This window comes from Aurantimonas sp. NFXS3 (genome assembly GCF_049132005.1).
Lineage (GTDB): Bacteria > Pseudomonadota > Alphaproteobacteria > Rhizobiales > Rhizobiaceae > Aurantimonas > Aurantimonas coralicida.
In genome coordinates this window covers 683959-739168 of record NZ_JAGDDZ010000001.1, presented here as the reverse complement: position 1 = coordinate 739168, position 55210 = coordinate 683959, and the positions used below count along the sequence as shown (strand labels likewise).

58 protein-coding genes (2 of these 58 running past the window's edge) are annotated in these 55210 nt (G+C 69.7%); 16 read left to right on the top strand and 42 right to left on the bottom strand.

Translation table 11 applies throughout. The annotated features are described in order from the left end of the window. The 27 genes from J3367_RS03345 to J3367_RS03215 form a co-directional block, all read right to left on the bottom strand. Positions 1 to 648, bottom strand: the 5' end (the start) of a protein-coding gene (locus tag J3367_RS03345; protein WP_024348715.1) for a heme lyase CcmF/NrfE family subunit. It extends 1341 nt beyond the left edge of the window; the window shows 648 of its 1989 coding nt (coding positions 1–648); its start codon is at positions 646 to 648; its stop codon lies off the left edge, out of view. Next, on the bottom strand, positions 645 to 1142 hold the full coding sequence (gene ccmE / locus J3367_RS03340; protein WP_024348716.1) for a cytochrome c maturation protein CcmE: 498 nt from the start codon (positions 1140 to 1142) through the stop codon (positions 645 to 647). The genes J3367_RS03345 and ccmE overlap by 4 nt, the downstream gene beginning before the upstream one ends. Then, the gene (gene ccmI / locus J3367_RS03335) at positions 1139 to 2326 is read right to left on the bottom strand and encodes a c-type cytochrome biogenesis protein CcmI (RefSeq protein WP_024348717.1); all 1188 of its coding nucleotides are present in this window, start codon (positions 2324 to 2326) and stop codon (positions 1139 to 1141) included. Before ccmI ends, ccmE begins: the two co-directional genes overlap by 4 nt. A 97-nt stretch (positions 2327 to 2423) precedes the next feature. Then, positions 2424 to 2828 (bottom strand): hypothetical protein, encoded by a 405-nt coding sequence (locus tag J3367_RS03330; RefSeq protein ID WP_024348718.1) that lies wholly within the window; start codon positions 2826 to 2828, stop codon positions 2424 to 2426. An 82-nt stretch (positions 2829 to 2910) separates the two neighbouring features. Then, positions 2911 to 4299: an ATP-binding protein gene (locus J3367_RS03325; RefSeq protein ID WP_421460184.1), complete on the bottom strand. Its 1389-nt coding sequence runs from the start codon at positions 4297 to 4299 to the stop codon at positions 2911 to 2913. Next, positions 4277 to 4951 (bottom strand): response regulator transcription factor, encoded by a 675-nt coding sequence (locus tag J3367_RS03320; protein WP_024348720.1) that lies wholly within the window; start codon positions 4949 to 4951, stop codon positions 4277 to 4279. Before J3367_RS03320 ends, J3367_RS03325 begins: the two co-directional genes overlap by 23 nt. Positions 4952 to 5036: 85 nt before the next feature. Further along, the gene (locus J3367_RS03315) at positions 5037 to 5354 is read right to left on the bottom strand and encodes a hypothetical protein (RefSeq protein WP_024348721.1); all 318 of its coding nucleotides are present in this window, start codon (positions 5352 to 5354) and stop codon (positions 5037 to 5039) included. Between the two features lie 193 nt (positions 5355 to 5547). Next, positions 5548 to 5754: a hypothetical protein gene (locus tag J3367_RS03310; protein WP_024348722.1), complete on the bottom strand. Its 207-nt coding sequence runs from the start codon at positions 5752 to 5754 to the stop codon at positions 5548 to 5550. A gap of 34 nt (positions 5755 to 5788) precedes the next feature. Beyond that, positions 5789 to 9679: a baseplate multidomain protein megatron gene (locus J3367_RS03305; RefSeq protein WP_421460183.1), complete on the bottom strand. Its 3891-nt coding sequence runs from the start codon at positions 9677 to 9679 to the stop codon at positions 5789 to 5791. Positions 9680 to 9682: 3 nt separating this feature from the next. Then, on the bottom strand, positions 9683 to 10168 hold the full coding sequence (locus J3367_RS03300; protein ID WP_024348724.1) for an NlpC/P60 family protein: 486 nt from the start codon (positions 10166 to 10168) through the stop codon (positions 9683 to 9685). Then, positions 10165 to 11055 (bottom strand): DUF2163 domain-containing protein, encoded by an 891-nt coding sequence (locus J3367_RS03295; protein ID WP_024348725.1) that lies wholly within the window; start codon positions 11053 to 11055, stop codon positions 10165 to 10167. The genes J3367_RS03300 and J3367_RS03295 overlap by 4 nt, the downstream gene beginning before the upstream one ends. Further along, the gene (locus tag J3367_RS03290) at positions 11052 to 11687 is read right to left on the bottom strand and encodes a DUF2460 domain-containing protein (protein WP_029702516.1); all 636 of its coding nucleotides are present in this window, start codon (positions 11685 to 11687) and stop codon (positions 11052 to 11054) included. The genes J3367_RS03295 and J3367_RS03290 overlap by 4 nt, the downstream gene beginning before the upstream one ends. Before the next feature lie 2 nt (positions 11688 to 11689). Then, a complete protein-coding gene (locus J3367_RS03285; RefSeq protein ID WP_024348727.1) occupies positions 11690 to 12262 on the bottom strand; it encodes a phage tail tape measure protein in 573 nt (190 codons plus the stop codon). Positions 12263 to 12274: 12 nt separating this feature from the next. Then, positions 12275 to 12496 carry a rcc01693 family protein gene (locus J3367_RS03280; protein ID WP_081651771.1) on the bottom strand — a complete coding sequence of 74 codons (222 nt, stop codon included), beginning with the start codon at positions 12494 to 12496 and terminating at the stop codon, positions 12275 to 12277. A 5-nt stretch (positions 12497 to 12501) separates the two neighbouring features. Then, on the bottom strand, positions 12502 to 12849 hold the full coding sequence (locus tag J3367_RS03275; RefSeq protein WP_421460180.1) for a gene transfer agent family protein: 348 nt from the start codon (positions 12847 to 12849) through the stop codon (positions 12502 to 12504). A 2-nt stretch (positions 12850 to 12851) separates the two neighbouring features. Beyond that, a complete protein-coding gene (locus J3367_RS03270; protein WP_024348729.1) occupies positions 12852 to 13265 on the bottom strand; it encodes a phage major tail protein, TP901-1 family in 414 nt (137 codons plus the stop codon). 124 nt (positions 13266 to 13389) lie between these two features. Then, on the bottom strand, positions 13390 to 13800 hold the full coding sequence (locus J3367_RS03265; RefSeq protein WP_024348730.1) for a DUF3168 domain-containing protein: 411 nt from the start codon (positions 13798 to 13800) through the stop codon (positions 13390 to 13392). Positions 13801 to 13919: 119 nt separating this feature from the next. Next, entirely contained in the window at positions 13920 to 14138 is a 219-nt protein-coding gene (locus tag J3367_RS03260; RefSeq protein ID WP_024348731.1) for a hypothetical protein, read from the bottom strand. Beyond that, positions 14138 to 14470 carry a phage head closure protein gene (locus tag J3367_RS03255; RefSeq protein ID WP_024348732.1) on the bottom strand — a complete coding sequence of 111 codons (333 nt, stop codon included), beginning with the start codon at positions 14468 to 14470 and terminating at the stop codon, positions 14138 to 14140. The genes J3367_RS03260 and J3367_RS03255 overlap by 1 nt, the downstream gene beginning before the upstream one ends. Further along, entirely contained in the window at positions 14470 to 15033 is a 564-nt protein-coding gene (locus J3367_RS03250) for a head-tail connector protein (protein WP_024348733.1), read from the bottom strand. The genes J3367_RS03255 and J3367_RS03250 overlap by 1 nt, the downstream gene beginning before the upstream one ends. 71 nt (positions 15034 to 15104) lie before the next feature. Beyond that, entirely contained in the window at positions 15105 to 16355 is a 1251-nt protein-coding gene (locus tag J3367_RS03245; protein WP_024348734.1) for a phage major capsid protein, read from the bottom strand. A gap of 36 nt (positions 16356 to 16391) precedes the next feature. Continuing rightward, a complete protein-coding gene (locus J3367_RS03240) occupies positions 16392 to 16907 on the bottom strand; it encodes an HK97 family phage prohead protease (protein WP_024348735.1) in 516 nt (171 codons plus the stop codon). Next, entirely contained in the window at positions 16904 to 17245 is a 342-nt protein-coding gene (locus tag J3367_RS03235) for a DUF6107 family protein (protein WP_024348736.1), read from the bottom strand. Before J3367_RS03235 ends, J3367_RS03240 begins: the two co-directional genes overlap by 4 nt. Positions 17246 to 17690: 445 nt before the next feature. Further along, entirely contained in the window at positions 17691 to 18896 is a 1206-nt protein-coding gene (locus J3367_RS03230) for a phage portal protein (protein WP_421460176.1), read from the bottom strand. A gap of 40 nt (positions 18897 to 18936) precedes the next feature. After that, a complete protein-coding gene (locus tag J3367_RS03225) occupies positions 18937 to 20172 on the bottom strand; it encodes a DNA-packaging protein (RefSeq protein ID WP_051141502.1) in 1236 nt (411 codons plus the stop codon). Between the two features lie 281 nt (positions 20173 to 20453). Further along, on the bottom strand, positions 20454 to 20939 hold the full coding sequence (locus J3367_RS03220) for a hypothetical protein (protein WP_024348739.1): 486 nt from the start codon (positions 20937 to 20939) through the stop codon (positions 20454 to 20456). A gap of 144 nt (positions 20940 to 21083) precedes the next feature. Then, on the bottom strand, positions 21084 to 21560 hold the full coding sequence (locus J3367_RS03215; RefSeq protein ID WP_024348740.1) for a YcgN family cysteine cluster protein: 477 nt from the start codon (positions 21558 to 21560) through the stop codon (positions 21084 to 21086). 140 nt (positions 21561 to 21700) lie between these two features. Between J3367_RS03215 and J3367_RS03210 the strand changes: the two genes are divergently transcribed. The 3 genes from J3367_RS03210 to J3367_RS03200 are packed head-to-tail and all read left to right on the top strand — an operon-like array spanning position 21701 to position 25087. Beyond that, complete coding sequence (locus J3367_RS03210; protein ID WP_024348741.1) at positions 21701 to 23854, top strand: transglycosylase domain-containing protein; 2154 nt, start codon at positions 21701 to 21703, stop codon at positions 23852 to 23854. 32 nt (positions 23855 to 23886) lie between these two features. Further along, a complete protein-coding gene (locus tag J3367_RS03205; protein WP_024348742.1) occupies positions 23887 to 24471 on the top strand; it encodes a DUF1214 domain-containing protein in 585 nt (194 codons plus the stop codon). Continuing rightward, positions 24461 to 25087 carry a DUF1254 domain-containing protein gene (locus J3367_RS03200; protein WP_024348743.1) on the top strand — a complete coding sequence of 209 codons (627 nt, stop codon included), beginning with the start codon at positions 24461 to 24463 and terminating at the stop codon, positions 25085 to 25087. The genes J3367_RS03205 and J3367_RS03200 overlap by 11 nt, the downstream gene beginning before the upstream one ends. Before the next feature lie 90 nt (positions 25088 to 25177). Here J3367_RS03200 and J3367_RS03195 read toward each other — a convergent pair whose 3' ends face one another. After that, the gene (locus tag J3367_RS03195; RefSeq protein ID WP_155898341.1) at positions 25178 to 25348 is read right to left on the bottom strand and encodes a hypothetical protein; all 171 of its coding nucleotides are present in this window, start codon (positions 25346 to 25348) and stop codon (positions 25178 to 25180) included. Between the two features lie 228 nt (positions 25349 to 25576). On the opposite strand from J3367_RS03195, the gene J3367_RS03190 reads away from it, so the two are divergent. Next, a complete protein-coding gene (locus J3367_RS03190; protein ID WP_421460173.1) occupies positions 25577 to 26608 on the top strand; it encodes a hypothetical protein in 1032 nt (343 codons plus the stop codon). An 18-nt stretch (positions 26609 to 26626) separates the two neighbouring features. Here J3367_RS03190 and J3367_RS03185 read toward each other — a convergent pair whose 3' ends face one another. From J3367_RS03185 to J3367_RS03175, 3 genes are read right to left on the bottom strand one after another with little or no spacing between them, the layout of a single operon-like run. Beyond that, a complete protein-coding gene (locus J3367_RS03185; protein ID WP_024348745.1) occupies positions 26627 to 26959 on the bottom strand; it encodes a DUF1491 family protein in 333 nt (110 codons plus the stop codon). 16 nt (positions 26960 to 26975) lie between these two features. Further along, entirely contained in the window at positions 26976 to 27725 is a 750-nt protein-coding gene (locus J3367_RS03180) for a peptidoglycan-binding protein (protein WP_024348746.1), read from the bottom strand. A gap of 1 nt (position 27726) precedes the next feature. Further along, positions 27727 to 29547 (bottom strand): sensor histidine kinase, encoded by a 1821-nt coding sequence (locus J3367_RS03175; RefSeq protein WP_024348747.1) that lies wholly within the window; start codon positions 29545 to 29547, stop codon positions 27727 to 27729. A 377-nt stretch (positions 29548 to 29924) separates the two neighbouring features. Between J3367_RS03175 and J3367_RS03170 the strand changes: the two genes are divergently transcribed. After that, complete coding sequence (locus J3367_RS03170; RefSeq protein ID WP_051141476.1) at positions 29925 to 30500, top strand: DUF5330 domain-containing protein; 576 nt, start codon at positions 29925 to 29927, stop codon at positions 30498 to 30500. A gap of 110 nt (positions 30501 to 30610) precedes the next feature. After that, positions 30611 to 31033: a SufE family protein gene (locus J3367_RS03165; protein ID WP_024348749.1), complete on the top strand. Its 423-nt coding sequence runs from the start codon at positions 30611 to 30613 to the stop codon at positions 31031 to 31033. Between the two features lie 63 nt (positions 31034 to 31096). Here the strand turns inward: J3367_RS03165 and J3367_RS03160 are convergent, their stop codons facing one another. Continuing rightward, positions 31097 to 31618 (bottom strand): DUF6456 domain-containing protein, encoded by a 522-nt coding sequence (locus J3367_RS03160; RefSeq protein ID WP_024348750.1) that lies wholly within the window; start codon positions 31616 to 31618, stop codon positions 31097 to 31099. Continuing rightward, entirely contained in the window at positions 31615 to 32175 is a 561-nt protein-coding gene (locus tag J3367_RS03155) for a helix-turn-helix domain-containing protein (protein ID WP_421460170.1), read from the bottom strand. The genes J3367_RS03160 and J3367_RS03155 overlap by 4 nt, the downstream gene beginning before the upstream one ends. 103 nt (positions 32176 to 32278) lie before the next feature. Here J3367_RS03155 and J3367_RS03150 point away from each other — a divergent pair, with 103 nt between their 5' ends. The 7 genes from J3367_RS03150 (at position 32279) to J3367_RS03120 (ending at position 39015) form a co-directional block, all read left to right on the top strand. Next, complete coding sequence (locus J3367_RS03150; RefSeq protein WP_060576870.1) at positions 32279 to 32707, top strand: hypothetical protein; 429 nt, start codon at positions 32279 to 32281, stop codon at positions 32705 to 32707. 190 nt (positions 32708 to 32897) lie between these two features. Then, a complete protein-coding gene (locus tag J3367_RS03145) occupies positions 32898 to 34124 on the top strand; it encodes an ABC transporter substrate-binding protein (RefSeq protein WP_029702526.1) in 1227 nt (408 codons plus the stop codon). A 194-nt stretch (positions 34125 to 34318) separates the two neighbouring features. Next, the gene (locus J3367_RS03140) at positions 34319 to 35542 is read left to right on the top strand and encodes an ABC transporter substrate-binding protein (protein ID WP_029702527.1); all 1224 of its coding nucleotides are present in this window, start codon (positions 34319 to 34321) and stop codon (positions 35540 to 35542) included. Positions 35543 to 35626: 84 nt separating this feature from the next. Then, entirely contained in the window at positions 35627 to 36391 is a 765-nt protein-coding gene (locus J3367_RS03135; protein ID WP_024348755.1) for an ABC transporter ATP-binding protein, read from the top strand. Then, positions 36384 to 37112: an ABC transporter ATP-binding protein gene (locus tag J3367_RS03130; RefSeq protein ID WP_024348756.1), complete on the top strand. Its 729-nt coding sequence runs from the start codon at positions 36384 to 36386 to the stop codon at positions 37110 to 37112. The genes J3367_RS03135 and J3367_RS03130 overlap by 8 nt, the downstream gene beginning before the upstream one ends. Before the next feature lie 6 nt (positions 37113 to 37118). Next, the gene (locus J3367_RS03125) at positions 37119 to 38006 is read left to right on the top strand and encodes a branched-chain amino acid ABC transporter permease (RefSeq protein ID WP_009208875.1); all 888 of its coding nucleotides are present in this window, start codon (positions 37119 to 37121) and stop codon (positions 38004 to 38006) included. 1 nt (position 38007) lies between these two features. Further along, positions 38008 to 39015 carry a branched-chain amino acid ABC transporter permease gene (locus J3367_RS03120; RefSeq protein WP_024348757.1) on the top strand — a complete coding sequence of 336 codons (1008 nt, stop codon included), beginning with the start codon at positions 38008 to 38010 and terminating at the stop codon, positions 39013 to 39015. A gap of 158 nt (positions 39016 to 39173) precedes the next feature. Here J3367_RS03120 and pbpC read toward each other — a convergent pair whose 3' ends face one another. The 4 genes from pbpC to J3367_RS03100 form a co-directional block, all read right to left on the bottom strand. Next, the gene (pbpC, locus tag J3367_RS03115; RefSeq protein ID WP_024348758.1) at positions 39174 to 41243 is read right to left on the bottom strand and encodes a penicillin-binding protein 1C; all 2070 of its coding nucleotides are present in this window, start codon (positions 41241 to 41243) and stop codon (positions 39174 to 39176) included. A 45-nt stretch (positions 41244 to 41288) separates the two neighbouring features. Further along, positions 41289 to 46769, bottom strand: coding sequence for an alpha-2-macroglobulin family protein (locus J3367_RS03110; RefSeq protein WP_421460166.1), 5481 nt, complete (start codon positions 46767 to 46769; stop codon positions 41289 to 41291). Between the two features lie 117 nt (positions 46770 to 46886). Further along, positions 46887 to 47540, bottom strand: coding sequence for an alpha/beta hydrolase (locus tag J3367_RS03105; RefSeq protein WP_024348760.1), 654 nt, complete (start codon positions 47538 to 47540; stop codon positions 46887 to 46889). Continuing rightward, positions 47537 to 48505, bottom strand: coding sequence for a ring-cleaving dioxygenase (locus J3367_RS03100; RefSeq protein ID WP_024348761.1), 969 nt, complete (start codon positions 48503 to 48505; stop codon positions 47537 to 47539). Before J3367_RS03100 ends, J3367_RS03105 begins: the two co-directional genes overlap by 4 nt. Before the next feature lie 181 nt (positions 48506 to 48686). Between J3367_RS03100 and J3367_RS03095 the strand changes: the two genes are divergently transcribed. Beyond that, entirely contained in the window at positions 48687 to 49358 is a 672-nt protein-coding gene (locus tag J3367_RS03095; RefSeq protein WP_024348762.1) for a nucleoside triphosphate hydrolase, read from the top strand. Positions 49359 to 49394: 36 nt separating this feature from the next. Here J3367_RS03095 and J3367_RS03090 read toward each other — a convergent pair whose 3' ends face one another. Further along, entirely contained in the window at positions 49395 to 50132 is a 738-nt protein-coding gene (locus J3367_RS03090) for a YhfC family intramembrane metalloprotease (protein ID WP_024348763.1), read from the bottom strand. A 172-nt stretch (positions 50133 to 50304) separates the two neighbouring features. Here J3367_RS03090 and J3367_RS03085 point away from each other — a divergent pair, with 172 nt between their 5' ends. Together J3367_RS03085 and J3367_RS03080 are read left to right on the top strand one after the other, a co-directional pair. After that, on the top strand, positions 50305 to 51873 hold the full coding sequence (locus J3367_RS03085) for a B12-binding domain-containing radical SAM protein (RefSeq protein ID WP_024348764.1): 1569 nt from the start codon (positions 50305 to 50307) through the stop codon (positions 51871 to 51873). Beyond that, complete coding sequence (locus tag J3367_RS03080) at positions 51870 to 52193, top strand: hypothetical protein (protein ID WP_024348765.1); 324 nt, start codon at positions 51870 to 51872, stop codon at positions 52191 to 52193. Before J3367_RS03085 ends, J3367_RS03080 begins: the two co-directional genes overlap by 4 nt. Before the next feature lie 123 nt (positions 52194 to 52316). On the opposite strand, the gene bla is transcribed toward J3367_RS03080, so the two are convergent. The 4 genes from bla to cobN form a co-directional block, all read right to left on the bottom strand. Further along, positions 52317 to 53216, bottom strand: a complete 900-nt coding sequence (bla, locus tag J3367_RS03075; RefSeq protein WP_029702535.1) for a class A beta-lactamase — start codon at positions 53214 to 53216, stop codon at positions 52317 to 52319. 128 nt (positions 53217 to 53344) lie between these two features. Continuing rightward, a complete protein-coding gene (cobO, locus tag J3367_RS03070) occupies positions 53345 to 53983 on the bottom strand; it encodes a cob(I)yrinic acid a,c-diamide adenosyltransferase (protein ID WP_009208866.1) in 639 nt (212 codons plus the stop codon). A gap of 1 nt (position 53984) precedes the next feature. After that, complete coding sequence (locus tag J3367_RS03065) at positions 53985 to 54425, bottom strand: GNAT family N-acetyltransferase (protein ID WP_024348767.1); 441 nt, start codon at positions 54423 to 54425, stop codon at positions 53985 to 53987. A 21-nt stretch (positions 54426 to 54446) separates the two neighbouring features. Continuing rightward, positions 54447 to 55210 carry the end of a cobaltochelatase subunit CobN gene (cobN, locus tag J3367_RS03060; protein WP_421460163.1) on the bottom strand. It continues 3019 nt past the right edge of the window, so 764 of the gene's 3783 nt are visible here — the last part of the coding sequence; its start codon lies off the right edge, out of view — the gene reads right to left on this strand; the stop codon is at positions 54447 to 54449.

Here is a 55210-nt window from a genome sequence, read left to right as displayed (position 1 = left end):
CACCCAGGCCGTCAGCGTCCAGGGCCGCACCCAGCGGGCCCAGGCCGCGTCGATGCGACCGTCGATCAGCGCGGCAACGGCGAAGGAGAAGGCGATCGAGAAGCCGACATAGCCGAGATACAGGAGCGGCGGATGGATCGCGAGACCGATGTCCTGCAGGATCGGGTTGAGGTCCTGCCCCTCCATCGGCGCCGGAAAGACGCGGGTGAACGGGTTCGACGTGGTCAGGATGAAGAGCAGGAAGCAGGCGGTGATCCAGGCCTGCACCGCCAGCACATTGGCCTTCAGGCTGGCCGGCAGGTCGCGGCCGAACAGCGCCACCAGCGCGCCGAACAGGCTGAGGATCAGGACCCACAGGAGCATCGAGCCCTCGTGGTTTCCCCACACGCCGGTGACCTTGTAGAGCATCGGCTTCAGCGAGTGTGAATTCTGAAAGACGTTGAGGACCGAAAAGTCCGACGTCACATAGGCCGCCGTCAGCGCCGAGAAGGACAGCATCAGGAGAACGAAGGCACCGGTCGCGGTGATCGTGCCGGTTTCCATCAGCCGGGCATCGCCGCTGCGCGCGCCGATCGCCGGCAGCACCGACTGCACCAGCGACAGGGACAGCGCCAGGATCAGGGCGTAATGGCCGATCTCGACGATCACGAGCCGGCCCCCGACGTCTGCGTCACCACGGCTTCTGGCGTGTCCTTGTTCACCATGCCCTTGCCGTCCTCCCAGAGCCCGCGCTCCTTCAGGTCGTCGACGACCTCCTTCGGCATGTAGGTCTCGTCATGCTTGGCCAGCACCGTGTCGGCGATGAAGATGCGGTCCGGCCCCAGCGTGCCTTCGGTGACGACGCCCTGCCCCTCGCGGAACAGGTCCGGCAGGAGCCCGGTATAGGCGACCTCGACGCTCTCCAGCGAGTCGGTGACCTTGAAGCTGACATGCTGCGAGCCGTCGCGCACGACCGAGCCTTCCTCCACCAGTCCGCCCAGCCGGATGCGCTGGCTCTGCGCCGGCGCCTTGGCGACGATGTCGCTCGGCGAATGGAAATAGGCGACGCTGTCGGACAGCGCGGTCAGGACGAGCGCGGCCGCGCCGCCGATGACGACGAGGATCGTGGCGATCGAGGCGAGGCGCTTCTGCTTGCGGGTCATTGTGTCTGCGTCTCTCCCTCGGCGGTCAGCCCAAGCTCGTCGCCGAAAGCGGCGATTTCCCGGCCGGCGGCGGAATCGGCGGCAAAGGTCTGGCGCGCCGTACGATAGGCCGCGCCCGCGGCCTCGTCGTCACCGAGGACGGTATAGGACCGGATCAGGCGCTTCCATCCTTCCACATCGTTCGGGTTGGTTTCCAGCCGGGCGGCAAGCTGCGACACCATGCCCTCGATCATCGCCTGGCGATCCTCCGCCGCCATGTCGGCGGCAGCGGCGATGTCGGCCTCGCCCGGCCCCGGCGCCGGCGCCGCGGTTCCGGCGTCCGCCGTCGCAGCTGCCGGGGGCGCTTCGCCGCGTGCATCGGCGATCGCCGCATTGGCGATTTCCAGCCAGGGTGCATCCGGCGGGCTCATTTCGACAAGCTGCGTCCAGGCGGTCACCGCCTCGTCGCGGCGCCCTTCCTGCGACAGGTTCAGCGCCAGGAAGAACTTCGCCGGCAGATGCGCGGGATTGGCGGCCACGGCGCGTTCGAAGGCGGCCTCAGCCTCGTCCGTCACCTCGCCGCCGGCAAGCTGCGTCAGCGCCTCGCCCAGTCCGCTTTCGCGGGCGGCCGACGAGCCGTTGAGGCGAATACCGTTGCGAAAGGCCTCGGCCGCATCCTCGACGCGGCCGATCCGCAGATAGATCGGCGCCAGCACGTCCCAGCCGCGACCATCCTCCGGCTCGGCGCGCAACCGTTCCTCGGCGCCCGCGATCAGGGTCTGGATGTCGCCGGGACCGCTCGTCGGCGCGCTGCGTCCGGCCAGCGGCACATCCGGGCGCCCCGCGCCGCCGAGCTGGGCATACAGCACCACCGAGCCGATCGGCACGAGGAGCGCGACCGCGGCGATGGCGGCCAGCATGCGCGGCCGCTGCCACGATGCGGTGCCCGCCTGGCTCTCGCTCTTGCCGCGATCGGCGGCCCGCAGCAGGCGCCGGCCGATCTCCGCCCGTGCGGTCTCGGCCTCCGCGGGCGCCATCGCGCCGCGCGCCACATCCGCGTCGAGCTCGCGCAATTGCGCCGAATAGACTTCCACGTCGTGCTCGGCACGACTGGCCAGATGCTCCTGCCGGGAGCGCAGCAGCGGCCACAGCGAGAGAAGCGTGACGGCCGCCGTCATCACGGCGGCGATAAACCAGAAGATCATGCCATCCCTATACTCACGGCGACGGCCAAAGGAAACGCGGCCTTCGGCCTCGCCCGCCCTCTGCGGCGAAGCAGGTCGGCCGCGCGCCGCATGATCGTCAGACCACCGGCTTCCAGAAGCCGCTGGCCGTCCGGCAGGCGGTTCCTACCGCCTTCACCGCCGGCGATTCGCCCTGGAACACATGCGAATAGCCCCGGCAGTCCTGCGAACCGACGCGGTAGAGCTGGGTCGGCACGACCTCGCCGCTGTAGCCGTCGGCGTTCCACGCGACCGGCTGTCCGGCCGTGGCGAAATTCAGCGCCTGGAACTCTGCCTCCAGCGCCCGGGCGCGGGCGTCCTCCGGCAGCGTCCGTCCCACCGGATCCTGCCCGATCAGCCCACCGTCCAGCGCCGCGACGCCCTCGGTCGGCGGCGACAGGGTTCCGCCGCCGAACCCGGCGCTCAGGCAACCGGACACGGGAAGCGCCAGAACCGGAACCAGAAGCTTCAAGACAATGCGCATATGATCCATCCGAATACGGCAGGCCCGTCGCAAGACTGCGCCAGGGAAGGCCTGTCGGAGATCATGGGTCTTGCCCGGCATGTCAAGCGGCCAGGCCGCCCGGCGCGCGGGGAAGCGTCACCGTGGCTTTCAGGCCACCCAGTTCGGAGCGGCCGAGATCCAGGACGCCGCGATATTCGCGCACCATGTCGAGAACGATGGACAGGCCCAGCCCGCTGCCGGGGGTTGCCTCGTCGAGCCGCGTGCCGCGCTTCTTGGCCTCGACGATCTGTTCCGCCGTCAGCCCCGGCCCGTCATCCTCGATGCTCACCGAGACGCGGTCGGCGCCCGTCGCCTCGGCCGAAACGCGGATACGGGCCTTCGCCCATTTCCCGGCATTTTCCAGGAGATTGCCGGCGATCTCTTCCAGATCCTGCTTCTCGCCGGCAAAGACCAGCTCTCCCGCCGCCTCCGCGTCGAAATCGAGGTCGATGCCCGGATTGAGCTTGGCGACCACCCGCACCAGCCGCTCCAGCGTCGGCGCCACCGGCGTGCGGAACACGCCGCCCTCGCTCTGTGCCGCCACCCGCGCCCGGTCGAGATAATGCTGCACCTGCTGGCGCATCCGCTCGGCCTGGTCGCCGATGACCTGGCCGCGCTCACGGCCCATCGCGCTCGCCTCGTTGACGAGCACGGCGATCGGCGTCTTCAGCGAATGGGCGAGATTGCCGACCTGGGTGCGCGAGCGCTCCACGATGCGGCGATTGTTGTCGATCAGCGCGTTCATCTCGACCGCCAGCGGCTCGATCTCGATGGGAAAACGCCCCTCAAGCCGCTCCGCCCGGCCCGTTCGCACGTCGCTCAGCGCCGCGCGCACCGCCCGCAGCGGCCCCAGCCCGAAAAGGATGGCGAGGCCGTTGACCAGCACCGTCCCCAAGCCGACGGCGCCGAGATAGAGGGTCAGGATGCGGTCGAATTCACCGATCTCGGCGGCCACGACGCTGGCATTGCCCATCACCCGGAACCGCGCCGCATGGTTCTGGCTGTCGAGCACGACCTCGGTCTCGATGATCCGCAATTGCTCGCCGTCGAGGCCGTCGGCATCGTAGCTGCGCCGATAGGCGGCGTCGAAGGGCACCTGCGCGGTCGCGGTCGGCGGAACGTCGAGGATCCCCAGCGAGCCGGAGCTCAGCCTCCCTTGCGTGTTGGTGCTGGCCGGCACGACCTCCCAGTACCAGCCCGACAAGGGCTGCAGGTAGCGCAGATCGCCGAGGTCGGGCGAGCCCGACAGATAGCCGGAATCGCCGACGCTGACGCTGTTGACGAGATTGTAGAGCTGCGCCGTCAGGAGGTCCTCGAACCCCTTGCGCGCGGTCCGCTCGTACAGCGTCGAGATCAGACCGCCGGCCACCGCGAAGGCGACGATCGCCCACACGCTCGACAGCAGGATGACCCGGGCGGTGAGCGACCTAACCGCCGGTGCCGACATCATGCATCCTGTAGCCCTGCCCGCGGACGGTTTCGATCAGTTCGGCGCCGCCGAGCTTCTTGCGCAGCCGCCCGACAAACACCTCGATCGTGTTGGAATCCCGATCGAAATCCTGGTCGTAGAGATGCTCGATCAGCTCGGTGCGCGAGACGATCTGGTCCTGATGGTGCATCAGATAGTCGAGCAGGCGGTATTCGTGGGAGGTCAGCTTCAGCGCCGTGCCGTCGAGCGTCACCCGGGCCGCACGCGTATCGAGCCGCAGCGGTCCGCAATGGATTTCCGAGGAGGCATGGCCGGCCGCCCGGCGGATCAGCGCCCGCAGCCGCGCCAGCACTTCCTCCACATGGAACGGCTTGGTGACATAGTCGTCGGCGCCCGCGTCGATGCCGGCGACCTTGTCGCTCCAGCGGTCGCGGGCGGTCAGGATCAGCACCGGCATGGTGCGGCCGTCGCGCCGCCAGCGCTCCAGGACGCTGATGCCGTCCATCAGCGGCAGGCCGACATCCAGCACCACCGCGTCATAGGGTTCGGTATCGCCGAGAAAATGCCCCTCCTCGCCGTCCATCGCCTTGTCCACCACGTAGCCGGCGCCGTTCAACGCCTCCACGAGCTGGCGGTTCAGTGTCTGGTCGTCCTCCACGACGAGTATCCGCATGCGGATCGTCCCCTCTCTGCAATTCGTCCGGCATCGCTCGAAGCCGGATGGTGCGCGCGTCCGGCTGAACGCGGCGCTGCCCGGCTTACGGGCGAATGGTCACCGTCGTTTTGCGCGGGCGGCCGCCGTCGGTGCCCGGCACCAGCACCGTCACCACGCAGACCGTCTGGCCGCCTTCGGTACGCGTCGAGACCGACAGCACCTCGCCGCCGGTCTGTGCCGCGGCCTTGGACCCGGCGCTCGAGCAATCGGCCTGGGCGAGGCGCACCAGACCGTCCGTCACCGGCGCCGCCCGGCGGAGCTGCTTCGGCCAGTCGCCCGCACCGTCACGCGCGACGACGGGCCCGGCGCCCAGCGTCAGGGCGGCGAGAAACACAAGAAAGATGGTACGAATTCGGGTCATGGATTGCCCAGCTAGATCGGAACGCCACCGGCCACAGACATGGCAGCCGACCCCTTCCTAGCAAGGTCTCGCTGAACCGCCCATGAATGATGCCGGTTCTCGAGCCGATTCTGGCCGGTACCGGCTCTCCCGCCGCCCCGAACCGCCACGCATCCATACCGGACGCGTGACGGCTCCAGCCGCAGCCAGCCCGCTATCGCAGGGTCTTCTGCGCCGCCAGCCGGCCGAGGATCGCGACAACCGCACCGATCGCCGCGGCGCCGTTGGTCAGCGACAGCACCAGCGTCTCGCTGGTCGCCGCGTCGATCTCGACGCCGACCATCCCGCCGACGCCGGCGACCAGCGCCACCAGTCCGCCCCAGATGCTGCGCGACTGGTACCAGGGTTTTGCATCACTCATCTCGCCTCTCCTCCTGTTGCCTCGAATTGCCGGGTCAGCCCGGACGGATGAAGGTCTGGACGGATGGCGTCCCGTCGCCCCAGACCGGGCTCGTTTGGGCGACGGTCACGGTGACCGTCGCCGGCAGCGCGCCGAAGGCGGCGTGCTGCTCTGCTGCCGCGATAGCCAGCGCCGGCAACTCGGTCTGGCGGGAAAGAACCGCGCCCGATCCGTCGCCGATCTCGACGCTGTAGAGTTCGCGCTCCTCGCCCAGCGGCACGTCGAGCCCGTCCCAGCCGTCGCCGCCGATCCGCGTCCGCCGGATCCACGCCAGCGCCAGCGCGCCGTCCGGCTGGAATGCCGCGCGCAGATGCACCGGCGACAGCGGCCGCACCGAGCGTGCCCCCAGCGTGGCGGGCAGGGTCACGACCGCCGGATCGTCGGCGAGCCGGCCGAGCGGCGATACGCGGATCGCCAGGTCGCGCCCGACCTCGCCGGTGCCAAGGCCCAGCGCTTCGCAGGCCGCATCGAGCAGCACGAAGGCCGCCCCCGGCGCGGCGCCCGCCGCCATCGCATCCTCGGTGCCGCCCTGCGCCCGCAGCAATCCGCTCAGATCGAAGACCTGCGGCGCGGTCTCGGTAGCGCTGGCGAATTGCAGCACCTCCCAGGCGCCCGACGCGCTCTCAACGGCGCAGAGATTGCCGCCATCGAGCAGCGCTCCCTCGTCGATCGAGGACAGCGCCCCGCGATGCAGCCGCACGACCAGCCGACGCCCGCGGTCGAGCACACCGCGGGGACCCGGTTCCAGCGCTTCGATCAGGGTCCCGGTCGTCGCCGCACGGGTGGCGATGCTGCGTGTGTCGAAGCCGTCGCCCGTACGCGACACGCCGACGGCATAGCCCGCGAAAGGCCTCGCATGGATCGCGAAACGCGCGCCGGCGATGGCGTCGCCGCCCTCCGGCAGCGGCAGGTCGAGCAGATGCACCAGCGGTCGCGACGCGCCGAGCGGCACGAGTGGGCCCGGCCCCGGTGGCGGCTCCCCCTGGTCGGGATAGGCGCGACGCCGTGGCGGCAGCAGCCGCGCTTCCATCTGGCGGGCGAGCCCCGTCTCGATCCGCGTGATCAGCCAGGCCCCGTCCCGGCCGTCGAGCTGCACCGTGTCGCCGGCCTCCAGCGCCAGTTCCGATGCCGCGGTTCCGAAGCGCGCGGTCTCGGCATGGCCGCCCATTTCCGCCAGCATCGCGGCCGCCAGCTCCCGCGCATGGGCTTCATCCAGCACCACCGGCAGTTCGACGATCTCCTTGCGCGGCCGGTCGGCGCTCGCCCGCACCGCCTCGGCGGCGCTCGGCTGATAGGCCCGCGCCGGATCGAGATAGCCCAGCGACATCTCCTGCGCCCGCTCGCTCGCATCGGCCCGGCGCAGTTCGACATAGGGGCCCTCCCCGTCGGCGAAGGCGGTGATCGTCGCTTCGGGCCGCAGCCTTGCCAACGAGCGCAGCACCAGCCGGCCCGCCGCCACATGGCCGACCGTCCCGGTCAGCCGCATCAGCTCTTCCAGCGCCTGGCGGGCCGAGCCGGGCCCGCCCGCAAGGAAGCCGGTCACGACCGCATCCACTGCCGAAACGTCGAAGTCGGTAATGCCGTGATCGTGCAGGATCGCGGCAAACAGCGCATCCGCCGGAGCGTTCGCCAGCCGGCCGCTCAGCCAGTGGCCGCGCCGCCAATTGTCGCCATCGGCCCAGACATCGGATCGCTCGGGAAAGGCTGGATAGGGTCGCGCATCCCATGTCCACAGATGGATGGCGTCCGGCGCCACCATCCGCCCGCCATAGACCGGCGAGACCGGGTTGGCCGCCGCGTCGAAAACCGGCGAGGCCGGGTCCCAATGTTCCAGATGCGCCTCGACGAAGCGGCGCTGGGCGAGATCGTCGCGGCCCCCCGCCGAGAAATGCGGCATATGGCTTTCCGACGATTTCGGATCGACGAAGACATTCGGCTGGTTGGCGCCCTTGTCGATTGCCGGGCAGCCGAGTTCGGTGAACCAGATCGGCTTGCCCATCGGTACCCAGGGGGAGGTTCCGGCGATCTCCACGCCGCCGCGCCGTTCGACATGCGGGTTCGCCCACCACCCCGCCAGATCCTTGGCGCGATACACCCACGGCTTGCCGTGGGCGCCGTCGGTGATCGGCGTGCGCAGCCCCGCCGCGCGATCACCCGCGCTGGCATAGTACCAGTCGAAATATTCGCCGCCGGCAATGCCGCTCCGCAGCGCCACCCGGTCGTATTGCGAGGGCGTTTCCTCCGCCGCCGCATCCTCGCTTGCGTCCCGCAGATCGGCGAGCGGCAGGTAATTGTCGATCCCGACCACGTCGATCGCCGGCGAGGCCCAGAGCGGATCGAGATTGTAGAAGACGTCGCCCGAACCATCCGCCGGCTGGTAGCCGGCGTACTCGCTCCAGTCCGCCGCATAGGCCACGACCGCGTCCGGCAGCATCGCCTTCACGGCCTCGGCGATAGCGATCAGCCCCTCGACGAAAGGAAACGCCCCGGTCTCGTCCCGAAGGCGGGTCAGGCCGCGCATTTCCGAGCCGATGACGAAGGCGTCGACGCCGGCCATGGCGGCCAGCGCCGCCTGATGGAAGATCATCCGCCGATACGACCATTCCGCCGGCCCCGCATAGACGACCTCTCCGCCCGCAACGGAGAAATGCTCCGGTCCGGCCGTCCCGAGAAAGGCCGCAATGACGGCCCGTGCCGCCGCCGTGCCGTCGGTCGAGCCGGCCCTCCCCGGTTCCAGATCCAGCGTCATCCGCCCGCGCCAGGGAAACGCCGCCTGTTCGCCCGCGCCATAGGGGTCTGGCAGACCATTGCCCGGCGGCACGTCCATCAGGACGAACGGATAATAGGTGACCGCCAGCCCGCGCGCCTTCAGATCCGCGATCGCCCGCGAGACGCCCCGGTCGCTCGGCGTGCCGCCGAAGGCCGGCCCGCCATCGACGCGGCTGACCAGCCGTGCCCCACCGCGACCGACGCCGCCGGCCCGCCATTCCTCGCTCTCGTCCCGGGCTCCGATCTCGATTCCCGGCCGCACAGTGCAGTGTCCCGCCCGCAGATCGTCGCCGAACCAGGACACCACCAGCGCCGCCCGCTCCAGCGCCGGGCACAGCGCCTCCAGCTCGTCCAGCGATGCCGTCCAGTCACTCGGTCCGAACAGCATGTTGCGGTTGACCAGCCGGTCCTCACCCGGTCCCAGCCGCTCGCGCACCGGCAACGGATCGAGCCCGTGCTCGCTGGCGCCGGGAATGATGGTGACGGCACGGATCTGCGTTTCCATCTGCCCGACCGGACGCAGGATCTCGCAGGTGATCTGCGGCAGACGGTTGCCCCAGCGCTCCAGCGGCAGCCGCTCGAACACCAGATAGGCAAGCCCCCGATAGGCCGGCGCGTTGCCGGCCCCCTGCCGGGCCTCGATCAGCGGATCGGGCGCCTGGGTCTCGTTCCCCGGATAGACGCGATGGACGACCTGCTCGCGGTCGATCTCCTCGCCATCGGCCCAGATCCGGCGAATGCCGGCGATCGGCCCCTCGCACAGGCCGACGGCGACATTGCCGTAATAGCTGTAGGTGGTGCTTTCGACCTTCGGGCCGCCGCCCTTGCCGCCGCGGCGCTCGGTGGCCGAATCCTCCTCGAAGCGCGTCGCCCAGATCACCTGTCCCGCCACCCGCGCCGTGCCGTAGACCCGCGGAATGCCGGCGCCCTCGTCGGCCCCCATGATCCGGCTTTCCGTCAGGCGCGGGCCTTCCGTCCGCTTTGTCGTGCCGAACAGCGCCGCGTCGATCGAGGCGCCCGCCAGGGCACCGGCCGCGCGGCCGAGCACCGCGCCGAACGGCCCGCCCAGAACGCCGCCGACGAGACCGCCGGCCGCCTGCAACAGGATCGTCGCCATGGTCTACTCCGGAAAGCGAAAAGCGCCGGCAATGCAGCGCGCCCAGGCATGCGGCATCGGCGAGGAAACGACCGAAGCGCCCTCATAGGCGTGGATCAGCCGGCTTTCCGCATCGAGAATGCCGCAATGGGTGGCCGGCGCGCCGACCCGCCAGCGAAACAGGAGGACGTCGCCGGGCCGCGCATCGGCACGGGCAATCTCCCGCAGATGCCGCCGTGCCCCTTCCAGCAGCCGGTCCGGCCCCGAACGCGTCGCCCAGTCGACCCGGTAGGGTCCCGGATCCTCCGGTTCGGCGCCATGCAACTCGCGCCAGACACCGCGCAACAGGCCGAGACAGTCACAGCCGACGCCCCGCCGGCTGCCCTGATGGCGATAGGGCGTTCCCAGGAATCCGCGCGCCACGATCAGCGCCGGCGGCAACCCCGCACCGGCGGCCGGCCCGCTGCCATCGGCATCAGCACCGCGCGGGTCCGCCTGCACCGTGCTCATGGCACCACCGGCGCGCCGTCATGGCGCCCGTCGCTCTTGGCGATGGCCAGCGCCGCATCGCCGCCCGGCATGTGCGGAAAGCCGCGAAAATTCACCGCATTGCCGAACCGGTCGCGGCAGGTGGCAAAGCGCTTGTCGCAGCCCTGCACCAGTCGCACCGCGTCCCCAGGCAAAGGCGTCGCCCCCGGCGCCTCCGCCAGCACCAGCGTCACCGTCCCCTCGCCGCCCGCCATGGCCGAGACGATGTCGGCCCCGAGCCCCTCGGCAACCCCACCCAGCATCGTCAGCCGGCCGTCCTGGAACAGCGCCGACGCACCGCCGAGCGTGCCGGCGACGACCATCCGCGATCCTTCGCCGCCCACGACAGCCGTCTCGATCGTATAGGGCGCCGCCGCGACCGCGAATCCGCAGCGCGCATCGCCGAACACCGCATCGCATCGCCGCCGGTAGATCCGCCCCCGCACCCGGTCGAGCTGTGCCGCAACGCCCCGCAGTTCGGCGGCAAAACCGGTCTCGCCGCGCTTCACTTCGCCGAGTTCCGCAACATCGACGAGGACGTGATCCTCCGGGCTCTGCCAGTTGACGACGAAGGTCTCGATGCGCGCCGCGTCGTAGCGCCCCGCCCGGATGTCGGCCTCCTCGATGGCAGCGGAATCCAGCGCCCCCTCGACCTCGCGGCTGGCCGCCGCCAGCCCCAGCATTTCCTCGGCCTCGCTGCCGGTCAGCCCCGTCGCCGCCTCAAAGCGGGTCCCGGCAAGAACCAGCGCCGCATCGTGATCGGTGAAGCCCAGCACCACGCCGTCCCGGCGGGTCAGGCGCCAGCAATGGGCGAGCGTCGTCTGCGGTCCCTTGAGATGCTCCGCCAGTCCCGGGGGAATCGGTCTCATGGGCGTACCTCGATCAGCGGGATGGACGGGATTTCCCCGGCCTCGAAAGCCGCGACATTCACGGTCAGCTGGTCCATGTCGAACCGCACCGGCACGTCGAAATCGTAACCGGCGGTGATCGCCGCGCCTTCGGCCGGCGGAGCGGCGAAGGTGACGATCCCCGTCGCCGGGTCGACGGCAAGCCCCGCCGCGACCTCGCTGCCGTCCACCGCGATGCGCACCGTGTCCGCTGCCGGCTTGGCGATCGGCCGAACATAGGCGCCGGCGCCGAGGCCATAGCGCTTCACCAGCGCAAATTCCGTCGTCACCCCGTCGCCCACGCCGATCGCCTGATCGAGGGCGCTCGGGCTCCCGCCATAGGCGCAGGAGCGCCAGTCCAGCGGGTCGCGAAAGCGGAACCCTGTCAGCCGGCCCCGCCGCGCCTCGAAGAAATCCAGCACCGTCACCAGATCGGCGAGACTGCGCACGCCGGACCCCGCATCGTAGCGGCGCACGGAATGGCGATGGCGCTGGTTGCGATGCTCGAACCCCGTCGACAGCCGCACGATCTCCGTGCGCCGCTCCGGCCCGCCGCTGGTCCCGAAGGACACGCGCAGCGGAAACCGCGCCTCGCTGAAGGCTTCGATCCCCATGGTCACAATCCCCGCCGGCCGCGGCTGGCGGCCCGCGCCAGCATCGCCTGGATCTGCGCCTCCGACCGCCGGAAGCTCGTCGCGTCGGGCGTGGTCACGTTGAACACGATGGACGGGCCGGCCGGCGCACCGGTGCTCGCCACCCCCAGCGTTCCGTCGGCACCGCGCTGCAGCGGCAGGATCGCCTCTGCCCCAGCCTCGCCCATCAGTCCCAGCTTGCCGGCCGTCGGAAAATAGCTCGGCGCGGCGACCACGCCGCCCTTGGCGAAGGGCACGATGCTGGTCGCGGCGGGCAGACCGCCACAGCCACCCAGCCCGCCCAGCGCATTGCCCAGCACGTTCGACGCCAGGTCCGTCAGCGGCTTCAGCGCCGCATCCAGCGCGATCGTCGAGATCCGCTGGCCGAGCTGGCGCAGCACGCCGTCGAGCGAGCGCCCGCCCGTCACCGCGCCCTTCATCGCCGAAGCGATCGCCGCGCCGAAGGAATTGGCGCGCTGCGTCAGGTCCCCCATCGCCAGCTCGAACCCACTGGTATCGGCGACGATCGCGACGTTTATCGTCTCGTCCGGCTCCATCCTGTCACCTCGTCAGTTCGAAGAATCCCGGTCGGGAAAGCGCTGCATCAGGGCGGCCAGCGCGGCGCGTGCGGGCGCCTCGCCCGCCACGGTGCCGAAGGGCGCCAGCGCTGCCGCCAGCTCGCGCGGCGTCGCGGCCCAGAATGCGCGCGGCGACAGGCGCAGCAGGCCGAGCCCCGCCTGCATCGCCTCGGTCCAGGGAAAAGCCGTGCCGGGTGCCGGTCGATCCGGCACGGCGTTCAGGGGTTTGGCGGGGCCCGCTCCGGCTCCCCGTCCGGCGGGCCGAAGGCCGCGGCCAGCAATTGCGCAGCAACAGTCGCGGCACCCGCCGCCCCTCCGTCGATCCGCATGGTCGCCACCTCGGCCTCGCTGACATCGGCCCCGCCGCCGCGCAGGCCCGCCGCCAGGATCCGCGTCAGGTCACGCGCCGACAGCCGGCCGGAACCGAAGCGCTCCGCCAGCCCGGCCAGGCTGTCCGCCGCGAAGGCGTCCTCCAGTTCGGCCAGCGCCCCCAGCGTCAGGCAGAGCGTGCGCTCGCGCCCGTCGATGATCGCCGGCACCTCGCCGCGATGCCGATTGACCGCCATCGTCAGACCGCCACGAAGGCCAGCGCGCCGGCCGATTCCAGCGTCGCCTCGAAGGTGATCTCGCCATTGTGCTCGCCGGCATATTCCAGCGCCGTCAGCTGGAACGGTCCGGTGATCGTGCCGAATTCCGGGATCGCCACCTGGAACGGCACGATGTCTCCGGCGAAGAACACCTGCCGCAGGCTGGCGTCCGAGGCGGCATCCTTGAAGATGCCCGATCCCGACAGCGACGCCCGCTGCACCCCGGCCCCGCCCAGGAGTTCCCGCCAGCGGCCGGCGCTCTCGGCGTCGGTGATGTCCACCGTCTCGGCGTTGAAGGCGATCCGCCGGGTCCGCAGCCCGGCGACGGTGACGAAGCTCCCGTCCCGGTTCTCGTCCATCTTCAGGAGAAGGTCCTTGCCTCTCTGTGCGGCCATTCGCGTTGTCCTTTCCGCCCCGGTGCCGGACGGCCCCGGCCAAAGAAAAAGGCGGCCCCGAAAGACCGCCCGTGTCGATGTCGCTTGAGTGTCTGCGGGACCCCGGCCCCGCGCCGGCTGGCCGTCAGGCCAGCGGTTCGGTCACCGCCCGGAACCGCAAGATGCCGTGATAGGTAGCGGAGTCCGGTTCCTGCCGCGCCTCGGCGAACTGCAGTTGCAGATTGACCAGGTGGTGGCCCTCCAGCGGCAGATGCGCGTCGTTCAGCCGGCCGGCCACCTTGTCCATGATCTCGTAGGTCTCGGCCTTGCCGCCACCCTTCGCCCAGACATGCAGGGTCAGGATGTGCTCGGAACCGTCCTCGGTCCCGGTCGACCAGTCCACCACCGCCGTCCGGCCAAGCGTCAGATAGGGAAAGCTTGCATGTTCGGGTCTGCGGTCGAACACTTTCGGCCCGCCCAACAGCGATGTCAGCGACGGGTCGGCGGTCAGCGTCTCGAAGATCGTCGTCTGGAGTTCGGCACTGGGATGCGCCATGTCATCCTCCTCGCTCACGGATGTCTACAAGATGATATATGGCGTGCCCTTGCGTCCGCCAGACGAACTGCGACCTCTTATGCCTCGTCGCGCACAAGTGATCGCGCCGGCCCGCAAGTTCAGACCGTCGCCGCCGAGCCCCGCGCATCCCGCAGATCGCCGCCAGGGCTCGCATCGTCATCGTCCAGCGTCCCGAGATGCCGCGGCATGTTCGAGGTCGACGGCCAGGTCCCCGCCGGCACGGTCGAGCGCGGGCGGCCGGGCCGGCGAACCGCGCGCACCAGCCGTTCGAGCGGCAGGCGGCTGCGCAGCCGCCGGATCTCCACCGCAATCCGCATCACGCCTCCTCCTCGCACCGGCACACCAGAAAGCGCCCCGTCTCGTCCGGGTCGTGCACCGAGGCGATGACGAGGCGCCGCGTCCCGATGCCGAAGGCGCGCCCGCGCACCACCTCCCCGCTCGAACGGCAGATCACCCGATGCGTGATCGTTGCCTCGTGGCGGTCGAACCGCTCGCGCGCCGTCACGGTCACCGGCTCCACATGCACCGACAGCTCCCGAATTTCCGTCCAGCGCGTCGCCGCGCCGCCGGCGCCGTCGGGCTCCGCTTCGGGCGCCAGCAGCGCCGCGCGCTTGCGCAACAGCCCCGGATCAAGGAACAGCGGCGCCATCAGATCCGCACCCGCCGATAGGGCGCGATCAGCGACCGCGTGAGCTCCGGCATCACCGCCGGCTGCTGTCCGGGATCGACCGCCGCCCGCATCTCGTAGGATGCCGCGACGATCACCAGGAGCGCGGTTCGCAGGTTCTCCGGCACCGCACCAGCCGCAAACCCCGCCTCGAACTCCACCTCGACGCCGTTCACCGCCGCCGCCCGCACGCCCGGCGACACCCGGATCGCCTCCACCCCCAGCGCCCGCTCGACGATCGCTTCGCCCGCGTCGAACATCACGGGCACCCCGCCCGAGGCGTAGGCGGTCACGCCGGTGATCGCCCCCAGCGGTCGGCGAGCGATCTCCACCCAGCCGTCGGCCGGCACCGGATCGAGCGCCAGCCGGAAGGACCGCTGCACCAGGACCAGCCCGGCTATCGCCTCGATGGTCTCGCGCGCCGCGCGGATCAACGCAGCGATCAGATCGTCCTCGTCGTCCCGGTCGATCCGCGCCCAGGCCTTCGCCTCGGCCACGCTTGCCGGCTCCTCGGCCCCGCCGAGCCCCAGATCGATGATCGTCATCCGTCCCTCCGCCAAAGCAAACGGCCGGGCGTGTGCCCGGCCGTCATCCGTCTTGCCCTTGAGCCCGCCCGTCAGGCGGCGAAGTCGAGGAACTTGGCGGCGTCGAAGTCCTGGATGCCGCCGCCGACCCGCTTGGTCGTGTAGAAGAGGACGTAGGGCTTGGCCGAATAGGGATCGCGCAGAACCCGCACGCCCTGCCGGTCGACGACCAGGTAGAAGCGGCCGAAATCGCCGAAGGCGATCGCCTTCGCATCCGTGGCGATATCCGGCATGTCCTCGGCCTCGACCGTCGGGAAACCCATCAGCGTCGCCCGCGCCCCGGCGCTGGCCGGCGGCTGCCACAGATAATTGCCGTCGCCATCCTTCAGCTTGCGCACGCTCGCCTGGGTGCGGCGGTTCATCACGAAGCTGGCGTTCTGCCGGTAGCCGGCCTTCAGCGCATAGACGAGGTCGAGCAGGCTGTCGGCCGCCTCGCCCGGCGCAAAGCCGCCGTCGGCGCCGGTCGCCACCGTGCCCACCGAACCCCAGGCCCAGGCGCCCTCGTCCACCGTCGGATAGGTCATGAAGCCCTTCGGCTTGGCGACGCCATCGCCATTGACGAAGGCCGCGCCCTCCTGCGCCGCGAAGGCCTGCTCGACCTCGTCGCCGATCCAGCGATCGATATCCACCGCCGCATCGTCGAGCAGCGCGTTGGTCGCCGCCGGCATGGCGTAGAGTTCCATAGTCGGAAAGGCGAGTTCGGCGAGTTGCGGTGCGGTGGTCTGCGGCCGGGCATCGGCCTCGCCCACCCAGCCGGTCTGCGCGCCGTCGATCGCGAAGGGTTTCTTCAGGACGGCGGCCGAGACCATCCGCACCGTCGCGATGGCGCGGATCGGCGAGATCGCCGCCAGCCGCCGGCCGATCTCGGTCTCGGTCTCGTCCGGCACCAGGAAGCCGCCATCGGCGCCGGTCAGGCTCGACATCGCCTTTTCCTCGAGCCGCCGCAGCCCCTGCTCGTCGCCGCCGCGCACATAGCGCTCGAAAGCGCTGCGATGCTCGCTCGGCCCGGCCGCCGGCCGGCGTTCGCCCCCGCCAAGCGCCGGCCGCGCCTCCTTCAGGATCAGCCGCTCGACACGCCGCTCCTGCTCGTCGAGGCTCCTGGAAATCCGATCGACCTTCTCCTCGGTCAGGATGTCGGCGCTCATGCGCTTCTCGATCTCGCCCAGGCGCTCGTCATTGGCCTCACGAAAGCTCTCGAAGGCCTGCATGAACTCGTGAAAGGCCGCTCCGGCCTCCGGCGCATGCGCCTTGGTCTCGAGGGACGGATGGGAATGGTCGCTCATGCGGATTCTCCGTTTCGCTTCAGAAGAGTTCGGATGTCAGGCGGCAAAACCGGTCGCGGCCCGGGCGCGCTGCGGGCCGGCATGATCCGCCGCGCTGGCCACGCCGGCGAACAGGCGCGCCCGCTCCTGCATCGGGAAGGTCACCAGCGAGACCTCCCACAGATCGATGGTCACCAGCCGCCGCCGGGCGGTGCCCGCGCCGCGGCGCGCCAGCCTCGTGCGAAAGCCAATGGACAGGCCGTCCAGCGCCCCCGCCGCGATCAGCCCGGCCGCCTCGCGCCCGGCCGCCGTCGCCAGCGCCAGGGCGCCCTCGACATAGAGGCCGGTCCGGTCCTCGCGCACATGGTGCCAGCGCCCCAAGGGCCGGCCGGGATCGTGCTGCCAGAGCATGGCGATCCCGGCCATGCCCCGGCGCAGGACCGAGGCGGCAAAGGCGCCCGGCTCGATGACGTCGCCGGCGAGATCGGTCTCGCCGAAGATCGCCGCATAACCGCGGATCGCCCCGTCCTCGGTCACGCCGGGCCCCGTGCGGGCGCGCAGCCCGCCAGTCATCGCTTCCTCCACGGCCGGTTCTCGCTGCCGCGAAACAGCCCGTCGGCAAAGCGCGACAGCACGCCCAGCGCCCACCAGGCGCACAGGCTCGCCGAGGCCGACCCCATCAGCGCCAGCTCCATGGCGCTCAGTGTCTGGCCGAGGTCGAGATGCTCGGCCAGCATCAGCCCGGCGGGCGGGCCGAACACCACGCCGGTCACCATGCCGATCAGGAAGCGCGACGCCGCCTCGCGCCGCCCCTTCGGCAGCAGATAGGCGACCGAGATCGCCGACCCGGCCGCCGCACCGAGGATCTTCGACGCCCAGAGCGCCAGAACGGACACGGGTTCGACGTTCATCGGCACCTCCATGGAACGGTCGCGGGCCGGCCGGCCCGCTGTCACGGACCCCGGCACCTGTCATGTCTGTCGATTACAGAAGACGTCTCGGGTGTTTCCCGAACCGCCGGGCGCCGGTTTCGGCCACGCAGCAATAGCGCCCACCCAGGCGGCGGGCCGCGCGGGAAAACCGCGCGGCCCCATCAGCCGTCGGGCGCGATCAGGCGATCCACCAGAACACGATGCCCCAGAACAGCAGGCACACGAGCAGCAGGATCAGCCCGGCCCTGGCGCAGCCAATGGCGCCATCGTCGTCTTTCACGGCGGGCTCCTCTCGCATTCATCGAAGCCGCGACACTGCAGCTACAGACAGGCACGAGAAGGATGACCGCATGGTTTCCACGGGCTTACCTCGCCCGGTGGTTAGCAAGGTCTTGACCAAGTGTCGCGATTGCGCTCGGTCGCCTCAGCCCTCGGCGCCGTACCCCACCGCCTCGCGCTTTTCCGAGCGCGACAGGAAGTCTGCCGTCCCGACCCGCGCCCACAGCGCCTCGCGCTCGGCGCTCAACCCCTCGACCCGGTCGAGATCCTGCGCCAGCCGCAGGTCGGGCGCGCCGAAATGGCCGCCCAGCCAGTCGCCGATCGCCCCGGCCAGGCGTCCTGCCAAGGGCAGCACCGTCAGGCGGAAGAAGGCGCGGTTGGCCTCAGCATAATTCGCATAGGTCAGGTCGCCGGGGATCCCCAGCAGCATCGGCGGCACGCCGAAGGCCAGCGCGATGTCCCGCGCCGCGCCATTGCGCGCCTCGATGAAATCCATGTCCTTGGGCGACAGCGCCATCGCCTTCCAGTCGAGCCCGCCTTCCAGCAACATCGGCCGCCCGGCCCGCGCCGCCCCGGCATAGCCGCTTTCGAGCTCGGCCTTCAGCCGGTCGAACTGCTCGGGCGCCAGATTGCCCCCGTCGGCCGGCTGATAGACCAGCGCCCCTGACGGCCGGGCCGAATTGTCGAGCAGCGCCTTGTTCCAGCGCGACGCCGCATTGTGCAGGTCGAGGGCCGTCTGCGCCGCCGCCAGCGGCGAATAGCCTGCCGTTTCGGCCAGCGGATGGAACAGCCGCACATGCAGGAGCGGCGCCGGCCGCTCGCCATGCCCCTCGGCGGCGATCCGGCGCACCGCGTGGCCGGCGCGATATTCATAGGCCTCCGGCCAGCCGTCGCTGCCCTCGACGATCCGCACCCGGTCCGGTCGCAGCGCATGCAGCGCCCGGATCTCCCCGTCGATGCCGGTCGCCTCCAGATAGGCATTGCCCGACAGGAGCAGATGCCCGCACAGGGTCTCGGTCAGGCTCTGGCCGTCGCTGGCCGGGTTCGGCCGGCGCAGGAGGTCGAGGATCGGATGTGCCGTGACCTCCCGGCTGCCCTCGTAGAGCAGCATCGGGATCGCCGCCGCGGTCTCGGCGATCAGCCGGACCGAGCGGTAGACCACCGGGTTCTGCATGAAGCCCGCCCGCGCCAGCCCCTCATAGCCGCGCTCGCTCCAGCCGCCCGGATCGCCGCCGCCGGAAAACACCAGCGCCCCGCCGGCAGACCCCACGCCCTTGCGCTCCCCCGGCGCCGCCGCACGCGCCCCGCTCCCGCCGCCGAGCCAGTCGGCGATCGTCCGTGCCAGTCCCATGGAGTGTCTCCAGATTACTTCGATTGACGCGGAAGCCGCCTCAAAGCCCGCGCACCCGCGGGTCGCGCACCGGGCCGGTCAGCGCCGTCACCGCCCACACCAGCGCGTCCAGCCGGTCGGGCGAGCGACCGCCGCTCAGGCCCTCCGGGCCGAAATCGGCCATCTCGTCTTCCAGTTCGGGAAACCGCCCCGCATGGCGCACCCGGCCCTGCTCGTAGAGCGCCGCCACCGGCTCGGCCCGCAGCCATTTGCCCCGCGACGCCCGCACGGCGCGGAACGGCACGCTCGGCGCGCAGGCGCGGATCACCGCCTCCACCATGTCGCCGCCCTGGTTCACCTCGGCGACGATCCGGTCCGCCTCCAGCCGCTCGAACAGCGCCACGGCGGCGCCCGCCCATTGATGCGGCTTGGCCCCGCGCCGGCTGGCATCCGCCAGCACATAGATCGTGCCGTCGGCCGCATGGCCTGCCGCGACGATGCCGCAGGCGTCCGAGCGCGTCGTCGCCGTCGCCGGCGGATCCACCGCCACCACCACCCGCCGCAGCTCCGGCGCCGCGCGCACCCGCGCCCTGTCGATCGCCGCCACGTCGAACAGCGCGTCCTCGCGCGCCTCCAGCATCAGCCCTTCCAGCTCCTGCCGGCCGAGCCGCGACCCGCCATAGCGGGCCTCCATCGCCGCCAGGAATCCCGGCGCCAGATTCGCCGCGTTCTCCGCCGTGCGCATGTGGGTCGTCGCCGTCCCGGCATCCGCCATCAGCTGCTTCAACAGCGGGATCGGCCGCGGCGTCGTGGTGAACAGCGCCCGCGGCCGCCCCCCCAGGCGCAGACCGAACTGCAAATTGTCGAAGCAGGCTTCGCCATGCACCCATTTGGCGAATTCGTCGCCCCAGGCCGCATCGAACTGGTAGCCGCGCAGCGCGTCCGGGTCCTCCGACGAGAACACCTGCGCGATCGCCCCGTTCGGAAACACCAGCCGCCGCCGGCTCACCTCATAGACCGGCCGCCCCTCCACCGAGGCCGCCACGATCCCGCTTTCGCCGGCGATCATCACCTCGCGCGCATCGCCCAGTGTTTCGGCGATCAGCGCGATCCGGCCGTGCGGGCGCGCGGCGATCGGCGGTGCCCCCGCCGCCATCGCCCGCACCCATTCGGCGCCGGCCCGGGTCTTGCCCGAGCCGCGCCCGCCGATCAGCAGCCATTGCCGCCAGTGGCCCGGCGGCGGCAATTGCGAGCGCCGCGCCAGGCGCAGCCAGTGCGGCGACGCGCTCGCCAGCACCGGTCCCGGATACGCGCCCGACAAGGCGACCACTTCCGCCTCGTATTCCGCCTCCGACAGCAGCGGCAGCGCCGCATCGTCCGCTGCCGCAGCGGCTCCGACCTCCGATCCGTTTCCACAGCCGCCCGCAACGGCAGCGCCGCCATCGCCGCCCGACGCCCCGCTCGCGTCGATCCCGGCCGCTACGCCCACGCTCCGCGCCAAACTCACACGGTCCGACCCGCCATCGGCGCCTTCGTCGCCGCCGCCCGCGCCTGTCGCGCCAGCCCGCCGCCCGCCGGTCATGCGCCATCCATCGCCGCGGAAGGCCCCGCAGGTCCATCATCCACCGGCCGCGGATCGCCCGCATAGGCGCCGTCGGCATCGAACAAGGTCGCCCCCTCACGCCGCCGCGCGTCGAGGCTGCGCAGCCGCGACAGAAACTCTTCGCGCAGCCGGGCCGTCTCCGCCGCGTCCGCGTCGCCGCCCTCCACCGCCAGCCGTTCCAGCCGCTTCAGTTCCAGGAGCTTCTCCAGGGTGCGCGCCGCCTGGCCGATGCTCTCGACCCGCTCCTTGGCGCTCGCCCGACGCGGCGCCGGCGCGGCCTCGCCGCCAGCCTTCGCCGGCGCCCGCCGCTTCGCCCCGTTGGCGGTCGCCGTCCTGGCGGCTTGGGCCCGCGCCGCGCCGGCCGCCCGCGATAAAGGAATATTGTCCGAGAACTCGGCCTGCAGCGTCTCGACCTCGCGCCGCAGCAGCACGAACAGGCGCTCCGACAACAGCTCCGCCATGCCGCGCCTGCCCCCGAGCCCGCCGGCCAACAAAAAGGGCGCCGGGGTCAAACCCCGCCGCCCGCAATTTCTCGACTGTATCTGAACCCTACCCGACCACCGTCACGCCGTCAAGGACTTTTTTCCTAGACCTTTCATGCCCCCCTAAGCCGCGTCGTCCATCGGGTTCTCGCCCGGCCAGGCCGCCAGATGGTCCTCGTAATCCTCCAGCGCCATGCCGGCCTCGCTGACCGTGCGGCCGCGCACCGAGACGCCGGCCTGGTGCACCGTGTCGGGATCGCCCGAGACCAGGTGGTGCCACCAGTAGAGATCGCTCCCCTCCGCCACCAGCCGGTAGGCGCAGCTCGGCGGCAGCCAGCCGATCGAGCGCACCGTCGCCACGTCCAGCGACACGCAGTCGGGCACCGTCGCCTGCCGGTTGTCGTAGTCGCGGCAGCGGCAGCTCTCGCCGTCCAGAAGCTGACAGCCGACATTGGTCCAGGCGATCTCGCCCGTGTCCCAATCCTCCAGCTTGTTGAGACAGCAGCGCCCGCAGCCGTCGCAGAGCGACTCCCACTCGTGGGGGGTCATCTCCTCGAGGCTCTTGGCCTGCCAGAAGGGCTTGTTGCCGGAATCACGCATGGTTGAAATGTCTGCACTTCCTCGCGACTTTTTCATGATCTCGACGTATAGGGTACAAGCACTTCCTGATGAAGGGACGTCGCGTCGCGGCCGCAGATGCGTCGCGGGCGCGGGGTCCGGCCGAGAGTGACAGGTTGACCTTGGACGAAACTCCCGAAAAACGCCGGCGGCGCAGGCAGCCCTCGCGACTGATCGAGATCGACGCCTGGATCGACTCCAGCCTGTGGCGCTCCTTCCATGCCTTCGCGGCGTGGTGGGAAGGCGTCACCGTGTTCTCCCGCAAGTTCCGCGTGCGCGGCTTCAACCGCTTCCTGTTCGAGGTCATGGGCGAAGGCCTGACCCTCGGTCTGGCCGGCTTCGTGCTGCTTCTGGCGCTGGCCCAGCCGGCGATGAAGGTCACGGCGAAGGGCCTGCCCCAGGAAACCGACTATTCCGTCCAGTTCCTCGACCGCCATGGAGACGAGATCGGCCGCCGAGGCGTGCTGCGGGCGGCCGCCGTGCCCATCGACGAGATGCCGGATTCCTTCATCAAGGCGGTGCTGGCCACCGAGGACCGGCGCTTCTTCGAACATTGGGGCATCGACTTCTTCGGCCTCGCCCGCGCCATGTCCGAGAACGCCCGCGCCGGCGGCGTCGTCCAGGGCGGCTCCACCCTCACCCAGCAGCTCGCCAAGAACCTGTTCCTGTCCAACGAGCGGACCATCGATCGCAAGATCAAGGAAGCCTTCATCTCGCTCTGGCTGGAGTCGCATCTGACCAAGCGCGAGATCCTCGCCATGTATCTCGACCGCGCCTATATGGGCGGCGGCACCTTCGGCGCGGCCGCCGCGGCGGAATTCTACTTCGACAAGAACATCCGCGACGTCTCCATGGCCGAGTCGGCCATGCTGGCCGGCCTGTTCAAGGCCCCGGCCCGCTATGCGCCGCACATCAACCTGCCGGCGGCGCGCGCCCGCGCCAACGAGGTCCTGACCAACATGGTCCAGGCCAACTTCGTCACCGAGGGCCAGGTCGTCGCCTCCCGCCGCCAGCCGGCCGTCGCCGTCGACCGCTCCTCCACCCAGTCGCCGGACTATTTCCTCGACTTCGCCTTCGAGGAGGTGCAGCGCCTCGCCCGCGAGGCCGGCCTCAAGCAGCGCAGCTTCCTCGCCCGCACCACCATCGACATGCGGCTGCAGCAGCTCGCCGATGAATCGGTCGAGTATCATCTGCGCCAGTTCGGCACGAATTACGACGTCGAGCAGGGCGCCATGGTCGTCATCGGCGAGGATGGCGGCGTGCGCGCCATCGTCGGCGGCCGCGACTACGGCGTCTCCCAGTTCAACCGCGCCACCAATGCGCTGCGCCAGCCGGGCTCCTCCTTCAAGGTCTTCGTCTATGCCGCCGCCATGCAGGCCGGCATGACCCCGTCCGACACCATCGTCGACAGCCCGATCACCATCGGCCGCTGGTCGCCGCAGAATTACGGCCGCTCCTTCTCCGGCCGGGTCACCCTCGCCAATGCCCTGGCCCGCTCGCTCAACGTGCCCGCCGTCAAGCTCAGCCAGAAGGTCGGCATGGACAATGTCACGGCCCTGGCCAGCGAGATGGGCGTCGAATCCCCGCTGCGCGGCGACAAGACCATGGCGCTGGGGACCAGCGAGGTCACCGTCCTCGACCAGGCGACCGCCTATGGCGTCTTCGTCAATGGCGGCATGGATTCCCACCGCCACGCCATCATGCAGCTGATGGACGCCTCCGGTCAGACGATCTGGGATGCCCGCCGCGACATGCCGCCCCGCAAGCGCATCCTCACCGAGGACGCGACCAAATCCATGAACGAGATGCTGGTCGCCGTCTCCGAGCGCGGCACCGCGCGCCGCTCCCAGCTCTCCATGACCCGCGTCGCCGGCAAGACCGGCACCACCCAGAGCTACCGCGACGGCTGGTTCGTCGGCTACACCGGTAATTTCACCGCCGCCGTCTGGTACGGCAATGACAGCTTCCGCCCGACCCGCAACCTCACCGGCGGCTCGCTCCCGGCCATGACCTGGCAGCGCTTCATGGAGACGGCCCACAAGAATATCGAGCTGAAGCCGATCCCGTTCATCGACGATCCCTTCCCGGCCGAAAAGCGCGAGGTCGCCACCAGCGATGGCGAGGCGCCGCCGCCCGAAGGGCCGCAGATGCTGTCGCGCGCCGCTCAGGCGGTTCTCGACGACATCGTCGAGCGGCTGGAAGCCCTGCCGCCGCTCGAACCCGAGCAGCTCGCCGCCGCCAGCGCGTCCGGCGCCCCCGCCGCCACGCAGCGCTAGACCGCCATCGGCCTCCCCGGATCTGACCGCCCATGCGTCTTGCGCTTCTCGTCCTCATTGCCCTGTCGATCGCCCTCGGCCTCGGCGGCTGGTCCGCCGACTGGGCGCTGCAACGCTCGACCGAGATCGGCACCGTGTCGGTCGGCCCGTGGCAGGCAAATCCCTTTGCCGGCGCGCCCGACGCCGATCCCTATTCCAAGGCCCGGCTCGCCCGCCTCGGCAATCTCACGCTCGGCATCGGCGAAGGCATCCTCTTCACCGCCGACCAGGACGGCGCCGGCAACGCGCTGCGCCGCCAGTGCAATTACCGCCTTGCCGGCCAGACCCCGCCGGCCCGCATCTGGACGCTGGTGCCCTTCACCCCGGAAGGCCGGCTCATCGCGCCGGCGGCCGGGCGCAACGGCTGGCTCACCTCCAACAGCCTGATGCGCGAGGAAGACAATTCCTTCGTCATCGCCCTCGGCCCCTCGGCCCGCTCGGGCAACTGGCTGGCGACCTCCGGCACCGGCCCCTTCACCCTCGCTTTGGCGCTCTACGACACGCCCGCCAGCGCCTCCACCGGCGTCGACAGCCTCGCTCTGCCCAGCATCACCCTCGAGACCTGCTATGATCGCTAGGCTGCTCTACGCCATCGTCGTCGGCCTCATCGGCGCCGCGCTCGTCCATATCGTGGTGATCTTCGCCATGCCGCATCTGGCCGAGAACAATGCCTGGGGCCGCTTCGCCCGGCTCGGACCGCTCAACGAGACCGTCCGCGTCGAGGCGCTGCGCAGCGCCGGGCCCGACACCATCGCCGCGCCGCCCGGTTCCGATCGCCACGACTTCGCCTTCGTCGATCCGGCCTTCGTCAATGCCAGCTGCCGCTTCTCGCTGGCCGACGGCCCGGTGCGGATGATCGCCAGCTACGGCCCCACCACCTTCTGGTCGGCCTCGATCTACGATCGCAACGGCGACAATCTCTACAGCATCAACGATCGCTCCGCCGTCGACGGCATCTTCGACCTTCTGGTCGGCACCCGCGAACAGATCGTCGACGCCAATGCCGACATCGACAGCGGCGACGACACCACCATCCCGGTCGAGGTCGATCTCAGCGAAGGCTACATGACCATCCGCGTGCTGGTGGACGAGGAGAGCAAGCGCCCGGCCGTGGAGGAATTCATCGGTTCGCTGGCCTGCCGCCCGCTCGGTCCGGTCACCGCCAATCAGCCGGCCGCCAGCCGCGACGGCTGATCGCCGTCCCCGGGAACGCCGCATGGGGCGGCATGCCGCCCGGCTCCGCTCGGTCGGCAAGGACGATCGACCGACGCCGAACCGCTGCGATCAGGCCTGCCGTTTCATCACGACGGCGCCCTTGCCGGCCCGCTCCGGAATCGCTTCCCGGCGCACGCAGGGCAGGAGAATGATCTCCGCCGTCGTGCGGCCGCCCGGCGCGGCCGGCCGCGCCCGCTGATATCTGTCCGACTTGCTGTTCAGGCTCACAATGACTGCCATGGTACGATTCCTCGTCCAATGGAGCACGGCAACATCCAGTATCTGGCGCTGTCGACCCAGGGGCTGACCATCGCGCATCGACCATGATCCGGATGGTCCTGATACCGGCGCATTCGTCATTCGCGCCGTCCGCAGGGCAGCAGACCCTACGACAGTTAACAGCTTGCTAATGTTTCTTAGCTAATCCTTCCTCCCGGCGAAACCAAAGGTCAACCATACGGGAGCCCCATGAAGGACGTCCTGCCGCGCATCTACCGTTCCCTCGAAAAGGACATCCGGCGCGGCGGATTCGACACCATCGTGACGGCCGCGACCATGAGCTTCCTGACCCAGCGCGCGCCCGGCAAACGGCAGCTGCGCGAGTTCGGCGATCTGGTCGCCTCGGCCTGGCCGCAGCTCGGCGCCGACACCCAGCGCACGCTCGCCCAGTCCCTCGCCTCCGCGCCCAACCTGCCTGTCGGCATCGTCGACCGCATCTGCAACGCCCCGCTGGATATTGCGGCACCGTTCCTGCGCACGAGCCCGTGCCTCGAGAGCCGGCATCTGGAGGCGCTGGCCCAGCGCCCGGACGCGGCCCTCCACGCCATTCTCGCCGAGCGCGAGGCCGCCGATGCGGTCCCCGCCGCTTCGGCCCCGACCGCAATTCCCGCTGCCCCGGCAAAGCCGGCGACCGCGCCCGTCGCGGCCCAGCTCTCCGCCCCCACACCCGTCCGCCAGGATGCCGCCGCAGCCGCCCGCGCCGAGCTGTTCCGGCTCGCCCGCCCCGGCCATGCACCGGCGACACCGGCCGCGCCCAAGGCAGCCGAAGCACCGCTTGCGACCTCGATCTCCGGCCTCGTCGCCGACGCCCGCGCCGGACGCCTCGAACGCTTCTATGCCGGTCTCGGCCGCATGCTGTCCCTCGACGCCGCGACCATCGCGACGATCGCCGACGACGCCAGCGGCGAATGGCTTGGTCGTGCGCTGAAGGTGTTGCGGGCCGGTCCGACCGATGCCCTCACCGCGATCATGCTGGTCAAGCCCTGCATCGGAGCGGATGTCGCGGCCTTCGAGGCGATGAAGACGATTTATCGCGGACTGGACGCCGACGATTGCCGGTCCCGCCTCGGCCTCGCGAGGGCCCGGATCATGGTCGACGCGCCGGCGCTGCAGCCGCAATCGGCCGATCTGGTGATCCGTCCGGTCGCCGGTGCGCCGCGGCGCAGCTTCGGCCGCCGCACGCTGCCGCCGGCCGTCGAACGCTCCATCGGCAAGCGCTGAGGCCGATCGGCCGCTGCGCTATTCCGTGGCGAGGTCGATGAAGGCTTCGGGGTCGCGGGTCTCGATCTCCACCACCCAGAAATCCGGGTCGAAGCGCGCCTCGCGGGCAAGCCGCGCTTCCAGCGCCGCCTCGTCCGCCGCCGGTTCGAGAACGAAGCGGCGCTCGCCGCTCTCCTCGCTCAGGCTCTGCGGCGCGGGCCCGTACAGCTGAAACGCCCCGCCCGGCTGCCGCGCCACGATGAAGATCGCGCCCGCCTGATCGGCGCCGCGGCGGGCGACGACGGCGAAGTCGCCGGCCGAAAACAGCCTGCGCACGAGCTGCGCCACGTGGAGTTCGCTGGTTATCCGCATCGGCGCGCGCGACCGCTCACTGGATCGCGCCGATCTCGATCAGCCGCTCCAGGATCCGCGGGTCCGGCGCGCCGGTGACTTCCAGCCCTTCCAGCGCCTCGAACGTGCGGATCGCCTCGCGGGTGCGCTCGCCGGGAATGCCGTCGGCCGAGAGTTCGGCGACCTGCGCCGAGGTCAGCCCGGCCTGGATCCGGCGCACCAGCTCGCTGTCGCTGAGCTTGCCGATCTCGGCCTGCAGGGCGTCGTCCGGCGCGTCGGTGGAATTGTCGGGCACGTTCTGCGGAATGCCCCGCATCCGCTCCTCGATGCTGGCGATGGCGTTCGGCCGCGGCGACGGGTTCGGCGCCTGCGCCGTCACCTGCCGGATCTGCGACAGCAGCAGCGGCGTCGCCGCCCCATCCGTCGTCAGGCCGTGGCGACTCTGGAAGGTGCGGATCGCGGTGTCCGTCGCCGGCCCCGGACGGCCGTCCACCGGCGCCTCGTAGATCCCCGCCTCGGCCAGCGCGGTCTGCACCTCGCGCACCAGCGGCACCGGCATCAGCGCCGGGTTGTTGCCGGCCACGCGCGTACCACCGCCCTCGCCCGGCTCGCGCGTCGCCAGGAACGGGCTCGGATGCGGTCCCGGCTGGTGCATGGCGTTGATCGCCACGCCGCCGAACAGGATGGCGAACCCGGTCAGGCCCGCCGACAGCGCCGGACGGCGTGCGAGCGCACGCGCCACGCCCGCCGCGCCGCGGCGGGTCAGGGCCAGAAGCGTCGTGCCCATGCTAGGCCGAGCGGCGCGCTTCGAGGGTCTGCGGGGGGAGATTCGTTTGGGTGCGGGCATCGCTCAGAGCTACGACATTTTCCTTGAGGTTTGGTGTGGATTCGGCGCCTTCGACATAGACCGCCGGCAGGCGGACCGTCACCATGGTGCCGACGCCCGGCTGGCTGCGGATCGTCATGTCGCCGCCGTGCAGTTCGGCCAGTCCCTTGACCAGCGACAGGCCGAGGCCGGTGCCCTGGTAGCGCCGCGTGGTGCCGGACGAGACCTGCACGAAGGGCCGACCCAGGCGCTCGATGTCGCTTTCGGCGATGCCGATGCCGGTGTCGCTGACCGAGAACTCGACCATCGGGCCGACCCGCCGGCTTTCCAGCGTCACGACGCCGACCTCGGTGAATTTCAGTGCGTTGGACAGAAGGTTCAGGAGGATCTGGTGGCAGGCCCGCCGGTCGGCGGTGATCTCCTCGTCGCGGCAGCCGGGCCGCACGTCGAGGCGCAGATCCTTGCGCCGCGCTTCCTCGCGCACGACGTCCACCGCCAGGTCCATCGCCTCGCCCAGCCCGAAGGCCTCCGGCACCAGCTCATAGCGGCCGGCCTCGATCTTGGACACGTCGAGCAGGCTGTTGACCACCGACAGGAGGTGCTGGCCCGACTGGCGGATCAGCCCGACATATTCCTTCTGGCGATCGCTCTCGAAGCCCCCGAAGAATTCCTGGTCGAGAATGTCCGAGAAGCCGATGATCGCGTTGAGCGGCGTGCGCAATTCGTGGCTGACCGCCGCCAGGAACTGGCTCTTGGCCGCCGACGATTGATTGGCCGCGTCGAGGGCCGTCTGCAGGTCCGCCGATTCGCCTGCCGCATGCACCGCGACCGCGACGGCCACATGCACGGCACCGGTCTCGGCGCAGCCGCGAAGACGCAGGCTTGCCGGATGATAGGTCCCGTCGCCGCGGCGCAAACGCGCTGCCGCAGTGACGACCTGCGCCGTGCGCCGCGCGTCCGCCAGAGCCTGCAGGAACACCACGCGGTCGCCGACATGGACGAGGTCGACGAGGCTGCGGCCGGTCACGGCGTCGCGCTCCTGCCCGATGCCGGCCAGCGCGGCAGGCGAGACCGCGGTCACCATGCCGCGGGCGTCGAGGGAGATCAGCGCCGCATCCAGGAGAGCGGCGGCATCGTCGATCGACGGCCCCGCAACGGCAACATCCGAGGTCGTGGCCGTAGCGTTAGCGTTGGAGCCGGTCGAACGCCGGGCCAGCCGGAGAACGAGCGTCGCGCCATAGCACAGGATCAGCGCCGCCGAGGCGGGGTCGAGACCGGCGGTGAAGACCGGCGGACCGACGGCGAGCAGGCAGGCGGCAAAGACCAGGGTCGACCCGGCCAGCGCCGCGGCCAGTCCGCGACGGCCGGCGATCAGCAATTCGGCCGGCAGGATCGCCAGCAGGATCAGCCAGGCCGCCGAGGAGGATTGTGCGAACAGCGCGCCCCAGCCGATCAGGCCGGCAACGAGCGTGCCGCCCAGCCAGGTCGCATGGTCGATGGCGCCCGTCGAGGACAGATAGGCCGCGGCCGCCAGCGCCATGCCGGCGACGATCAGCGGCGCCGCCACGGCGAGGATGCCGGACTGGAGCAGTGCCAGGATGGGCGATGCAATCGCGGCGAGCAGGCCGGCGCCGATCAGGCCGCCGATCGCCAGCGCCTGCACCCGGCGCTCACCCGCGTCGCTGACGGAGTTCGGAACGAGAACATCGAGCCGTTCGCCGATGAGAGACAGCGCACCACCGGCCGGTGTTCCTGTCTGTCGCTCGTCCAACGCCTCGGTCATACAAGAACTCGCACTCACATTCAGGCCGCCGGGCGTCGAGGACAATTCGAGGTCCGGCGGCGGTCGACCGTGATAATGCGACCGACGGTTTAAGGAAGCCATAAACCACGGCTTTTCCCGTTGGCGTTGCCGTCGGATACCCGGCACAGCGCAGATTCGGACATCGTCCGTCTTCGCTTATGGTTAACGCTTCCTTGCACCGCCCGATGCCCGCTTCGCCGGCCATCTGGTCTTAAGCGGCGGTGGAAAACGGACAATTTGAATCAACTACGCGTCGCAGTTTCAACGTCCCCTTGGAACGGCCATGGCATGGTGGCGCTTATCGAACGACCGGTCGACCAGGACCGGATGCATGCTCTGCCATTTCGGGGATTGAAATGATCCGCTTCATCATCAGATCGGCCTTCCTGCTCGGCCTCGTCGCGCTGTTCCTGCCTAGCGGCCAGAACGACGGCGACGACGCGGCGACCGGCATCGATCCCTTCACCGCCATGATGGGGGCCCAGGCCGCCATCGCCGACATCTGGGGCTTCTGCGACCGGGCGCCCGCCGCCTGCTCGGCCGGTGGCGATCTGGTGCAGTTCGCCGGCGACCGGATCGGCGATGGCTTCGCCCTCGCCTATCGCACGATCCAGGGTCAGGCCGGCGAGCCGGCGACCACCGACATCGCCGCCGTAAAGACGCCCGCGCCGCAGCACCCCGTTCCGGCCAGCACGATCCCCGCAAGCAGCCGCCCGGACGACATCGTCACCGGCGCCGTGACGCAGGTCCTGGAACTCGCCCGCCCAGCAACCCCCGGCCGCACCGCAAAGCCGGCCGCCAGCACCACTTTCGCCATGCCGGCGCTGGAGGAGACCCAGACGGTCGCCAGCCAGCCGCGCCCCGACACCGCCGTGCCCGCCGCCGCAACGCCGGCCCGTCTGCCGATCCCGCAGCCCGCGCCGCGCGCCTGAAACCCTTTCTCCGAGATCGCATCCCCGGCCGGGCCTGACATCGCCGCCCGCTGACCTTATATCGCGACCAGAGCGGTCCCACGGCCGTATCGGGCCAGACCGGAGGCGGAATGCAGACGATCGAAGACATCACGGCGGATTTCGAATATCTCGACGACTGGGAAGACCGGTACCGTTACCTGATCGAGCTCGGCCGCGCCCTTCCGCCGTTGCCCGAAGGCTCCCAGACCGAGGAGAGCAAGGTCCGCGGCTGCGCCAGCCAGGTCTGGTTGGTGAGCGAATCCGACACGGCCAATCCTCCGCACCTGACCTTCCTGGGGGATTCCGACGCCCATATCGTCCGTGGTCTCGTCGCCGTGGCGCTCGCTCTGTTTTCCGGCAAGACCGCGCCGGAGATCCTCGAAGCGGACGCCGAGGCGACCTTCCTGCGCCTCGGCCTCAAGGATCACCTCAGCCCGCAGCGCTCCAACGGCCTGCGTTCCATGGTCGCGCGGATCAAGGACGACGCCCGGCAGGCCCTCGCCGCCGCCTGAGTTGCGTGCCGTCGCGGACGGCACCCTGCCGCGACCGCGCCGCCGGCGACGGCCCCGCATGCATCACCCTTCCACCGGCTGATCGCCGTCCCCTCGCGCCCCGCCGATCGTCGGGCGCGAATCGGCGGTCCCCCACCGGCGGATATGTCCCTCGCGGTGGCCCGCCTGCCGGTCGAGCCCGTAATGGCGCGCCAGAACGCCGAGCCCGGCCTTCAGCAGGAGCTTGGCGGAGCGAACCGGCCATTGCCGCTCCCGCTCGATCGTTTCCAGCCCCTTCAGGAAACAGCAGAAGTCGAGCAGCACGCCCGAGAGTTCCGGCCCGACCGCCCCGATCGCCGCGTCCACCCGCCGCCGCGCGTCGATTGCCGAATCCGAGAAATCCCCGCCACCGCGGCTGCCCTGCCCGCGCGGCTGCGCGTCCCAGCGCTGGCTGATGCCGGGCATCAGCTGGCCCCGGGTGAAATGGCCCCGCAACCGCTCGCCGGCCTCCACCTCCTCCGCCGTCAGGAACGCCGCGCCATCCCGGCCCCGCCGCCTGGCGAGGCGCGCAAGCGGCGATTCGTCGTCGTTGAACCCCGCCTTCACGCCGCCTCTCCGCGTCCGCTGCCGGGCTGGAAAGCCGCCCGGATCGCCGTGCCCAGCCGCTCCAGCCGTTCGATCACCGCGTCGAATTCGGCATCGTCCCGCCGATCCTCGATCCGCCGCACCGCATAGGCGATCGTGGTGCGGTCGCGGCCGAACGGCCCGGCCATGCCGGTCAGCGGAATCTGGAAAACCACATGGGCGAGATACATCGCCACATGGCGCGCTTCGCAGATCGGCGCGATGGCCCGGGTCGGCCGGTCGATGTCGCAGACCGGCACGTCGAGAAAGGTGCTGGCGATCTCCCGAGCCAGGCGGCATCCGAGCCGCGTGTCGATCGGCGGAACGCCGTCGCGGGCGGGCGGCACGTCGGGTGACGCCGCCGGAACGCCAGGCAAGCCCGCCCTCTCCGACAAAATCTCTGCGCTTCTGGCCGGGATCTGATCCTGCATCGCTGCCTCCACTGTTTCGGGATCTCCCCCGTTCTTAGGCCAAATGCGACCGGTTGTGGAAATTATTCCTATTTCATGCCGCGCGACCCCAGCCGTCGGATTGACCATTCATGCCGAAACTCTGGCGTTGTGGCGAAACCGCACAGGAATTTTTTCCCCGCCATCGCCCACACACCCCAGGCTCATGCGGACATCCCAGGAGGACATCCGCATGACCCCATCCTTCGACCGCCCGGCATCGCAGACCCGGCTCGAAGCCGCCGCCCGCAGCTATGTCGCGGCGCGCCGGCGAGTCGCCGCGGACCGCGCTGCCCGGCGTCAGCTCGCGGCGTTGCTGCGGCCTTTGGCGCCTCCGTCGGCCGCGCTCGACGCGGCCGTCGCCGCCGACGATCCGAGCCTCATTCCCGAAGGGCAGCGCCACGAGATGCTGTCGCGTCTGGCCGCCGAGCTTCGCCATCTGGCGCGTCTGGCGCGGCGCGGCGACCGCGCCTACGACATCAACCGCCATCTCAAGGCGAAGCGTCTGGCGCGCTGGCTCGGCGGCGCCGAGCGCTGGCTTCGCAGCCCCACAGAGCTCGGTTCCGGCCGCTCCGCGAACGCCCGGTTTCGCCGCGCCGGCCGGTGTCGATCAATGCCCTAGAGGAAGCCCCCGACAGACAAAAACCCAACGTTCGCAACACAGATCGCACCGATACTAAGCCTCGCGTAGTATAGCTTGACACCCTTCCGATGGCTGGCCACAACATCGGTCCTGTTCTTGATCGGGTGACTCACCGGGCATCGGCCCTGGGGCCCGATCGAAAGCGAACGATCTGGGAGGATCACCGAATATGCAGAGTTTCACGCGCCTGCTGCTGGCCGGCACCGCCGCGGCCGCCGTCCTCGTACCGGCGACCGTCAGCGCACAGGAAGTGTCCAACGACGTCGTCAAGGTCGGCATTCTCAACGACCAGTCGGGCGTCTACGCCGATTTCGGCGGCAAATGGTCGGTCGAGGCCGCCAAGATGGCGATCGAGGATTTCGGCGGCACGGTTCTCGGCAAGCCGATCGAGATGGTCTCCGCCGACCACCAGAACAAGGCTGACATCGCCTCCAACATCGCCCGCGAATGGTACGACGTCGACAATGTCGACGCGATCATGGAGCTGACCACCTCGTCGGTCGCCCTGGCGGTTCAGGGCCTGTCCCGCGAGAAAGAGAAGATCACCATCACCACCGGCGCGGCGACCACCGAGCTGACCGGCGGCCAGTGCAGCCCCTACGGCTTCCACTGGGCCTACGACACCCACGCTTTGGCGGTCGGCACCGGCGGCGCGCTGGTCAAGGCCGGCGGCGACACCTGGTTCTTCCTCACCGCCGACTACGCCTTCGGCTATTCCCTCGAGGAGCAGACCGGCAATTTCGTCAAGGAGAATGGCGGCGAAGTCCTCGGCGCGGTCCGCCATCCGCTCGGCACCACCGACTTCTCCTCCTTCCTGCTCCAGGCCCAGAGCTCGGGCGCCAAGGTCATCGGCCTGGCCAATGCCGGCCTCGACACCGCCAGCGCCATCAAGGGCGCCGCTGAGTTCGGCATCGTCCAGGCCGGCCAGCAGCTCGCCGGCCTGCTCTTCACCATCGCCGAAGTCCACGGCCTCGGCCTCCAGGCCGCACAGGGCCTGAACCTCACCGAGGGCTGGTACTGGGATCAGAGCGACGAGAACCGCGAGTTCGCCAAGCGCTTCATGGAGCGCACCCAGCGCATGCCGAACATGATCCAGGTCGGCACCTACTCGGCCGTCACCCAGTATCTGAAGGCCGTCGAGGCGGCTGGCACCGATGCCACCGACGCCGTCGCCGAGAAGATGCACGAGCTGCCGGTCGAGGACGTCTTCGCCAAGAGCGGCACCGTCCAGGAGAACGGTCGCATGGTCTACGACATGTACCTCTTCCAGGTGAAGGCGCCGGACGACTCCACCCAGCCGTGGGATTACTACAACGAGATCTCCACCGTGCCGGGCAACGAGGCCTTCCTCTCGGTCGAGGATTCGGGCTGCGACGTCGCCAGCTTCGCCAAGTAGGACGGACACGGGAACGGGGGCGGCGCCGCGGGCGTCCGCCCCCGTTCCGCTTTCTGGCCGGCTGCCCGATTCCAGGACAAGTGCCTGAAGTTTCGGCTTGCAGTCATGGGGTTTGGCCGATCCAATGCAGTTGCGCGACAGCCGTCACGGGGAGGTGACGACCGCGCTCCAAGGGAGGAATCGATTTGATGACCATGAAGACCAGCCTCGTCGCCCTGTGCGCTGCCGGCGTCGCGGCCACCGCTGCCCTTCCCGCCGCGGCCCAGGAGATTTCCGACGACGTCGTGAAGATCGGCATCCTGAACGACCGCTCCGGCGTCTATGCCGACACGGCGGGCGAAGGCTCCGTCGTCGGCGCCCGCCTCGCGGTCGAGGATTTCGGCGGCACGGTTCTCGGCAAGCCGATCGAGATCGTCTCGGCCGACCACCAGAACAAGGCCGACATCGGCTCCAACATCGCCCGCGAGTGGTACGACACCCAGAATGTCGACGCGATCATGGACCTCACCACGTCCTCCGTGGCCCTCGCGGTCCAGGGCCTGTCGCGTGAGAAGAAGAAGATCACCATGACCACCGGCGGCGGCTCGACCGAGATCGCCGGTGGCCAGTGCAGCCCCTACGGCTTCCACTGGGCCTACAACACCCGCGCCTTGTCCCAGGGCACGGCCGGCTCGCTGGTCAAGAACGGCGACGACAGCTGGTACTTCGTCACCGCCGACTACACCTTCGGCGATTCGCTCCAGGGCGAGGCCACCAAGGTGATCGAGGCCAATGGCGGCGAAGTGCTCGGCGCCGTGCGCCATCCGCTCGCCACCACCGACTATTCCTCCTTCATGCTGCAGGCTCAGAGCTCCGGCGCCAAGGTCGTCGGCTTCGCCAATGCCGGCCTCGACACGGCGAACGCCGTCAAGGCCGCCACCGAGTTCGGCCTTGTCCAGTCCGGCCAGAAGCTCGCCGCGCTGCTCTTCACCCTGGCCGAGGTCAACGGTCTCGGCGTCGAGGCGGCCCAGGGCCTGAACCTCACCGAGGGCTGGTACTGGGACCAGAGCGACGAGAACCGCGAATTCGCCGACCGCTACATGAAGGCCTTCGGCAAGATGCCGAACATGATCCATGTCGGCACCTATTCCGCGGTCCTGCAGTATCTGAAGGCCATTGAGGCCGCCGGCACCGACGAGACCGAGGCGGTCGCCGCCAAGCTGCACGAGATGCCGGTCGAGGACCTCTTCGCCAAGAACGGCAAGGTCCTGGAGAACGGGCGCATGGTCTATGACATGTACCTGTTCGAGGTGAAGACGCCCGAGGAATCCACCGGCCCCTGGGACCTCTACAAGGAGGTCGCCACCGTTCCCGGCGACGAGGCCTACGGCACCGTCGAGGAAAGCGGCTGCGACGTCTCGTCCTTCCCCAAGGGCTGATCTGACAGCGGACGCCGGCCGGCCATGCGGGCCGGCGTCCATCCCGGCAATGCGTTTTAACGCCGACAGGAGTACCCCGCGCCGATGAGCGTATCCCCGCAAGAGGCGATTCTGTCCGCCCGCGGCCTGACCAAGGAATTCTTTGGCTTTACCGCCGTCAATTCCGTCGATCTCGACGTGCGCGAAAACACCATCCACGCGCTCATCGGTCCCAACGGGGCCGGCAAGACGACGGTCTTCAACCTTCTCACCAAGTTCCTGACACCGACATCGGGCACCATCACCTTCCGCGGCAAGGACATCACCAAGGTCAAGCCGGCCGATGTCGCCCGGCTCGGGCTGGTGCGCTCGTTCCAGATCTCGGCGGTGTTCCCGCATCTGACGGTGCTGGACAATGTCCGCGTCGCGCTGCAGCGCAAGGCGCATCTCGGCACGCAGTTCTGGCGCTCCAACCGGGTGCTGCACACGCTCGACGACCGCGCCCACGAGCTGATCGACGCGGTCGGCCTCGCCGAATACGCCAATCTGGATGCCGCCGAGCTCTCCTACGGCCGCAAGCGCGCCCTCGAGATCGCCACCACCCTTGCCCTCGACCCGCCGGTGCTGCTCTTCGACGAGCCCATGGCCGGCATGGGCATCGAGGACATCGGCCGCATCTCGGCCCTGATCAAGCGCATCGCCAAGGACCGCACCGTGGTGATGGTCGAACACAACCTCAACGTCGTGGCGGATCTCTGCGACTACGTCACCGTCCTGGCGCGCGGCGAGATTCTCGCCGAAGGCGACTACGAGACGGTGAGTTCCGATCCGCGCGTGCGTGAAGCCTATATGGGAAGCGAAGATGATTGAGGCCCCGGGCCGCCCGCAGGGCCCCGCCCTTCTCGAGGTACGCGATCTGCACGGATGGTACGGCGAAAGCCACGTCCTGCACGGCGTCTCGCTGGATCTGCACGAAGGCGAGACGATCACCTTGGTCGGCCGCAACGGCGCCGGAAAGACGACCACCCTGCGCGCCATCATGAACCTTCTGCCGCGGCGCGAGGGATCGATCCGCATCGCCGGCGCCGACATGATGAAGGTGCCGGTCCACCGCACCGCCTATTCGGGCATCGGCTACGTGCCGGAAGAGCGCGGCATCTTCGCCACGCTGACGGTCTCCGAAAACCTCATGCTGCCGCCCACCGTGGCGCCCGGCGGCATGACCATCGAGGAGATCTACGACCTCTTCCCCAACCTTGCCGAACGCCGCAACTCGCCGGGCACCAAGCTGTCCGGCGGCGAGCAGCAGATGCTGGCCATCGCCCGCATCCTGCGCACCGGCGTCAAGATCATCCTTCTCGACGAGCCCACCGAAGGGCTCGCCCCCGTCATCATCCAGCGCATCGGCGACGTGCTGATGGAGCTCAAGAAGAAGGGCATGACGCTGCTTCTCGTGGAACAGAACTTCCGCTTTGCCCGCAAGGTCGCCGATCGCTTCTTCCTGATGGAGGACGGCCACATCCTGGAAAGCTTCCCGACCTCCGAACTCGATGCCCGGATGGACCGGCTGCACGAAGTGGTGGGAGTGTAACGCGCCATGACCATGATCTTCGGCATTCCGCTCCCGGCGCTGCTCGGCCAATTGCTGATCGGCTTCATCAACGGCTCCTTCTACGCCCTTCTGAGCCTCGGCCTCGCGGTCATCTTCGGCCTCCTGCGGGTCATCAACTTCGCCCATGGCGCCCAGTACATGCTCGGCGCCTTCACCGCCTATCTGGTGCTGGCCTATACCGGCCTCGGCTTCTGGCCGGCGCTGATCGTCGCCCCGCTCATCGTCGCCATGCTCTCGGCGGTCATCGAGCGCACCATGCTGTCGCGGCTCTACGACCTCGACCATCTCTACGGCCTGCTCTTCACCTTCGGCCTGGCGCTGATCATCGAGGGCACCTTCCGCTATTATTTCGGCGCGGCGGGCAATCCCTATCCGACACCGGCGCTTCTGGCCGGCGGCACCAATCTCGGCTTTATGTTCATGCCGAACTATCGCGGCTTCGTCGTCGTCGCCTCGCTGGTCATCTGCATCTCCACCTGGCTGCTGATCGAGAAGACCCGGCTCGGCGCCTATCTGCGCGCCGCCACCGAGAACCCGCAGCTCGTCCAGGCCTTCGGCGTCAACGTGCCGCTGCTCCTCACCCTGACCTACGCGCTCGGCGCCGGTCTCGCCGGCCTCGCCGGCGTCCTGGCCGCGCCGATCTACCAGGTCAGCCCGCTGATGGGCTCCAACCTCATCATCATCGTCTTCGCCGTGGTGGTGATCGGCGGCATGGGCTCGATCCTCGGCGCCATCATCTCCGGCTACATGCTGGGCATTCTCGAGGGCCTCACCAAGGTGTTCTATCCCGAAGCCTCGAACATCGTCGTCTTCGTCATCATGGCGATCGTGCTCATGATCCGGCCCGCCGGCCTGTTCGGGAAGGAGGCGTGACATGACCAGCCTGGATCACACCAGCGAAGTCCGCACCGAGGGAACCGACGGCGCCGCCGTCTCTCCCGACCGCAAGCCCGGCCAGCGCGACCTGTCGACCATCGGCTTCGTCCTCGCCGGCATCGCCGTCGTCGGCCTGCTCGTCGCGCCGTTCTACGTCTATCCGGTCTTCATCATGAGCGTGCTCTGCTTCGCGCTCTTCGCCATCGCCTTCAACCTCTTGCTCGGCTATGTCGGGCTTCTCTCCTTCGGCCATGCCGCCTTCTTCGGCGGCGCGGCCTATTTCACCGCCCACGCCGCCAAGGTCTGGGGCTGGGAGCCGCTCTCGGCGATCCTGCTCGGCGCCGGCGGGGCCGGCCTGATCGGTCTTCTGGTCGGCTATCTCGCCATCCGCCGCCAGGGCATCTACTTCGCCATGGTCACGCTGGCCCTGTCGCAGATGATCTTCTTCATCTTCCTGCAGGCGCCCTTCACCCATGGCGAGGACGGTATCCAGGGCGTGCCGCGCGGCTATCTGCTCGGCATCGTCAATCTCAACGACCCGCTGAACATCTACTATTTCGTCCTGGCGATCTTCCTGTTCGGCTTCTTCGCCGTCTGGCGCATCGTGCACTCGCCCTTCGGCCACGTGCTGAAGGCGATCCGCGAGAACGAGAACCGCACCATCTCGCTGGGCTACCGGGTCGAGCGCTACAAGCTCGGCGCCTTCGTCATGTCGGCGGCCATTGCCGGCCTCGCCGGCTCGACCAAGGCCATCGTCTTCCAGATCGCGACGCTCACCGACGTGGCCTGGCAGATGTCCGGCGAGGTCGTGCTGATGACCCTCCTCGGCGGCATGGGCACGATCTTCGGACCGGCGATCGGCGCCGCGCTCGTCGTCACCATGCAGCACTATTTCGCGTCGATGGATTTCCCGGTCACCGTGATGATCGGCATCATCTTCGTCCTGTGCGTGCTGCTCTTCCGCCGCGGCATCGTCGGCGAGGCCATCCGCCTCATCCGCCGATAAGAACAACACCCAGCGGGGCCGGCCATCGCGCCGCCCCGCTGGCGTGACCGCCACATCCGGCATCCCCCGGCTGCCGGCACGCGCAGAACGCTGCCCGCCCGAACCAGCGCCAGTGTCTCGCCACATCCCTCGCCGCTCAAAGCCACCCAGGCCCGGCCTCAGTCGAGAAACACCCGCGAGCGCGCCGCGGCACCCATTGCATCCACCACCGAGATATCGACGAAGCCCGGCTCCATCGGCTGCCACCGCGCCTGCCGCTGCAGCGCGTCGCGGGCTACCGGCCGGCCGTCCACATACCAGGTGAAGGGCGGCTGGCCGTTCCTCACCTTCAGGAACAGCTCGCTGCCGGCGCCCGAGACGAGCCCCAGTTCCACCTTCGCCGCATCCGGCGGAAACACGATCTCCGGCTTCAGCCCGCTCTGGGCGAGGTCCGCGGCCCGGCCGACCCGGCGCATCGGCGGCGGCAGTCCGCCCCCGGCCGAGGCGAGAATGCCCGGCGGCGGACCGGCAAGCCGCGTCACCGGCCCGATCCGCGCAAACACGTCGCGCATCACCGGCACGGCGGAATCCTGCCCGACGAGCCCGGCCACCGGCGCCCCGTCCGGCCGTCCCAGCCACACGCCCACGACGTGCCGCCCGTCATAGCCGATGGTCCAGGCGTCGCGGTAGCCGTAGGAGGTGCCGGTCTTGAAGGCGATCTCGCCGGGTGAGCCCTTCGTGGTGGTCGAGGCGCCGGCGAGGATCGATGTCACGTACCACGCCGCCTGCGGCGCCAGGATGCGCTTGCCCATCACCGGCTCGCCGCTGCGCTCCACATGCAGCGGCATGGCGACGCCGCCATTGGCGAGCCCGCCATAGATCCGCACCAGATCCTCCAGCGTCAGCCCCAGCCCGCCGAGCCCGATGGCCAGCCCCGGCAGCGACCGGTCGCCGAGTTCCGGCGCAGCGCCCGCCCGCCGCATGCGATAGACCAGCCGCGACGGCCCGACCGCCCCGAGCAGTTCCACCGCCGGCAGGTTGCGCGACAATTGCAGCGCCCGCCGCGCCGTGATCACGCCTTCGAACTCCCGGTCGAAATTCTGCGGCGTATAGCCCGCGAAGCCGCCGGGTGAATCGTCGACGAGGCTTTCGGGATGGGCGATGCCGCGCTCGAAGGCGAGGCCGTAGATCAGCGGCTTCAGCGTCGAGCCCGGCGAGCGCGTCGCCCGGGTCAGATCGACGAAGCCCTGCCGCTCGCGGTCGAAGAGGTCGGGCGATCCGACCTGCGCCAGCACCTCCCCCGTCGCCGCATCCGCCACCAGAAGGGCAAGGCTCACCGGCTTCTTCAGGCCTTGCGCCTTCTGGCGCGCATAATTCTCCAGCCGCGCCTGCAGGGCCTTGTCGATGGTCAGGTCGATCCGCGCCGCCTCCGGCTTTGCCTGGTGCAGCCGGACCGAGGCATGGGCGGCCAGCATTGGCAGCGCCCGCCGGCCGGTCGGCATCGCCTCGCGCATGGCGCGCGCCGCCTCGCGGTCGCTGATCAGCTCCAACGTCGCCATCCGCGCGATCACCCGGTCCCGCGCCGCTTTGGCGCGGTCGGGATAGCGGTCCGGCCGATAGCGTTCGGGCGATTGCGGCAGCGCCACCAGCAGCGCGGCTTCCGCCGCCGTCAGCCGCTTCGGCTCCTTGCCGAAGAAGCTGAGCGCCGCTGCCCGCACGCCCTCCAGATTGCCGCCATAGGGGGCGAGCTGCAGATAGAGCGACAGGATTCCGGCCTTGGTCCGGCTGCGCTCCAGCGCAAGCGCGACGAGGATCTGCTCGGCCTTGGCGGCGAGACTGCCCGTCGGCAGGCGGCCCAGAAGCCGCGCCACCTGCATGGTCAGCGTCGAACCGCCGGACACGATCCGCCGCTCGGCCAGCGACTGCCACGCCGCCCGCACGAAGGCGACCGGATCGACGCCGCCGTGCTCGGCAAAGCGCTTGTCCTCCCAGGCGACCAGCATCTCCAGATAGCGCGGATCGACGTCGCCGGCCCCGGCGGCCAGCCGCCAGCGCCCGTCATCATTGGCAAAGGCCCGCAGCAACGCCCCGTCGCGGTCGCGCACCTCCACCCCGGTCGCCGGGGTCTCGATGGCGGCGATCCGCGCCGTCACCGCCCGCTCGAAGGCCGAATAGCCGGCGCCGAGGATCGCGATGGCCAGCAGTAGGCCGAGCAGCCCCAATTGCGCCAGACGGCGCCGCGCCGACATGGGATCAGTTCCCCGTCGCGAAGGCCCGGCGGATCGCGCCCGCCCTCACCGCAGCGGACCGATGACCGAGACGCTCGTCTCGTCGGTGCGCCCGCGCCGGCTTGGATCGTACATGTTCTGCACCAGCGCCGCCGGATGGACGAATTCGCCCGGCGAGACCGCCCGCACGATATAGGCAAAGCGCCTCGTGGCGGTGTCGCCGTCGCCCTGGTCCATGGCCGCCAGGAAGCGCTCGGCCCGGAACTCCGTATGCGCCGCCTCGCCGGTCAGCTGCAGCCAGTCCAGCGCCGCCACGTCGCCGCCGCGCAGGATCGCCGGATTGTCGATCTCGAAGCCCGCCGGCAGCGGGTCGTCGACCATCAGCCGTGCCGGTCCCGAATCGAGCGGCGTGACCTCCAGCACCGTGACCAGCCGCTCGCCCTGCCCGATGGCCGACGGATCGGCCGGGTCGCCGTCCAGCGTGTAATAGCGCCGGTCAATCGCATAGCCGTCCGATTGCGCCGCCGGCGCGAACTCGGGCACGCCGCGCAGGGTGATCTCGGCCCGCACCGGCTGTGCCGCGCGGTTGGCGATGTCCAGCCCGCCGCTGATGTCGGCCGCCGTGAAGGCCGCCGCATACGGTCCGTCCACGTCGCGCCCGGCCACCGTCAGCTTGGGCGGGCTACGGTCGAGCAGCGCATGCGCCGCCAGCAGCGACCAGGAATCCTCCTGCGTGCTGGTGAAGCGCTGGGTCCGCCGCGCATCGTTCACCTGCCGCACCAGCCCGTCGAAGGAGACCCCGTCGATCGCCGTCTCCAGTCCCAGCGTCAGGATCGCCGCATCGTCGCGCAGCGGCGTGCCGTAATCGCCGCGCTGCGAATTGAGCAGCGGCAAGCCGATGGCATCGTCGACCGCGGCGCGGAACACCCGCTCGGCCCGCACCCGGTCGCCATAGAGCGCCAGCGCCGCGCCGATCTGGGCCTTGGCGAGCGGCGTCCGGAAGTTCATCAGCTCGTTGTCGGCGTAATAGCGCAGGTCGCCGATCGCCGCCCGGCCGTTGCGGGCCAGCACGTAGCTCGCATAGGCCACCGGCCCGAAGTCCGGCGCGTCCGGCAGATAGGCGAGGCTGTTGCGCAGATTGTCGATGGCGAGATCGAAGCCTTCCTCCGGCACCTTGTAGCCGGCCTCGCGGGCCCGGGTCAGGAAGTCCGTCACATAGGCGTCGAGCCAGAGGTCGCCGTAATCGGGCCGCCACAGGCCGAAGCTGCCGCTGGACGACTGGTTGGCCAGGACGCCCGAGATGGCGCCGTCGACCCGCGTCTTCACGTCCTCGACGCGGTTCAGCCCGGCGGCCAGGATGGTCGGCTCCAGATAGACCAGCGGCATCGCCCGGCTGGTGATCTGCTCGGTGCAGCCATAGGGATAGACGTCGAGCGCCCGCACCACGCCGGCCACGTCGAACTCGGCCGCCCCGGTGACGCTCAGCGTCGCCGTCGCCGTGCCCGGCAGGAAGTCCGCGAACAGGCTGCGGTCGAAATCGAACTGCCCGCCATTCGCCGCCAGGGTCACGGCGCTCTTGTCGACGGTCTCCGGCGCGATCGAGCGCACCGGCAGCGTCACGCGCTTCGACAGGATGTCGCCATTCGGCAGCGTCAGCGCCACCTCCAGCGTGCCGTCGCCGACCGCCGCGCCTGTCACCGGCATCAGGAAGGTCTCGCGGCGGCCCTCCACCAGGTCGAAGCGTCGCGGCGCGGTGTCGTCGAAGGCGACGATCCCCTCCGCGCCCGACACCGCCAGGCTGGCCGCGCCGGTCGGCCCCTCGACATGGGTCACGTCGATGGCGATACGCGAGCGGTCGCCCGGCGCCAGGAAGCGCGGCTGGTTGACCGCAATCACCACCGGGTCGCGCACGATCATGGAAGCATTGGCCTCGCCCACCCCGGTCTTCGACCAGGCCAGCGCCATCAGTTTCAGCGTGCCGTTGAAGTCGGGAATGTCCAGCGGCACCGCCACGGTCCCGTCCGCGCCGACCGTCACCACGCCGGAGAACAGCGCGACCAGCGCCTCCATCGGCGGCGGGCTGTCGTAGCTCGCCCCGGCGTCGCCGCCCGAGCGCACGCTGCCGGGCGCGCCCTGCATCCGGTCGATCAGCTTGGAATAGAGGTCGCGAATGTCGACGCCGAGGCGCCGCTTGCCGAAATAATGCCCGCTCAGCGACGGCGGCTGGAAGCCGGTGATGTTGAGGATGCCCTCGTCCACCGCCGCCAAGGTCAAATAGGCGGTCTCACCCGCCGCGACGCCGTCGACCGACACCTCCACCGTCATCCGTTGCCGCGGCTCGGTCTTTTCCGGCGCCGCGATGGCGACCTGCAGGGCCCGTTCGCCCGGATCGACCTCGGCATGGGCCAGCCCGATCGCCCGGCCCGGCATCCGCTTCTGGTCGAGATCCATGGGCCGGTAGACGATCGCCGCGATATAGGCGCCCGGCCCCCAGTCGCGGGTGACCGGCAGTTCCACCGTGCCGCCATCGGCGTCGATCTCGGCGGTCTGCCGGGTGATCACGCGCTCGTCCATCACCAGCACTTCGGCGGTTCCGGCAAAGCGCGGCTCGATCCGCACGACGGCCGTATCGCCGATCCTGTAGCGCGGCTTGTCCAGCGACACCCGCGCCATGTCCGGCGTGTCGAGCGCGGCGGCCGCGACGTACCAGCCCGCCTCGAAGCCGGCGCTCGCCGGCACCGCTGCACCGGACGGATCGCTCAGCACCAGCTCGTATTCGCCCCATTCCACCGGCAGCGACAGGGCTGCTGGCCCCTCGGCCCCGATATCGACCGTGCCGCTGGCGACGCGCTCCGTGCTGCGGACCGGCTCGTAGTTCCAGTTGCCGCCCGTAGCGTACCACTGGAAGCGGGTGTTCACCTTGTTGAGGACCCAGTCGACGCCGGCCTGCGCCATGCGCGCGCCGTCGGCATCGATGGCGATCAGGTCGAAGCCGGCCTCCGCCCCCTCGCCCACCGTTCCGTCGAAGCGCGGCTTGATGCCGAGACGCGGCTTGGCGCCGGCCAGTGGCAGCTCCAGCCTGCGCTCCACCGGCCGACCGCCGGTGTCGATCACCCGCACCTGCAGGGCCGCGGTCACCGGCTTGGTGGTCGCCGGCGCGGTGAACGGGTCGAGCCCGATCGTCGCATCGCCCGCCTCGTCGGTCTGCCCGCCATTGAAGGGCTGGCGCAGCGCCGTCGTCTCGTCGCCGGCCAGCCCGAAGCGGTAGCCCGGATAGGCGCCGAGACGGTCGGTTGCCGTCAGCACCGCCTCGCCCCCGACCTCCAGCCCGCCGGCCGGGGCACCGAAGAGGTAGCGCGCCGCCACCGCGATCACCGGCGGCGCATCGGGATCGAGCGCCTCGGCCTGCGTCGTCAGCTCGAAATCGATCTTCTCCGGCTCGAAATCCTCGACGATCACCGTGGTCTCGGCCAAGGCCGGCTGCTTGGGATTGGTATGGAGGGCCACCTTCCAGACGCCGCGCATGGCGCCCGCCGGCAGGTCGAGGCCGAAGGCGAAACCGCCGGCACCCGCATCGGCCACCTGTCGCCGCCGATGCTCGACGCCGTCGGGCCGGGTGACGATCTGGGTCATGGTCAGGCCCTCGACCGCCGCGCCCGTGGCGTCGCGCATCGTGCCGGTGAAGAAGGCCGTCTCGCCGGTGCGGTAGATGCCGCGCTCGGAGGTCAGGAACACGTCCAGCGGCCCGGCCGGCGCCCGGCCGTCCACGCCGCGATCGGTCAGGTCGAAGGGCGTCTGGGTGAGGTCAAGGAAGACGAAGTCCTTCGCCGCCCGCGCCGCCGTCAGAAGCGCCGGACGGTCGCCGCCGGTGCCGCGCAGCAGGCCCGCCGGCAGCCGCGCATGGCCGGCCGCGTCGGTCGTCGCCGTGCCGAGAACCTGGTTGTTGGCGGCCACGAGATCGAGCGTGATCCCGGCCATCGGATCGGCGCTGCCCAGCGAGCGGGCGAAGACGTGGAAGCCGTCCTCGGCGGCCAGGCTGGTCAGCCCGATATCGCTGACGACGAACCACTGGGTGGCGAAGCTGTCCTGGTAGCGCAGGCCGTTCTTCGCCTTGGCGGTCAGCACATAGACCCCGGGCTCGATCTCCGGCACGATCTCGGATACCGGGATCGCCGTCGTCACTTCGCTGTTGATCTCGCGCACCACGCCGACCGTGCCGGTCCACACGTCCTCGCCGGCCTCGGTTGCCACCTCGGTGATCTGCCACTCGGACAATTGCTGCAACAGCCGCCCGTCGGCGATCGCCCGCGACAGGGCGCGGTCGCCGATGCGCTGCAGCCGCGCCTCGATCTCGTCGGTGTTGATCGTCGTCACCGGGATCGTCGCCTCGCCGCCGGCCGGCAGCACATAGGCATTGGTGGCAAACCGCACCGAGGGGTCGCGGTCGCGCACATAGACGCTCACCTCCGCCGAGCGCGACAGGGTCTCGCCATCGACGGAGCGGATGCCGGGACGCGCGACGATGCGGTAGCGCTCGCCGTGCTTGACGCCATCGATGCAGATCTGCGATCCGCTCGCCGTCACCGGCAGGGTCTCGCCGCCCTCCACCTGCACGAAGTCGCCGGCATTCTCCGAACCGGTGAGATGGCTCGACAGCGCGTCCGAGAAGTTCAGGCAGATGCGCGGGCTGGCCGCGTTGTTGTCGACGCTGTTGTCGACGATGCGGAAACCGTGCGCGGCCACGACCGCGTCGAGACTGGCGCGAACATCCGCCATCTCCGCCAGATCAAGGCTTTCGCGATAGGCCTTGATCGCCCGCTTCCAGTTCTGGGCCGCCTCGTAGGCGCGGGCCAGCGTCGCCAGTGCGGCGGCGCGTTCGTCGTCTTGGCCGGCGGTCAGATAGGCGTTGATCGCACCCGCCTCGCGCAGCCGGTTGTTGGCGGGCTGCTCGCCATATTGCTCGGGCGTATAGGCGAGCGCCGCATCGGCGATGCCCTGCCAGGCGAAATGCGCCAGCGGCGCGCGCTTCAGCGCTTCCCGCCATGCCCGGATCGCCTGCGGATGGGTCAGCGCCGTCCGCGCAAGGCCGGAAATCTCCAGCGCACTCGCATCGCCGAACCGGATGCTGCGGTCCTCATTGGCGATTTCCAGCCGCAACTGCCTGGCATCGTCCAGCGTCGCGGCCGGCAGAAACGCCAAATCCGCCATGCGCGCCTCGACGCTGTCGGCGTCGATCCCGGCCTCGGCCACCACCTTGCCGGAAATCGCCCCTGCCACCGTCCGCAATTCGCCCACCGCCTCCTTCAGAAAGCACCAGCGGCTGTTGGTATTGAGGGTGAAGGCCTGGCAGCGGTCGTCGGCGAGACAGGTCGCGGTGCACTGGTCGAGATCGACATCCTTGAGGATGTCGTAGTCGCGGCCGAAATAATCAGCGCCCTCGGTGGTGATCACCCGGCGCCCGTCTTGCGCAAGGGAAGGCGCCGCGGCCTGCCCCGAAAACAGCAGTGCGACCGCCAAAACGAAGAAGAGCCTGCCGAAACCGCGCATCGAATGCTTCTCCCCGGCGGACTTCCGCCGGGTTCATCCTATGCCGAAGCTTTAACTCGCACCAGTGGATTCCGGCGGGACGTCCAATGGCGACGCCCCGCCGGAATCAGGCCCGTTTCAGCCCGCCAGCCCCTGCAGAAGGGCCCGCGCCCGGCCGATCTCGTCCATGTTGATCGTATGGCCGGGCTCCGGATAGAGCACCGCGGTCACCGCGGCGCCGCGGGCTTCGTAATGCGCGGCGGTCTCACGCACCCGCACGGCCGGAATGAACGGATCGCGCTCGCTGCAGCCGATGAACACCGGCAGGCCATCGAGCCGGCCCGTCTCTTCGCGCCCTTCCACCGACGGCCCGATCAGGCCGCCGCTGAAGCCGAGCACGGCCGCGACGCGGCCCGGATGGCGCGCGGCGAATTCCAGCGACAGGCAGGCGCCCTGCGAGAAGCCGGCGATCACCACCTTGTCCGCGCCGATGCCGGCCGCGTCGAGATCGGCGAGGATCGCCGCGATCCGGTCCAGCGCGGCGCTCAGATCCGGCTCGTTGGCGTCGAGCGGCTCCATGAAGGGGCGCGGATACCACGCCCCGCCGCGGGCCTGCGGCGCCAGATAGGCGATGTCGCCGAGGCCGATCGCTCCGGCAATGCCCAGGATGTCCGCCGCCGTCGCGCCGCGCCCGTGCAGGCAGACGACGACCCGGCGGGCGCTTTCCAGCGGCGCCCCGGCATGGCCGAGATGATGGCGGGCCAGAAGCGCGTTCGAATCCTCGGGGGTCATGTCCTGTCCTTTCCCTGGCGGTCGAGCGGCTTCAGGCCGGCTTCGATCTGCGCGCGCTTGGCCTCCAGGAAGGGCGGCAGCGACAGGCTCTGGCCAAGGCTTTCCATCGGCTCGTCGACGGCAAAGCCCGGCCCGTCCGTGGCGATCTCGAAGAGCACCCCGTTCGGCTCGCGGAAATACAGCGAGCGGAAATAGTATCGCTCCACCTCGCCGCTCGACGGCACGCGGAAGCCGCGCACCCGCTCGGTCCAGGCGTGCAGTTCCTCAACGTCGGCCGCGCGGAACGCCACGTGATGCACGCCGCCCGCACCCTGCCCGGCCGCCGGTAGCGACGGGTCCACCGCCACGTGCAGTTCGGCCGCCGGGCCGCCCTCGCCCATCTCGAACACATGCACGCTTGCACCGTCCGCCTCATAGGTGCGGACTTCGCGCATGTTCATCACCTCGGTCAGCACCGGCGCGGTCCGGGCGAGATCCGGCACAGCCATGGTGATCGGGCCGAGGCCGCGGATCTGATGCTCGGCCGGCACGCTGCTCGCGTCCCAGGGATTGGCCTCGCCGGCGCCCCCGTCGTCGATCAGCCGCAGCCGCTGGCCTTCGGGGTCCTCGAAGTCGAGCGAGGCGCGGCCATCCAGTTCCACGATCTCGCCGGTCGCAACACCGGCCTCGGTCAGCCGCGCATGCCAGTAGTCGAGGCTGGCGCGGCCGGCGACCCGCAGGCCGGTCCGCGAGACCGCATGGTTGCCGCGGGTCTCGGGCTGGGCCGGCCAGTCGAAGAAGGTGATGTCGGTGCCCGGCGTCGCCTTTCCGTCGGCGTAGAACAGATGATAGGCGCTGGTGTCGTCCTGGTTGACCGTCTTCTTGACCAGTCGCAGGCCCAGGACTTCCGTGTAGAAGCGGAGATTGCCGGGCGCATCGGCCGTGATGGCGGTCAGATGATGAATGCCTTTGAGGGCAAGGGTCATGGTATCGCTCCGTTGCACGAGGTCGCTTGGCGCAAGATAAGCGGCCTTGGCCTCGCAATTGGAAGGGCGCCGTTCGTGACGAATCGTTTCTCTTTGTTGAACGGCCGTCGTTCGGATGCGAACAGTGCCCTGTCGTCCACCCGGTCCTCCCGCACCGTTTTCCCTGTTCCCGGAGGCTCCCATGCCCATGACCGACCTGGATCCCATCCTCGACGCCATCGCCGCGCGCCGGGGCACCGAGTCCCGGCGCCTCATCGTTGCGCTGGCCGGGGCGCCCGGCTCCGGCAAGAGCACCATGGTCGAGCATCTGCGCGACCGGTTGAATGATGCGTCGCCGCCGGCCGCCGCGACCGGCACCGCCGCGCCGGGGATCGCCGACATCCTGCCGATGGACGGCTTCCACTATGACGACCTCGTGCTGGACGCGCGCGGCCATCGCCCCCGCAAGGGCGCACCGCACACCTTCGACGTCGACGGGCTGACCGTCACCCTCGACCGGCTGAAGGCCGATGACGGTCGCGCCGTCGCCGTGCCGGTCTTTGACCGCGCCATCGAGATCGCCCGCGCCGGTGCCCGCATCATCGCGCCCTCGGCCCGCATCATCCTTGTCGAGGGCAATTATTTGCTTCTGGACGACCCGGCCTGGGCGCCGCTACGCGACCGCTTCGACCTGACGGTGATGCTCGCCGTCCCCGAGCCGGTCCTGCGCCGCCGGCTGAAGGACCGCTGGCTCGGCCACGGCCTGACCACCGACGCCCTCGTCACCAAGCTCGACGGCAACGATCTGCCCAACATGCGGCTGGTGCTGGAGCGCAGCGTGCCGGCGGACCTGACGGTGGTGAATGACGGCTGAGGCCGTGCGGGAGACCGGCGTTCTGCCGGCTGCAAGTCAGCCGCCGGTCAGGCGCAGCGCCAGATAGACCCAGCCCGCCAGGGCCGCGCCGGAAATCGCAAGGTAGAAGGCCCGGCAGATCCGCGGCTCGAACCAGTCCCAGTCGCGGCCGGCGCCATAGGTCGCCGCCCCGTCGACCAGCGCGAACAGACCGAGCGCCACCAGCGCCGGAGCCCATTCCCGGGCGATCATCGCGTCGAACACCGCAATGCGCGTCATCACGTGAAGCGCCGTCGCATCGATCCGCTCGATGGCGCCCATATAGGCGACCCACAGCGAGCGGCGGGCGCCCGCCAGCCAGCGGGCCAGCTTGTCCGGATCGGGGTGGCGATAATCCTCGATCGTCCCCGTCACGAGGATGAAGACGATCTCGAAGCCGGCCGCGCCCAAACCGCAGATCGCCGCGACCTCCAGTTGCAGCGGCAGCCAGCCGGAAGAAGCGATCGCGGCCAGGACGCCGAGTTCCGCAAGGCCCGAGGCCAGCCCCCAGAGCCCGGCCCCGGCGACGCCCGCCTTCATCAGGCGCCGCGCGAACCGCACCCGCGCCAGGAGCAGCTTGCCCGCGACGGCGAGCCCCCACGCCGCGCCCCCGATGGCGTAATAGGCCAGATCGCCGGGCCGCACGGCTGCCAGCCAGACCACGGGCCCCAGCGTCAGCACCGCGAGCACGGCCAGCGACACCCGGTGATGCAGATGCGGCGATGCGACGATGTCTGGCTGCTGCGGACCGGTCATGGCTCCCCTTGCGTCAGATATCGCGCCATGCGCCTTCCATCTTAGGTTGAATTGCTGTAGATTGCCATCCTGGGTTGATCTTACCCAGTATAACCCCTGCCGGTTGCAGGCTCGCGTCTGGCGAGCGGCCCCGCAGGGACCGTTCCGTCGATGCCGAATACGGGAGACCGTCATGCGGGTTGTTCTCTGTGCGCCCCCGATCATGGATCGGTTCGAGGACACGCTGGAATCCATCGCGATGGATGCCCATCGCGAATGTCCGCCCTATGGCATGTATCTCCTGCGCGCCGCCCTGCTTCAGGCCGGCCATCACGTCGATTTCGCCGATCTGATCGCGCTGGGCACCAGTTCGCTCCAGGGCTTTTCGGCCGAGATCGACCGCGCCGATCTCGTCGGCATCGGCGCCACCTCCATGTCCTGGCCCACCGCCATCGAGGTGCTGAAGCAGATCCGCCGTCGGCGGCCCGACGTCCCGGTCGTCGTCGGCGGCATCCACCCGACCATGTTCGACCAGTATGTGCTGTCGGCCTTCCCGGTCCAGTTCGTCGTGCGCGGTGAAGGCGAAGCCGCCATCGTCGCTCTGGCCAACGCGCTGGAGGGCTCCCGCGATTTCCACGAGGTACCGAACCTCTCCTGGAAGACCGACGACGGCGTCGTCGTGCGCAACAGCATCGAGAAGCTGATCCGCAAGGACGAACTCACCGATTTTCCGGTGCCCGATTACGGCGACCTGCCCGACCGGGTCTATCAGGCCCTGTCGATCGAATCCTCGCGCGGCTGCGTCTTCGACTGCTCGTTCTGCTCGACCTCCTACCGGCGCACCTGGCGCGGCATCCAGCCCGAGGAATTCGTCGACCGGCTGGAGATGATCCTGCCGCATGTGCCGCGCACAAGCGCCGGCCATATCCACATCATCGACGACGAGTTCTCGATGAACGTCAAGCGCGCCACCCGCATCGCCCAGATCATCAGCCAGCGCGGGCTCGACGCCGGCCTGGTCTACGATTCCCGCGCCAACGACATCTGCGACGAGGCCTATGTCGAGGCGATGGCGCCCCATACGGTGCAGTTCCTGGTCGGCGCCGAATGCGGCTATGACGAGGGCCTGGCGCTGATCGGCAAGGGCACCACCTGCGCCAAGCTGGAAGAGGCCGCCCGCATCCTGCGCAAGTTCGGCATCGCCGACCGGGCCGACTTCTCCTTCGTCCTCGGCCTGCCCTGGGAGGGCCGCGCCGAGGTCGAGCGCACCATCGCCTTCGCCACCCATCTCCATGCCACCTACGGGGTGCGCGTCCTCCTGCAATGGTACTGCCAGATCCCCGGCTCGCGCCTGTGGGACGAGGCGGCGCGCAACGGCCTCGTCACCGAGGCGATGTATGACGAGTTCGGCTTCTTCTCGAACTACTATCTGTTCCAGTCGGGCGTGAAGATCCCCACCGCCGACATCTATGCGATCTCGGACAAGGTCGCCGCGGTGCGCACCGTCTCGCAGGCCGTCTACAAGGGCCGCAACATGATCGAATATGCCTTTCCCGAGCCGGTCGCGAAGTATTTTCCGCGGATCCTCGAGACCTTCCAGCAGAATGGGCTGGCGAGCCTGCGCCAAGTCGCCGGCCCCGGATCGCAGGCGGCACGCCGCGAGATCCCGGTCGAGCCCCCGAAACCGGCCCCGCCGGGCGAACGGATCGGCATTCCCCTGCGACATTTCCACGGCGTCCACGACAAGGGAGCAGTGACATGACCGACCTGCAGAAGGGCGAAGACACCTATGTGAAGGCCCTGCAACAGATCTTCACCGACCCGGAAGTCCGCAAGGCCCTGGAGGCCGAGCCCGAAGCCACGATGGAAAGGCTCGGCTTCGATCTCGACGACGAGGCGCGGGCCACCCTGCGCGCCAACGACCAGCCCGAACTCGCCGTGGCCGCCGTCCCGGCGGTTCTGGTGAGGGTCGCCACCAACGGCACCCGGCCGGCCGTCCGCGTCGCGGTCTCCAGCTCGACCTTCGCCGCCACCCGTGGCCGCGCCGCCGAGCTCGATGCCGAGCGCGACCGCAGCAGGTAGGCCGGCCCAGCCATCGCTGCGCCGGCCCCACCCGCCTGCCGCCACGGGCGCCGGCACCTCCCGGAGGCGTCGGCGCAGCGACGTCAGGCGACGAGCCCGGATCGACTGCCGGCCGCAGCCCTCTTAACGCGCCGCGATTACCGGGACGATGGCTGCGCCGATCTCGGCGACCGCGGCATTGCGCGTGCTGAAATCCGCCGGCGAGTCGGACAGATAGATCGCCACGAACACCGGCGCGCGCCCCGGCGGGGTGATCATCGCCACGAGATTGCGCGTATGGGTCCGTCCGCCGCCTGACTTGTCGACGACCTCCCAGTCCCTGGGCGTACTCGCGCGGATCAGCTTGCCGGTCACGCCGCCAAGGCGCATCCATTCGCGCAGTTGCTGGCGTGAATCCGGGCGCAATCCGTCACCGACCAGCATGCTCTCCCAGCTCGTCGCCATGGCTTTCGGGCTGGTCGTGTCGCGCGGATCGCCGGGGGCGAAGATGTTGAGATCGGGCTCGGTCCGGTCGAGCCGGGTCACGCCGTCGCCGATGCCGCGCAGGAAGGCGGTCACGGCCTGCGGACCGCCGAGCCTGGCGAGAAGCAGGTTGGCGGCTGTGTTGTCGCTCATGTCCGTCGTCGCCAGGCAGAGTTCGCCGATCGTCATCGTGCCGCCCTGGCGCGTCTCGGTCACCGGGGCATAGCTGAGAATGTCCGCGGCCCGGATCTCCACCGGCTCGTCGAGCGCCAGTGCGCCCTGTTCGGCCTGCTCCAGCACCGCCCCGCACAGAACCGACTTGAAGGTGCTGGCCATCAGGAACCGCTCGTCTTCGCGGTGCCCCCACTGCCAGTCGCTGCCGCTGTCGCGGATGAAGACGCCGATGCGGGCGTCCAGCCGCTCCTCCAGCCCCCGCACCGTCTCCGCCAGGCGCGCCGTGGCGTCCTCGGCCTGCGCCTGAGGCCCTGCCCACAGCGCGGCCACGACCACGACAGCCGACAGGACCGATCGGCGCGACACCATCCGGCAAAAGCTTTTCATCTTCATCCCCCACGCAATAGCCGGTTGCCTCTGCAACCGTTGGAAGGGGGCGATCATCTCGCGCCTCGTGTCGAAATGGAGGCGAAACGCGGCGCTCGTGAGCGCCATCCACAGCCCGGCGAATGACCCTAGAACTCGATCCCCAACTGCGCCTTCACGCCCGAGCGGAACGGGTGCTTGATCATTTCCATCTCGGTGACGAGATCGGCGAAGTCGATCAGCTCGTCCTTGGCGTTCCGACCGGTGATGACGACATGCTTCATCTCCGGCTTGCCCTTCAGGAATTCGATCACCTCGGCAAGATCGAGATAGTCGTAGCGCAGGACGATGTTCAGCTCGTCGAGCAGCACCAGCTTGTGCTCGTCGTCCATGATCAGCGCCTTGGCCCGCTCCCAGGCGGCCTTCGCCGCGGCGATGTCGCGCTGCCGGTCCTGGGTCTCCCAGGTGAAGCCGTCGCCCATGGCGGTCATCGTCACCTGGTCGGGGAACTTCTCCAGCACCTTGCGCTCGCCGGTCTCCCACTTGCCCTTCACGAACTGCACGACGGCGACCTTCATGCCGTTGCCCAGAGCCCGGAAGACCAGGCCGAAGCCGGCCGTCGACTTGCCCTTGCCCTTGCCCGTATGGACGATGACGAGACCCTTCTCGATCGTCTTGGTGGCGATGATCTTGTCACGCGCCGCCTTCTTCTTCTTCATCTTCTCGGCGTGCCGGGCGTCGAGCTCGGCGTCCGACATGCCGTCGGTGATCTTGGGTTTGTCGTTCATGTCAGGCCTCCCCTGCGGTCTGTGTCTGGTCGCCGAAGATCTTGGCGTAGAAGATGCGTTCCTCGCCCTCCGGATAGTCCGGCAGCCGGCCGAATGGGCGATAGCCCATGGCCTCGTAGAAGCCGGGCGACTGGAACGAATAGGTGTCGACCCAGACGCCGCGCAGCGTCTCCTCGCGCGCGATCGCCTCGGCACGTTCGACCAGCCGCCGGCCCAGCCCCGCGCCGCGATGGCGCTCGGGCACCGCCAGCACCTCGATATGCAGCCAGTTCCAGTAGATCTGGGCGATCAGCCCGCCGTCGATACCCGCCGCGTCGCTCAAAGCCAGCGTCAGGAAGCGCGGCGACATGGCAAAGTCGGTGCGCGTCGCCAGTTCCGCCAGCGGCGCCACGATGCGGCTGCGCGTCTCGTCGTCGGCCATCTCCACTTGGCGGATGTCCATGCGCGCGCCTCCTGCGGTCCGTCATCCGGCACCCAGCTCCGCCCGTGCGGAATTCGAGCGCGGTATCCATAGGCCCCGGTCGATCGCCTCGGCAAGCTTGTCGCACATCTCGCGATAGGCGTTCGCATTGTTGTCGAGCATGAAGTCCCGCACCGGCTCGTCCACCACGAAGGCCCGGTAGACGGCCTCGAAATGATGGTCGCGCACCGCACCCGTGGTCGCCGAGAAGGCGAAGAGATAGTCCACCGTCGCGGCGATCTCGAAGGCGCCCTTGTAGCCATGGCGCATGACGCCGGCGATCCATTTCGGATTGACCACCCTGGCGCGCACCACCCGGCCGATCTCCTCGTCCAGCGTGCGCACCACCGGCCGCTCGGGCCGCGAATGATCATTGTGATAGACCACCGGCCGGTCGCCCGAGACCTGCTCGACCGCCGCCGTCATGCCGCCCTCGAACTGGTAGTAATCGTCAGAATCCAGAAGGTCGTGCTCGCGGTTGTCCTGGTTCTGGACCACCGCCTCGATCCCCGACAGCCGCTGTTCGAAGCCGGCCCGGTCCGCCTCGCCCGCGGCATCCGCCCCGTAGGCATAGGAGCCCCAGACGATATAGCTCTCGGCCAGATCCGCCCGGTCGTCCCAGCCCTTCTCGTCGATCAGCGCCTGCAGTCCCGCGCCGTAGGCGCCGGGCTTGGAGCCGAAGATGCGAAAGCCCGACCGCCGCGAAGCCTCGGCCTCATCGACACCGTCGGCCATGAGCGCCTGCCGCTCGGCCCGCATCCGCGCCG

Coding starts and splice junctions, on each gene's coding strand:
- ccmE (WP_024348716.1), bottom strand. CDS start 1,142: ATGACCCGCAAGCAGAAGCGCCTCGCCTCGATCGCCACGATCCTCGTC.
- ccmI (WP_024348717.1), bottom strand. CDS start 2,326: ATGATCTTCTGGTTTATCGCCGCCGTGATGACGGCGGCCGTCACGCTT.
- J3367_RS03330 (WP_024348718.1), bottom strand. CDS start 2,828: ATGCGCATTGTCTTGAAGCTTCTGGTTCCGGTTCTGGCGCTTCCCGTG.
- J3367_RS03325 (WP_421460184.1), bottom strand. CDS start 4,299: ATGATGTCGGCACCGGCGGTTAGGTCGCTCACCGCCCGGGTCATCCTG.
- J3367_RS03320 (WP_024348720.1), bottom strand. CDS start 4,951: ATGCGGATACTCGTCGTGGAGGACGACCAGACACTGAACCGCCAGCTC.
- J3367_RS03315 (WP_024348721.1), bottom strand. CDS start 5,354: ATGACCCGAATTCGTACCATCTTTCTTGTGTTTCTCGCCGCCCTGACG.
- J3367_RS03310 (WP_024348722.1), bottom strand. CDS start 5,754: ATGAGTGATGCAAAACCCTGGTACCAGTCGCGCAGCATCTGGGGCGGA.
- J3367_RS03305 (WP_421460183.1), bottom strand. CDS start 9,679: ATGGCGACGATCCTGTTGCAGGCGGCCGGCGGTCTCGTCGGCGGCGTT.
- J3367_RS03300 (WP_024348724.1), bottom strand. CDS start 10,168: ATGAGCACGGTGCAGGCGGACCCGCGCGGTGCTGATGCCGATGGCAGC.
- J3367_RS03295 (WP_024348725.1), bottom strand. CDS start 11,055: ATGAGACCGATTCCCCCGGGACTGGCGGAGCATCTCAAGGGACCGCAG.
- J3367_RS03290 (WP_029702516.1), bottom strand. CDS start 11,687: ATGGGGATCGAAGCCTTCAGCGAGGCGCGGTTTCCGCTGCGCGTGTCC.
- J3367_RS03285 (WP_024348727.1), bottom strand. CDS start 12,262: ATGGAGCCGGACGAGACGATAAACGTCGCGATCGTCGCCGATACCAGT.
- J3367_RS03275 (WP_421460180.1), bottom strand. CDS start 12,849: ATGGCGGTCAATCGGCATCGCGGCGAGGTGCCGGCGATCATCGACGGG.
- J3367_RS03270 (WP_024348729.1), bottom strand. CDS start 13,265: ATGGCCGCACAGAGAGGCAAGGACCTTCTCCTGAAGATGGACGAGAAC.
- J3367_RS03265 (WP_024348730.1), bottom strand. CDS start 13,800: ATGGCGCATCCCAGTGCCGAACTCCAGACGACGATCTTCGAGACGCTG.
- J3367_RS03260 (WP_024348731.1), bottom strand. CDS start 14,138: ATGCGGATTGCGGTGGAGATCCGGCGGCTGCGCAGCCGCCTGCCGCTC.
- J3367_RS03255 (WP_024348732.1), bottom strand. CDS start 14,470: ATGGCGCCGCTGTTCCTTGATCCGGGGCTGTTGCGCAAGCGCGCGGCG.
- J3367_RS03250 (WP_024348733.1), bottom strand. CDS start 15,033: ATGACGATCATCGATCTGGGGCTCGGCGGGGCCGAGGAGCCGGCAAGC.
- J3367_RS03245 (WP_024348734.1), bottom strand. CDS start 16,355: ATGAGCGACCATTCCCATCCGTCCCTCGAGACCAAGGCGCATGCGCCG.
- J3367_RS03240 (WP_024348735.1), bottom strand. CDS start 16,907: ATGACTGGCGGGCTGCGCGCCCGCACGGGGCCCGGCGTGACCGAGGAC.
- J3367_RS03235 (WP_024348736.1), bottom strand. CDS start 17,245: ATGAACGTCGAACCCGTGTCCGTTCTGGCGCTCTGGGCGTCGAAGATC.
- J3367_RS03230 (WP_421460176.1), bottom strand. CDS start 18,896: ATGGGACTGGCACGGACGATCGCCGACTGGCTCGGCGGCGGGAGCGGG.
- J3367_RS03220 (WP_024348739.1), bottom strand. CDS start 20,939: ATGGCGGAGCTGTTGTCGGAGCGCCTGTTCGTGCTGCTGCGGCGCGAG.
- J3367_RS03215 (WP_024348740.1), bottom strand. CDS start 21,560: ATGCGTGATTCCGGCAACAAGCCCTTCTGGCAGGCCAAGAGCCTCGAG.
- J3367_RS03205 (WP_024348742.1), top strand. CDS start 23,887: ATGCGTCTTGCGCTTCTCGTCCTCATTGCCCTGTCGATCGCCCTCGGC.
- J3367_RS03200 (WP_024348743.1), top strand. CDS start 24,461: ATGATCGCTAGGCTGCTCTACGCCATCGTCGTCGGCCTCATCGGCGCC.
- J3367_RS03195 (WP_155898341.1), bottom strand. CDS start 25,348: ATGGCAGTCATTGTGAGCCTGAACAGCAAGTCGGACAGATATCAGCGG.
- J3367_RS03190 (WP_421460173.1), top strand. CDS start 25,577: ATGAAGGACGTCCTGCCGCGCATCTACCGTTCCCTCGAAAAGGACATC.
- J3367_RS03185 (WP_024348745.1), bottom strand. CDS start 26,959: ATGCGGATAACCAGCGAACTCCACGTGGCGCAGCTCGTGCGCAGGCTG.
- J3367_RS03180 (WP_024348746.1), bottom strand. CDS start 27,725: ATGGGCACGACGCTTCTGGCCCTGACCCGCCGCGGCGCGGCGGGCGTG.
- J3367_RS03175 (WP_024348747.1), bottom strand. CDS start 29,547: ATGACCGAGGCGTTGGACGAGCGACAGACAGGAACACCGGCCGGTGGT.
- J3367_RS03170 (WP_051141476.1), top strand. CDS start 29,925: ATGATCCGCTTCATCATCAGATCGGCCTTCCTGCTCGGCCTCGTCGCG.
- J3367_RS03165 (WP_024348749.1), top strand. CDS start 30,611: ATGCAGACGATCGAAGACATCACGGCGGATTTCGAATATCTCGACGAC.
- J3367_RS03155 (WP_421460170.1), bottom strand. CDS start 32,175: ATGGTCAATCCGACGGCTGGGGTCGCGCGGCATGAAATAGGAATAATT.
- J3367_RS03150 (WP_060576870.1), top strand. CDS start 32,279: ATGACCCCATCCTTCGACCGCCCGGCATCGCAGACCCGGCTCGAAGCC.
- J3367_RS03145 (WP_029702526.1), top strand. CDS start 32,898: ATGCAGAGTTTCACGCGCCTGCTGCTGGCCGGCACCGCCGCGGCCGCC.
- J3367_RS03140 (WP_029702527.1), top strand. CDS start 34,319: ATGAAGACCAGCCTCGTCGCCCTGTGCGCTGCCGGCGTCGCGGCCACC.
- J3367_RS03135 (WP_024348755.1), top strand. CDS start 35,627: ATGAGCGTATCCCCGCAAGAGGCGATTCTGTCCGCCCGCGGCCTGACC.
- J3367_RS03130 (WP_024348756.1), top strand. CDS start 36,384: ATGATTGAGGCCCCGGGCCGCCCGCAGGGCCCCGCCCTTCTCGAGGTA.
- J3367_RS03125 (WP_009208875.1), top strand. CDS start 37,119: ATGACCATGATCTTCGGCATTCCGCTCCCGGCGCTGCTCGGCCAATTG.
- J3367_RS03120 (WP_024348757.1), top strand. CDS start 38,008: ATGACCAGCCTGGATCACACCAGCGAAGTCCGCACCGAGGGAACCGAC.
- pbpC (WP_024348758.1), bottom strand. CDS start 41,243: ATGTCGGCGCGGCGCCGTCTGGCGCAATTGGGGCTGCTCGGCCTACTG.
- J3367_RS03110 (WP_421460166.1), bottom strand. CDS start 46,769: ATGCGCGGTTTCGGCAGGCTCTTCTTCGTTTTGGCGGTCGCACTGCTG.
- J3367_RS03105 (WP_024348760.1), bottom strand. CDS start 47,540: ATGACCCCCGAGGATTCGAACGCGCTTCTGGCCCGCCATCATCTCGGC.
- J3367_RS03100 (WP_024348761.1), bottom strand. CDS start 48,505: ATGACCCTTGCCCTCAAAGGCATTCATCATCTGACCGCCATCACGGCC.
- J3367_RS03095 (WP_024348762.1), top strand. CDS start 48,687: ATGCCCATGACCGACCTGGATCCCATCCTCGACGCCATCGCCGCGCGC.
- J3367_RS03090 (WP_024348763.1), bottom strand. CDS start 50,132: ATGACCGGTCCGCAGCAGCCAGACATCGTCGCATCGCCGCATCTGCAT.
- J3367_RS03085 (WP_024348764.1), top strand. CDS start 50,305: ATGCGGGTTGTTCTCTGTGCGCCCCCGATCATGGATCGGTTCGAGGAC.
- J3367_RS03080 (WP_024348765.1), top strand. CDS start 51,870: ATGACCGACCTGCAGAAGGGCGAAGACACCTATGTGAAGGCCCTGCAA.
- bla (WP_029702535.1), bottom strand. CDS start 53,216: ATGAAAAGCTTTTGCCGGATGGTGTCGCGCCGATCGGTCCTGTCGGCT.
- cobO (WP_009208866.1), bottom strand. CDS start 53,983: ATGAACGACAAACCCAAGATCACCGACGGCATGTCGGACGCCGAGCTC.
- J3367_RS03065 (WP_024348767.1), bottom strand. CDS start 54,425: ATGGACATCCGCCAAGTGGAGATGGCCGACGACGAGACGCGCAGCCGC.